Origin of the sequence: Streptomyces sp. NRRL F-5122, from assembly GCF_001507435.1 — a bacterium.
GTDB lineage: Bacteria > Actinomycetota > Actinomycetes > Streptomycetales > Streptomycetaceae > Streptomyces > Streptomyces lannensis.
In genome coordinates this window covers 1-55,845 of record NZ_LMWH01000237.1, presented here as the reverse complement: position 1 = coordinate 55,845, position 55,845 = coordinate 1, and the positions used below count along the sequence as shown (strand labels likewise).

At 70.5% G+C, this 55,845-nt stretch carries 54 protein-coding genes (1 of these 54 only partly in view); 15 read left to right on the top strand and 39 right to left on the bottom strand.

Annotated elements, in window-relative coordinates:
• On the bottom strand, positions 1-5 hold the 5' end (the start) of the coding sequence (locus ADL25_RS24855; protein WP_059130044.1) for an MTH1187 family thiamine-binding protein. It extends 292 nt beyond the left edge of the window; only the first 5 of its 297 coding nucleotides appear in the window; the start codon lies at positions 3-5; its stop codon lies beyond the left edge, outside the window.
• A complete protein-coding gene (locus ADL25_RS24850; protein ID WP_059130043.1) occupies positions 2-346 on the bottom strand; it encodes a DUF3817 domain-containing protein in 345 nt (114 codons plus the stop codon). The genes ADL25_RS24855 and ADL25_RS24850 overlap by 4 nt, the downstream gene beginning before the upstream one ends.
• 251 nt (positions 347-597) lie before the next feature.
• Here ADL25_RS24850 and ADL25_RS24845 point away from each other — a divergent pair, with 251 nt between their 5' ends.
• From ADL25_RS24845 to ADL25_RS24830, 4 genes are all read left to right on the top strand, one after another.
• Complete coding sequence (locus ADL25_RS24845; protein ID WP_059130042.1) at positions 598-1,230, top strand: AIM24 family protein; 633 nt, start codon at positions 598-600, stop codon at positions 1,228-1,230.
• A 1-nt stretch (position 1,231) separates the two neighbouring features.
• Positions 1,232-1,882, top strand: a complete 651-nt coding sequence (locus tag ADL25_RS24840) for an AIM24 family protein (protein WP_059130041.1) — start codon at positions 1,232-1,234, stop codon at positions 1,880-1,882.
• A gap of 38 nt (positions 1,883-1,920) precedes the next feature.
• Positions 1,921-2,673 carry an AIM24 family protein gene (locus ADL25_RS24835; RefSeq protein WP_402522797.1) on the top strand — a complete coding sequence of 251 codons (753 nt, stop codon included), beginning with the start codon at positions 1,921-1,923 and terminating at the stop codon, positions 2,671-2,673.
• A gap of 92 nt (positions 2,674-2,765) precedes the next feature.
• Positions 2,766-3,242, top strand: a complete 477-nt coding sequence (locus ADL25_RS24830) for a MarR family winged helix-turn-helix transcriptional regulator (RefSeq protein WP_059130039.1) — start codon at positions 2,766-2,768, stop codon at positions 3,240-3,242.
• A 90-nt stretch (positions 3,243-3,332) separates the two neighbouring features.
• Here the strand turns inward: ADL25_RS24830 and ADL25_RS24825 are convergent, their stop codons facing one another.
• The 3 genes from ADL25_RS24825 to ADL25_RS24815 form a co-directional block, all read right to left on the bottom strand.
• Positions 3,333-4,697, bottom strand: a complete 1,365-nt coding sequence (locus tag ADL25_RS24825; RefSeq protein WP_063805744.1) for an MFS transporter — start codon at positions 4,695-4,697, stop codon at positions 3,333-3,335.
• Positions 4,698-4,884: 187 nt separating this feature from the next.
• Positions 4,885-5,841 (bottom strand): methylmalonyl Co-A mutase-associated GTPase MeaB, encoded by a 957-nt coding sequence (meaB, locus tag ADL25_RS24820; protein WP_059130038.1) that lies wholly within the window; start codon positions 5,839-5,841, stop codon positions 4,885-4,887.
• A gap of 46 nt (positions 5,842-5,887) precedes the next feature.
• A complete protein-coding gene (locus ADL25_RS24815) occupies positions 5,888-7,090 on the bottom strand; it encodes an acetyl-CoA C-acetyltransferase (protein ID WP_059130037.1) in 1,203 nt (400 codons plus the stop codon).
• A 148-nt stretch (positions 7,091-7,238) separates the two neighbouring features.
• Here ADL25_RS24815 and mce point away from each other — a divergent pair, with 148 nt between their 5' ends.
• From mce to ADL25_RS24780, 7 genes are all read left to right on the top strand, one after another.
• Entirely contained in the window at positions 7,239-7,679 is a 441-nt protein-coding gene (mce, locus tag ADL25_RS24810; protein WP_059130036.1) for a methylmalonyl-CoA epimerase, read from the top strand.
• A gap of 233 nt (positions 7,680-7,912) precedes the next feature.
• On the top strand, positions 7,913-11,698 hold the full coding sequence (gene scy / locus ADL25_RS24805) for a polarized growth protein Scy (protein ID WP_059130035.1): 3,786 nt from the start codon (positions 7,913-7,915) through the stop codon (positions 11,696-11,698).
• Positions 11,699-11,879: 181 nt separating this feature from the next.
• Complete coding sequence (locus ADL25_RS24800) at positions 11,880-12,815, top strand: hypothetical protein (protein ID WP_059130034.1); 936 nt, start codon at positions 11,880-11,882, stop codon at positions 12,813-12,815.
• A gap of 84 nt (positions 12,816-12,899) precedes the next feature.
• Positions 12,900-13,877: an ABC transporter ATP-binding protein gene (locus ADL25_RS24795; RefSeq protein ID WP_059130033.1), complete on the top strand. Its 978-nt coding sequence runs from the start codon at positions 12,900-12,902 to the stop codon at positions 13,875-13,877.
• A 3-nt stretch (positions 13,878-13,880) separates the two neighbouring features.
• Positions 13,881-14,651, top strand: coding sequence for an ABC transporter permease (locus ADL25_RS24790; RefSeq protein ID WP_059130032.1), 771 nt, complete (start codon positions 13,881-13,883; stop codon positions 14,649-14,651).
• A 174-nt stretch (positions 14,652-14,825) separates the two neighbouring features.
• Positions 14,826-16,070 (top strand): ABC transporter ATP-binding protein, encoded by a 1,245-nt coding sequence (locus ADL25_RS24785; RefSeq protein WP_059130031.1) that lies wholly within the window; start codon positions 14,826-14,828, stop codon positions 16,068-16,070.
• On the top strand, positions 16,067-16,930 hold the full coding sequence (locus ADL25_RS24780) for an ABC transporter permease subunit (RefSeq protein WP_059130030.1): 864 nt from the start codon (positions 16,067-16,069) through the stop codon (positions 16,928-16,930). The genes ADL25_RS24785 and ADL25_RS24780 overlap by 4 nt, the downstream gene beginning before the upstream one ends.
• Before the next feature lie 7 nt (positions 16,931-16,937).
• Here ADL25_RS24780 and ADL25_RS24775 read toward each other — a convergent pair whose 3' ends face one another.
• The gene (locus ADL25_RS24775) at positions 16,938-17,270 is read right to left on the bottom strand and encodes a hypothetical protein (RefSeq protein ID WP_059130029.1); all 333 of its coding nucleotides are present in this window, start codon (positions 17,268-17,270) and stop codon (positions 16,938-16,940) included.
• A 219-nt stretch (positions 17,271-17,489) separates the two neighbouring features.
• On the opposite strand from ADL25_RS24775, the gene ADL25_RS24770 reads away from it, so the two are divergent.
• Positions 17,490-18,518 (top strand): LLM class flavin-dependent oxidoreductase, encoded by a 1,029-nt coding sequence (locus ADL25_RS24770; protein WP_059130028.1) that lies wholly within the window; start codon positions 17,490-17,492, stop codon positions 18,516-18,518.
• Between the two features lie 102 nt (positions 18,519-18,620).
• On the opposite strand, the gene ADL25_RS24765 is transcribed toward ADL25_RS24770, so the two are convergent.
• On the bottom strand, positions 18,621-19,013 hold the full coding sequence (locus ADL25_RS24765; protein WP_059130027.1) for an SCO5389 family protein: 393 nt from the start codon (positions 19,011-19,013) through the stop codon (positions 18,621-18,623).
• Positions 19,014-19,431: 418 nt separating this feature from the next.
• Between ADL25_RS24765 and nucS the strand changes: the two genes are divergently transcribed.
• Entirely contained in the window at positions 19,432-20,103 is a 672-nt protein-coding gene (gene nucS, locus ADL25_RS24760) for an endonuclease NucS (protein WP_059130026.1), read from the top strand.
• Positions 20,104-20,172: 69 nt separating this feature from the next.
• Here the strand turns inward: nucS and ADL25_RS24755 are convergent, their stop codons facing one another.
• From ADL25_RS24755 to ADL25_RS49125, 4 genes are all read right to left on the bottom strand, one after another.
• Positions 20,173-22,719 carry an ATP-binding protein gene (locus ADL25_RS24755; protein WP_059130025.1) on the bottom strand — a complete coding sequence of 849 codons (2,547 nt, stop codon included), beginning with the start codon at positions 22,717-22,719 and terminating at the stop codon, positions 20,173-20,175.
• Between the two features lie 246 nt (positions 22,720-22,965).
• Positions 22,966-23,289, bottom strand: a complete 324-nt coding sequence (locus ADL25_RS24750) for an STAS domain-containing protein (RefSeq protein ID WP_059130024.1) — start codon at positions 23,287-23,289, stop codon at positions 22,966-22,968.
• Between the two features lie 145 nt (positions 23,290-23,434).
• A complete protein-coding gene (locus tag ADL25_RS24745; RefSeq protein WP_059130023.1) occupies positions 23,435-24,283 on the bottom strand; it encodes a 3-hydroxyacyl-CoA dehydrogenase family protein in 849 nt (282 codons plus the stop codon).
• Between the two features lie 122 nt (positions 24,284-24,405).
• Positions 24,406-24,546 carry a hypothetical protein gene (locus tag ADL25_RS49125; protein WP_159045000.1) on the bottom strand — a complete coding sequence of 47 codons (141 nt, stop codon included), beginning with the start codon at positions 24,544-24,546 and terminating at the stop codon, positions 24,406-24,408.
• A 535-nt stretch (positions 24,547-25,081) separates the two neighbouring features.
• Here ADL25_RS49125 and ADL25_RS24740 point away from each other — a divergent pair.
• Positions 25,082-25,654, top strand: a complete 573-nt coding sequence (locus ADL25_RS24740) for a cob(I)yrinic acid a,c-diamide adenosyltransferase (RefSeq protein WP_059130022.1) — start codon at positions 25,082-25,084, stop codon at positions 25,652-25,654.
• 18 nt (positions 25,655-25,672) lie between these two features.
• On the opposite strand, the gene ADL25_RS49120 is transcribed toward ADL25_RS24740, so the two are convergent.
• The 4 genes from ADL25_RS49120 to ADL25_RS24720 are packed head-to-tail and all read right to left on the bottom strand — an operon-like array spanning position 25,673 to position 28,549.
• Complete coding sequence (locus ADL25_RS49120) at positions 25,673-25,900, bottom strand: hypothetical protein (RefSeq protein WP_059130021.1); 228 nt, start codon at positions 25,898-25,900, stop codon at positions 25,673-25,675.
• Positions 25,900-26,301: a hypothetical protein gene (locus ADL25_RS24730; RefSeq protein WP_059130020.1), complete on the bottom strand. Its 402-nt coding sequence runs from the start codon at positions 26,299-26,301 to the stop codon at positions 25,900-25,902. Before ADL25_RS24730 ends, ADL25_RS49120 begins: the two co-directional genes overlap by 1 nt.
• A 48-nt stretch (positions 26,302-26,349) precedes the next feature.
• Complete coding sequence (locus tag ADL25_RS24725) at positions 26,350-27,813, bottom strand: sensor histidine kinase (RefSeq protein ID WP_059130019.1); 1,464 nt, start codon at positions 27,811-27,813, stop codon at positions 26,350-26,352.
• Between the two features lie 40 nt (positions 27,814-27,853).
• A complete protein-coding gene (locus tag ADL25_RS24720; RefSeq protein ID WP_059130018.1) occupies positions 27,854-28,549 on the bottom strand; it encodes a response regulator transcription factor in 696 nt (231 codons plus the stop codon).
• Between the two features lie 226 nt (positions 28,550-28,775).
• Between ADL25_RS24720 and ADL25_RS24715 the strand changes: the two genes are divergently transcribed.
• Positions 28,776-30,602: a glycoside hydrolase family 18 chitinase gene (locus ADL25_RS24715; protein ID WP_059130017.1), complete on the top strand. Its 1,827-nt coding sequence runs from the start codon at positions 28,776-28,778 to the stop codon at positions 30,600-30,602.
• A gap of 64 nt (positions 30,603-30,666) precedes the next feature.
• Here ADL25_RS24715 and ADL25_RS24710 read toward each other — a convergent pair whose 3' ends face one another.
• The 24 genes from ADL25_RS24710 to ADL25_RS24595 form a co-directional block, all read right to left on the bottom strand.
• Complete coding sequence (locus ADL25_RS24710) at positions 30,667-31,113, bottom strand: DUF2550 domain-containing protein (protein ID WP_059130016.1); 447 nt, start codon at positions 31,111-31,113, stop codon at positions 30,667-30,669.
• A gap of 131 nt (positions 31,114-31,244) precedes the next feature.
• On the bottom strand, positions 31,245-31,619 hold the full coding sequence (locus ADL25_RS24705) for a F0F1 ATP synthase subunit epsilon (RefSeq protein ID WP_059130015.1): 375 nt from the start codon (positions 31,617-31,619) through the stop codon (positions 31,245-31,247).
• A 175-nt stretch (positions 31,620-31,794) separates the two neighbouring features.
• Complete coding sequence (gene atpD / locus ADL25_RS24700; protein WP_059130014.1) at positions 31,795-33,231, bottom strand: F0F1 ATP synthase subunit beta; 1,437 nt, start codon at positions 33,229-33,231, stop codon at positions 31,795-31,797.
• A complete protein-coding gene (locus tag ADL25_RS24695; RefSeq protein ID WP_059130013.1) occupies positions 33,231-34,148 on the bottom strand; it encodes a F0F1 ATP synthase subunit gamma in 918 nt (305 codons plus the stop codon). Before ADL25_RS24695 ends, atpD begins: the two co-directional genes overlap by 1 nt.
• A 21-nt stretch (positions 34,149-34,169) precedes the next feature.
• Complete coding sequence (gene atpA / locus ADL25_RS24690; RefSeq protein ID WP_059130012.1) at positions 34,170-35,762, bottom strand: F0F1 ATP synthase subunit alpha; 1,593 nt, start codon at positions 35,760-35,762, stop codon at positions 34,170-34,172.
• A 115-nt stretch (positions 35,763-35,877) separates the two neighbouring features.
• Positions 35,878-36,693, bottom strand: a complete 816-nt coding sequence (locus ADL25_RS24685; protein WP_059130011.1) for a F0F1 ATP synthase subunit delta — start codon at positions 36,691-36,693, stop codon at positions 35,878-35,880.
• Positions 36,690-37,241: a F0F1 ATP synthase subunit B gene (locus tag ADL25_RS24680; RefSeq protein ID WP_059130010.1), complete on the bottom strand. Its 552-nt coding sequence runs from the start codon at positions 37,239-37,241 to the stop codon at positions 36,690-36,692. The genes ADL25_RS24685 and ADL25_RS24680 overlap by 4 nt, the downstream gene beginning before the upstream one ends.
• A 39-nt stretch (positions 37,242-37,280) precedes the next feature.
• Positions 37,281-37,526 carry an ATP synthase F0 subunit C gene (gene atpE / locus ADL25_RS24675; RefSeq protein WP_059130009.1) on the bottom strand — a complete coding sequence of 82 codons (246 nt, stop codon included), beginning with the start codon at positions 37,524-37,526 and terminating at the stop codon, positions 37,281-37,283.
• 77 nt (positions 37,527-37,603) lie between these two features.
• Positions 37,604-38,374 (bottom strand): F0F1 ATP synthase subunit A, encoded by a 771-nt coding sequence (atpB, locus tag ADL25_RS24670; protein ID WP_059130076.1) that lies wholly within the window; start codon positions 38,372-38,374, stop codon positions 37,604-37,606.
• A 273-nt stretch (positions 38,375-38,647) separates the two neighbouring features.
• Positions 38,648-39,085: a hypothetical protein gene (locus ADL25_RS24665; protein ID WP_059130008.1), complete on the bottom strand. Its 438-nt coding sequence runs from the start codon at positions 39,083-39,085 to the stop codon at positions 38,648-38,650.
• Positions 39,086-39,382: 297 nt separating this feature from the next.
• Positions 39,383-40,717, bottom strand: coding sequence for an MraY family glycosyltransferase (locus ADL25_RS24660; RefSeq protein WP_059130007.1), 1,335 nt, complete (start codon positions 40,715-40,717; stop codon positions 39,383-39,385).
• Between the two features lie 127 nt (positions 40,718-40,844).
• Positions 40,845-42,086: a serine hydroxymethyltransferase gene (gene glyA / locus ADL25_RS24655; protein WP_059130006.1), complete on the bottom strand. Its 1,242-nt coding sequence runs from the start codon at positions 42,084-42,086 to the stop codon at positions 40,845-40,847.
• Positions 42,087-42,212: 126 nt separating this feature from the next.
• Complete coding sequence (locus ADL25_RS24650) at positions 42,213-42,881, bottom strand: protein-tyrosine-phosphatase (protein WP_059130005.1); 669 nt, start codon at positions 42,879-42,881, stop codon at positions 42,213-42,215.
• Entirely contained in the window at positions 42,878-43,525 is a 648-nt protein-coding gene (locus ADL25_RS24645; RefSeq protein WP_059130004.1) for an L-threonylcarbamoyladenylate synthase, read from the bottom strand. Before ADL25_RS24645 ends, ADL25_RS24650 begins: the two co-directional genes overlap by 4 nt.
• A 55-nt stretch (positions 43,526-43,580) precedes the next feature.
• Positions 43,581-44,426: a peptide chain release factor N(5)-glutamine methyltransferase gene (gene prmC, locus ADL25_RS24640; protein ID WP_059130003.1), complete on the bottom strand. Its 846-nt coding sequence runs from the start codon at positions 44,424-44,426 to the stop codon at positions 43,581-43,583.
• 26 nt (positions 44,427-44,452) lie between these two features.
• Entirely contained in the window at positions 44,453-45,520 is a 1,068-nt protein-coding gene (gene prfA, locus ADL25_RS24635; protein WP_059130002.1) for a peptide chain release factor 1, read from the bottom strand.
• A 144-nt stretch (positions 45,521-45,664) separates the two neighbouring features.
• Positions 45,665-45,886, bottom strand: coding sequence for a 50S ribosomal protein L31 (gene rpmE / locus ADL25_RS24630; protein WP_059130001.1), 222 nt, complete (start codon positions 45,884-45,886; stop codon positions 45,665-45,667).
• Between the two features lie 228 nt (positions 45,887-46,114).
• A complete protein-coding gene (locus ADL25_RS24625; RefSeq protein WP_059130000.1) occupies positions 46,115-47,254 on the bottom strand; it encodes an LCP family protein in 1,140 nt (379 codons plus the stop codon).
• A gap of 412 nt (positions 47,255-47,666) precedes the next feature.
• Positions 47,667-49,610, bottom strand: a complete 1,944-nt coding sequence (rho, locus tag ADL25_RS24620; RefSeq protein ID WP_059129999.1) for a transcription termination factor Rho — start codon at positions 49,608-49,610, stop codon at positions 47,667-47,669.
• A 408-nt stretch (positions 49,611-50,018) separates the two neighbouring features.
• On the bottom strand, positions 50,019-50,936 hold the full coding sequence (gene thrB / locus ADL25_RS24615; RefSeq protein ID WP_059129998.1) for a homoserine kinase: 918 nt from the start codon (positions 50,934-50,936) through the stop codon (positions 50,019-50,021).
• A 245-nt stretch (positions 50,937-51,181) separates the two neighbouring features.
• Positions 51,182-52,240 carry a threonine synthase gene (gene thrC / locus ADL25_RS24610; RefSeq protein WP_059129997.1) on the bottom strand — a complete coding sequence of 353 codons (1,059 nt, stop codon included), beginning with the start codon at positions 52,238-52,240 and terminating at the stop codon, positions 51,182-51,184.
• 6 nt (positions 52,241-52,246) lie between these two features.
• Entirely contained in the window at positions 52,247-53,593 is a 1,347-nt protein-coding gene (locus tag ADL25_RS24605) for a homoserine dehydrogenase (RefSeq protein WP_063805745.1), read from the bottom strand.
• Positions 53,594-53,760: 167 nt separating this feature from the next.
• Complete coding sequence (lysA, locus tag ADL25_RS24600) at positions 53,761-55,152, bottom strand: diaminopimelate decarboxylase (protein WP_059129995.1); 1,392 nt, start codon at positions 55,150-55,152, stop codon at positions 53,761-53,763.
• A gap of 17 nt (positions 55,153-55,169) precedes the next feature.
• On the bottom strand, positions 55,170-55,845 hold a 676-nt coding region (locus ADL25_RS24595), incomplete at its 5' end, for a DALR anticodon-binding domain-containing protein (RefSeq protein ID WP_267889276.1).

The following is a 55,845-nucleotide window of genomic DNA, read 5'->3' as shown; positions in this document are numbered from 1 at the left end:
ATCACGCGTTCACGATCCCTTCCTTGCGGGCGCGCGCGGCGATCACGGCGTTCTCGGCCTCACGGCGCAGCATGCGCTCGGCGAAGAAGCCGCCGGTCGGCAGCACGGACAGCACGAAGTAGAGGGCGGCGGTCCGCAGCGGCCACTTGGTGCGGTTCCAGGCGTCCGCCCAGAAGATCACGTACAGGATGAAGAGGATCCCGTGGATCGAGCCCATGACGGGCACCGCGTTGAAGTCCGTGGTGCGCTTCAGCACCGAGCAGAGCAGCAGCAGAAGGAAGGAGACTGCTTCGGGGGCCGAGACAAGGCGGAGCCGGCGGAGGGCGGTGGCGGTCTTTATGTCCACGGGTCACCTTCGGTGGGAGATTCGCTGACGACGCAGTCGCTTTGTGAACGTACGCACAAGCGTCGGCCCCATTGTGACATCAGGGACCCGGCGGGCCCGGAACGGGGTGCGGGGTGTCGGGCCGCCCACCCGCCGCTGGTCGCCGACGGGACCACTGGTACGCCTGTTCTCTCAGGGACGGGTCAGGGACCGGATCCACCACACGGCTCTGTCCGCTCCCCCCGCCCGGCCGCTACCGTCGCCACGTGGCGATGTTCCGACTCCAAGGCAGCAAGGTGCTGGCCGTCGACATGACCGGGGACGCCGTGAAGGCGAAGAACGGCTCCATGGTCGCCTACGACGGGCAGATGGCCTTCAAGAAGCTCACCGGCGGCGGTGAGGGGCTCCGGGGAATGGTGACCCGGCGGCTCACCGGCGAACAGATGACCGTGATGGAGGTGCGGGGGCACGGTACGTGCTGGTTCGCGGACCGGGCCTCCGAGATCAACCTCGTCGATCTCCAGGGGGACAAGCTGTACGTCGAGTCGAGCAACCTCCTCGCGACCGACGCCGGACTGCGCACGGGGACGACGTTCACCGGGCTGCGCGGCACCTCGCAGGGCAACGGCCTGTTCACGACGACCGTCGAGGGCCACGGCCAGGCGGCGATCATGTCGGACGGTCCGGCGGTGGTGCTGCGGGTGAGCGCGCAGTATCCGCTGACCGTCGACCCCGGCGCGTACGTGGCACACCGGGGCAATCTGCGGCAGTCGTTCCAGTCCGGGGTGACCTTCCGCACGTTCCTCGGCGAGGGCGGCGGCGAGGCCTTCCAGATCCGCTTCGAGGGGGACGGACTGGTCTACGTCCAGCCCAGCGAGCGCAACACGATCGCGGGGGACGTCTGACATGGCCTTCCGCGAAGTCAACGCGAAGATGATCGAGGCGACGGTCGTCCCGGGGCAGCGGCTGTTCAGTCAGCGGGGAGCGATGCTCGCCTACAAGGGCGACGTCTCCTTCACGCCCGACATCCAGGGCGGTCAGGGCGGGGTCATGTCGATGATCGGCCGCCGCGTCGCGAACGAGGCGACCCCGCTGATGACGGTCGAGGGCAGTGGCACGGTGCTGTTCGGGCACGGCGGCCACCACATCCAGGTGATCCACCTCACGGGCGACACCCTGTACGTCGAGGCGGACCGGCTGCTCGCCTTCGAGGGGACCCTCCAGCAGGGCACGATGTTCATGGGCTCGCAGGGCGGGGTCATGGGCCTGGTGCGCGGCCAGGTCACGGGCCAGGGGTTGTTCACCACGACGCTCACCGGGCGCGGCGCGGTCGCCGTGATGGCGCACGGCGGGGTCTTCGAGGTGCCGATCACCCCGCAGCGCCCGGTCCACGTCGATCCCCAGGCGTACGTCGCCCACCACGGCGACGTGCGCAACAAGCTCTCGACGGCACTCGGCTGGCGCGACATGGTCGGCCGCGGCTCGGGCGAGGCGTTCCAGCTTGAGCTGAGCGGCAGCGGTGCGGTGTACGTACAGGCGTCGGAGGAGAAGCTGTGACCACCTACCCGGGCGCCGGCCCCGTCGTGCACGACCCGATGACCCTCCCGGTCGACGAGAACGTCAACAAGTACACCTTCTGCGTGGAGCTCAAGGGGAGCCAGTGGTTCCTGCAGAAGGGCAAGATGATCGCCTACTACGGCTCGATCGAGTTCAACGGCGTGGGGCACGGGCGGCTCGACCGCGTCGTCCGCACGTCCTTTCATTCGCCACTGCACGCGGGCGACTGGGTGGTGGCCGACGGCTCGGGCAAGATGCTCCTCGCCGACCGGGCCTTCGACGTGAATTCATATGACCTGGACGACGGCAATCTGACCATTCGCTCGGGCAACCTCCTCGCTTTTCAGCCAAGTCTCTCCCTCAAGCAGTCGATCATTCCGGGCTTCCTGACCCTGATCGGAACCGGCAAGTTCGTCGCCGCGTCAAACGGTCCGGTGGTGTTCATGGAACCCCCGATCCGGGTGGACCCGCAGGCCCTGGTCGGCTGGGCCGACTGCCCGTCGCCCTGCCATCACTACGACCACGGGTACCTGACCGGTGTATGGGGCGGTCTACGTGCGATGACGGGGCTCGGGGGCGCCTCCGGGGAGGAGCACCAGTTCGAGTTCGTCGGAGCGGGTACCGTCCTGCTCCAGTCCACGGAGACACTGATGGCGGAGCAGGCCACGGGAGCGGTCCCGAACGAGCCCGGAGTACCTGGCGGCGGCGGGGTACCCGGTCACCAGGGGCCGCCGGGGGCACCGCGCCTTCCCGGACAGCTGGGGGACCTCCAGCGTCGCTTCGGGCTGTGAGCGGTAGTCTGCGGAGTGTGACATCGAACGCGTGCGCACCGTCACACCACCCTCACTAGTTCGCCTTTCAACCTTTTAGGTAGACTTGATTCATGGAGACCGAGACGGCCACGCGCTGGCTGACCGATGCGGAGCAGTGCGCCTGGCGCACCCACCTGGAGGTCAACAGGCTGTTGACGTACCAGCTCGAGCGGGACTTGCAGCCGTTCGGCCTGACGATGAACGACTACGAGATCCTCGTGAATCTCTCGGAGTCGGAGGGCATGCGGATGCGGATGAGCGACCTCGCGGCCGCCACCCTCCAGTCCAAGAGTCGCCTGTCGCACCAGATCACCCGCATGGAGAACGCGAATCTGGTACGGCGCGAGAACTGCGAGTCGGACCGTCGGGGCCTGTTCGCGGTCCTCACGGACCAAGGCCTGGAGACGATGCAGAAAGTCGCACCGCACCACGTGGCGTCCGTGCGGCGGCACTTCATGGACCTGCTCTCCCCGGACGACCTGGAGCAGCTCCACAAGTCCCTGCGCCCGATCGCGGAACACCTGCGGGGGCAGCGGGGCAAGCCCTAGCGGTACCCCGGGGTCACCCGGAGTCGTGGGCGGCCGGCGGATGCGCCGGCACCGCCGACCGCCCCGACGGGCACCGCACGACGGTGACCGTCAGCGCCGCCGACCGCCCCGGCGCCCCTGCCGCGCGCCGCGGGCGGACGGAACGGCCGGGAACCCGCCCCCGGCCTCCGGCGCGACATCCACGGGCACGGCGCCGACGGACCGCTCCCGGTCCGTCGCCGGTGGTCCGGGCCGGCACCGCCGCGCCCCGAGCACAGCGCCCGGCCGGCCGGCGAGAGCGGCGACGGCCGCGGTCAGCGTGGCCGCGCCGGACACGGCGAAGCAGACGCCCAGCGGCAGCCGGCCCAGCAGCACGCCCACCGCCGCCGAGCCCGCCGAGCTGCCCGCGTTGACCGCCGTGTTCACCCAGGCTCCGGCCTGTGTGCGCAGGCCCGGTGGTGCCGACTCGTCCGCGATCAGGTACGACGTCGTCAGGGCGGGGGCGATGAACAGGCCCGCACAGGCCACGGCCGCCGTCAGAACCGCGACGCCGGGAGCGATGCCCGCCACGGCCAGCGTCAGCCCGAGCGCCGCCGCCGGCACCGGCAGCCTGACCCGGGCGCTCGTGCGCCAGTCGACCGCGCCGTTCAGCAGCCCGCCGACGGCGCTGCCCGCGGACAGCGCCGCCAGCACCCACGCCGCGACGCCGTCGCCGTAGTGCCGCTGCTCGGCGAAGGCCAGGACCAGCAGATCCAGCGCGCCGATCCCCAGCCCGACCCCGGCGGCCACCGTCACCGGCTGGGCGAGCCCCGGCGCGAGCCGCGGGCGCCCCGTGGACCGGCCCCGCCGCGCCGTGCCGGGCCGGGTACGGGCCACCGGCGGGCACGCGACGAAGACGGCGGTGCCGACGGCCACCAGCAGCGCGCTGAGGGCCACTCCCGCCGCAGGCGGCGCCCACCGCACAAGTGCGCCCACCAGCAGCGGCCCGGACACGAACAGCAGTTCCTCGACCACTCCGTCGAGCCCGAAGGCGCGCTGCAGCAGTCGGGGATCGTCGATCAGCCCGCTCCACACGGCCCGCATCGTGGGCCCCAGAGGGGGCGGGAAGGCACCCGCGGCCAGGGCGAGGCCTGCGAGCAGCGGTGCCGGCGCACCGGGCCGCCAGCTCGCCACTGCGAGCGCCGCGAGCAGCCCGGCGTGGATCAGTGCCATGGGTGTCAGCGCCCGTCCGGGCCCGTACCGGTCGACGAAAGCCGCCCGCAGCGGCGAGAGGAGGACCGTGGTGGCACCGAAGAGCGCCATGACCGTACCGGCCACGGCGTAGGACCCGGTGGCCCTGGTCACGGACAGCAGGACGGCGATGGACACCGTCCCGTACGACAGCCGGCCGACCAGCGCGGCGGCGAAGGTGCGGCGGGCGTGGGGGACACGCAGAACGGCGGCATACGAAGGCCGCCCGAAAGCAGGCGTGGGCATGTGGAGGTTCCTCGACGGGAGGCATGGAAGGGGGACGCCTGAGTGCCGCGACGACCACGGCCGGACGCCGTGTGCCGATCGCGGACCTGGGCAGGCCCTATGCCAAGAGGAGGAACATGCGGATCAACGTAGCAGCGGGTGCCGGGGCCCGTCACGGGCTTTCCCGGCACCCGGCACCGATGGCCGTTCAGCCGTTCGTGAGACCCGCCACGAGTTCGTCCGCCGCCCGGTAGGGATCAAGCTCCCCCGCCACGATCCGCTCCGCCAGCGCGCCCAGACGGCGGTCGCCGTGCAGATCGCCGATCCGCTCCCGCAGCGCCGTCACCGCGATCGTCTCGACCTCGTGGCCGGCGCGCTTGCGCCGGCGCTCAGCGAGCACCCCGCGCTCCTCCATCCACGCCCGGTGCTTCTCCAGCGCCTCGACGACCTCGTCGACGCCCTCGCCGCGCGCCGCGACGGTCTTCACGATCGGCGGACGCCAGTCGCCCGGGGCGCGCGACTCACCGAGCCCCAGCATGTGGTTCAGCTCGCGCGCGGTCGCGTCCGCGCCGTCGCGGTCGGCCTTGTTGACGACGTACACGTCGCCGATCTCCAGGATGCCCGCCTTCGCGGCCTGGATGCCGTCGCCCATCCCGGGCGCCAGCAGCACGACCGAGGTGTCGGCCTGCGAGGCGATCTCCACCTCCGACTGGCCCACGCCGACGGTCTCCACCAGGATCACGTCGCAGCCCGCCGCGTCCAGCACCCGGATCGCCTGCGGAGCAGCCCAGGCGAGGCCGCCCAGATGCCCGCGCGTAGCCATCGAACGGATGTACACGCCGGGGTCCGAGGCATGCTCCGACATCCGGACGCGGTCGCCCAGCAGCGCACCGCCCGAGAAGGGCGAGGACGGGTCGACGGCCAGGACGCCGACCCGCTTGCCCTGCTTGCGGTACGCCGTCACGAGCGCCGAGGTGGAGGTGGACTTCCCCACCCCGGGCGAGCCGGTCAGGCCCACCACATAGGCCCCGCCCGTGAGGGGGGCGAGGGCCGCCATGACCTCCCTGAGCTGCGGGGACGCCCCCTCGACCAAGGAGATCAGCCGGGCCACGGCCCGCGGCCGGCCTTCCCTGGCCTGGGCGACCAGCGAGGAGACGTCCTGCATCACAGCTCCGTTCCGATTCGTGACGACGTGGCGAGGTACGGGATGGTCAGGCCTTGGGCACCCGCACGATCAGGGCGTCGCCCTGACCGCCGCCGCCGCACAGGGCGGCCGCGCCCACCCCTCCGCCGCGCCGCTTCAGCTCCAGGGCGAGGTGGAGGACCAGCCGCGCCCCGGACATCCCGATCGGGTGCCCCAGGGCAATGGCGCCGCCATGGACATTCACCATTTCGGAGGAAACCCCGAGATCCTTCATTGACTGCACGGCAACCGCCGCGAACGCCTCGTTGATCTCGATCAGGTCGAGGTCCGAGACCTCGAGGCCCTCCTTCTTCAGCGCGTGCCGGATCGCGTTCGACGGCTGCGACTGCAGGGAGTTGTCCGGGCCCGCCACGTTGCCGTGGGCGCCGATCTCGGCGATCCACTCCAGGCCCAGCTCCTGCGCCTTGGCCTTGCTCATCACGACCACGGCCGCCGCACCGTCGGAGATCTGCGAGGAGGAGCCGGCCGTGATCGTGCCGTCCTTGCTGAAGGCCGGACGCAGCTTCGCGAGCGTCTCCACCGTCGTCTCGCCGCGGATGCCCTCGTCCTGGCTGACGAGGACCGGCTCGCCCTTGCGCTGCGGGACCTCCACCGGAGCGATCTCGGCCTCGAAGACGCCGTTCTTCTGGGCGGCGGCGGCGCGCTGGTGGGACAGCGCGGCGATCTCGTCCTGCTCCGCCCGGCCGAGGCCCAGGCGGACGTTGTGCTTCTCGGTCGACTCGCCCATGGCGATGCCCTCGAAGGAGTCGGTCAGACCGTCGTGCGCCATCGCGTCGAGCATCTGCACCGCGCCGTACTTGAAGCCCTCGCGGGACTTCGGCAGCAGGTGCGGGGCGTTGGTCATGGACTCCTGGCCGCCCGCGACGATCACGTCGAATTCACCCGCACGGATCAGCTGGTCGGCGAGCGCGATCGCGTCGAGCCCCGACAGGCACACCTTGTTGATCGTCAACGCCGGGACGTTCATCGGAATGCCGGCCTTGACCGCGGCCTGACGTGCGGGGATCTGCCCGGCACCGGCCTGCAGCACCTGCCCCATGATCACGTACTGCACCTGGTCGCCGCCGATCCCCGCACGGTCCAGGGCGGCCTTGATCGCGAAGCCGCCGAGGTCGGCTCCGGAGAAGGATTTCAGCGAGCCGAGCAGCCGTCCCATCGGGGTGCGGGCACCCGCCACGATGACGGAGGTCGTGCTGTTCGTTCCAGACATGAGCTGCGATCCCCTTCCGGCCTGCACAGCCGAGGAGTGAACGAGGGTTTACTTCGAATGTACTGAGCGGTAGTCCGCCCCGTCATCAAGCCGTCGGTGTGATCGCGCGCACGTTGCGTAACCACTTCAGGAGCGCTGCACTAACAGCATGCTGACGCGAATCGACCACATCGGGATCGCCTGTTTCGACCTCGAGAAGACCGTCGAGTTCTACACCTCGACGTACGGCTTCTCCGTGTTCCACACCGAGGTCAACGAAGAACAGGGCGTGCGCGAGGCCATGTTGAAGATCAACGACACCGACGACGGCGGTGCCTCCTACCTCCAGCTTCTCGAACCCGTCCGCGAGGACTCCACCGTCGCCAAGTGGCTGGCGAAGAACGGCGAGGGTGTGCACCACATCGCCTTCGGTACCGCGGATGTCGACGGGGACTCCGCCGACATCCGCGACAAGGGCGTACGCGTTCTGTACGAGGAGCCACGAGTCGGTTCCATGGGGTCGCGGATCACCTTCCTGCACCCGAAGGATTGCCACGGAGTTCTGACAGAACTGGTCACATCCGCGGCTGTTGAGTCACCTGAGCACTGACTCCCGTACATATGGGCCGGTAGGGTTGGGGGCGGTCGCCGCTCCACCAGGGCGACCGGGTCCCGCCCGACCGGTGGGACACGAGGCCGGGGTCCGGGTTTCGGGGGACGAGCGTCGGGGCAGCAGCCCATGCTCCGTCGTTGATCTGACACCATTCCCCGGGGGCACCGTTCGGCGGATGGACGGAGCTCGTTTGGAGAGACTTGCGACCAGGGGACGGATGGGACCGCGCAGTGCGGGGCTACGAACGCCAGGAGCGAGAGCCGGCGGCTGACGTCGATCACCTCTCTCGGTTCGAGGCCGAGATGGAGCGGCTGAAGACCGAGCGGGAAAAGGCGATCCAGCACGCCGAGGACCTCGGCTACCAGGTCGAGGTGCTGCGCGCCAAGCTGCACGAGGCGCGCCGCACCCTGATGACCCGTCCTGCCTACGACGGGACCGACATCGGCTATCAGGCCGAGCAGATGCTCCGTACTGCCCAGATGCAGGCGGACCAGCTGCGGGCCGACGCCGAGCGCGAGCTGAGCCAGGTCCGCGCGCAGACGCAGCACATCCTCCAGGAGCACGCGGAGCAGGTCGCGCGCCTCCAGGCGGAACTGCACGCGGAGGCCGTCACCCGTCGGCAGCAGCTCGACCAGGAGCTGGCCGAGCGCCGGCAGACCGTCGAGTCGCACGTCAACGAGAACGTGGCGTGGGCCGAGCAGCTGCGCGCCCGCTCCGAGTCCCAGGCGCGCCGTCTGGTCGAGGAGTCGCGCGCCGAGGCCGAGCAGGCGCTCGCCGCCGCCCGCGCCGAGGCCGAGCGGGTCACCGCCGAGGCCCGGCAGCGGCTGCAGAGCGACGCGGAGGCCGCCCGCGCCGAGGCCGACCAGATCCTGCGCCGGGCCCGCACGGACGCCGAGCGCCTGCTGAACGCCGCGTCCTCCCAGGCCCAGGAGGCGACCGACCACGCCGAGCAGCTGCGCTCCTCCTCGGCCACCGAGTCGGACGCCGCCCGCCGGCAGTCCGCCGAGCTGAGCCGTGCCGCCGAGCAGCGGATGGCCGAGGCCGAGACGGCGCTGCGCGAGGCGCGTGCCGAGGCGGACAAGGTGGTCGCCGAGGCGAAGGAGGCCGCGGCCAAGGCCCTGGCGGGCGCCGAGTCGACCAACGAGCAGCGCACCCGCACCGCCAAGGAGCAGGTCGCCCGGCTCGTCAGCGAGGCCACCAAGGAGGCCGAGAGCACCAAGGCCGAGGCCGAGCAGGTCGTCGCCGACGCCAAGACGGAGGCCGAGAAGATCCTCGCGGAGGCCTCGGAGAAGGCCCGCAGCATCACGGCCGAGGAGACCGCCTCCCAGCTCGCCAAGACGGCCCGCACCGCCGAGGACGTCCTGACCAAGGCGGCCGACGACGCCAAGGCGACCACCAAGGCCGCGGGCGAGGAGGCCGAGCGGATCCGCCGCGAGGCCGAGACCGAGGCGGACCGGCTGCGCGCCGAGGCGCACGACATCGCCGAGCAGCTCAAGGGCGCGGCGAAGGACGACACCAAGGAGTACCGCGCCAAGACGGTCGAGCTGCAGGAGGAGGCGCGCAGGCTGCGCGGCGAGGCCGAGCAGCTGCGTGCCGAGGCGGTGGCCGAGGGCGAGGGGATCCGGGCGGAGGCCCGTCGCGAGGCCGTCCAGCAGATCGAGGAGGCGGCCAAGACCGCCGAGGAGCTGCTCGCCAAGGCGAAGGCCGACGCGGACGAGATGCGTGCGACCGCGACCACCGACAGCGAGAAGGTGCGCACCGAGGCCATCGAACGCGCCTCGACGCTGCGCCGCCAGGCCGAGGAGACCCTCGAGCGCACCCGCAGCGAGGCCGAGACGCAGCGCGCCGAGGCCGTCGAGCTGTCGGACGCGATCAAGGAGGAGGCCGAGCGGGCCGCCCGTGAGCTGCGCGAGGAGACCGAGCGTGGGGTCGAGGCGCGCCGGGCGGACGCGGCCGCGGAGCTGACCCGTCTGCAGACCGAGGCCGAACAGCGGTTCACCTCCGCAGAGGAGGCCCTCACCGACGCCCGCGTGGAGGCCGAGCGGATCCGCCGCGAGGCCGTCGAGGAGGGCGAGCGGCTGCGCTCCGAGGCAGCCGAGCGCATCCGTACGCTCCAGGCGCAGGCCGAGACGGAGGCGGACCGGCTGCGCACGGAGGCCGCCGCCGACGCGTCCGCCTCCCGTGCCGAGGGCGAGGCCGTCGCCGTGCGTCTGCGCACGGACGCCGCGGCCGAGGCCGAGCGGCTCAAGACGGAGGCGCAGGACACCGCCGACCGGGTACGCGCCGAGGCGCAGGCCGCCGCCGAGCGGCTGGCCACCGAGGCCACGGAGACGCTCGCCGCCGCGCAGGAGGAGGCGACCCGGCGCCGCCGCGAGGCCGAGGAACTCCTCGGTTCGGCGCGCCAGGATGCCGACCAGGAGCGCGAGCGGGCCCGCGAGCAGAGCGAGGAACTGCTCGCCGTGGCGCGCGCCCGGGTCGAGGAGGCCCAGACCGAGGCCGTACGGCTGGTCGAGGAGGCCGACCGGCGGGCCACCGAGATGGTCTCGGCCGCCGAGCAGCACGCCCAGCAGGTGCGGGACTCCGTGACCGGGCTGCACGAACAGGCGCAGGAGGAGATCACCGGCCTGCGCTCGGCCGCCGAGCACGCGGCGGCGCGCACGCGCACCGAGGCGCAGGAGGAGGCCGACCGGGTCCGCGCCGACGCCTACGCGGAGCGCGAGCGGGCCGGCGCAGACGCGGCACGCCTGCGGCAGGAGGCCGCCGACGAGACGGAGGCCGCCAAGTCCCTCGCGGAGCGGACGGTTTCGGAGGCGATCGCCGAGGCCGACCGGATCCGTTCGGACGCCGCCGAGCATGCCCAGCGTGTGCGGGCGGAGGTGTCGGACGCGATCGCCACGGCCGACCAGGACGCGGCGCGCACCCGTGCGGAGGCGCGCGAGGACGCGAACCGGATGCGGTCGGACGCCGCCGCCCAGGTGGACACCCTCATCACCGAGGCGACGGCGGAGGCCGAGCGGCTCACCGCGGAGACCGCCGCCGAGGCGGAGCGGCTGCGTGCCGAGGCAGCCGAGACGGTCGGCTCCGCGCAAGCGCACGCCGAGCGCATCCGCTCCGAGTCGGAGCGCGTCAGGGCCGAGGCGGCCGCCGAGGCCGAGCGGATCACCTCGGCCGCCCGCGAGGAGGCCGAGCGGACCCTGGACGAGGCCCGCAAGGACGCCAACAAGCGGCGCTCCGAGGCGGCCGAGCAGGTCGACACGCTCATCACGGAGACCACCTCCGAGGCCGACAAGCTGCTCACGGAGGCCCAGCAGACCGCGCGCAGGACGACCGCGGACGCCGAGTCGCAGGCCGACACCATGGTGGGCGTCGCCCGCCAGGAGGCCGAGCGCCTCGTCTCCGAGGCCACGGTCGAGGGCAACTCGCTGGTGGAGCGGTCCCGGTCCGACGCGGACGAGCTGCTGGTCGGCGCGCGCCGGGACGCGACCGCGATCCGGGAGCGGGCAGAGGAGCTGCGCGACCGCATCACGAGCGAGATCGAGGAGCTGCACGAGCGGGCGCGGCGGGAGTCGGCCGAGGCCATGAAGTCGGCGGGCGAGCGGTGCGACGCGCTGATCAAGGCGGCCGAGGAGCAGCTGGAGAAGGCCAAGGGACAGGCGAAGGAGATCGTCTCGGAGGCCAACTCCGAGGCGGGCAAGGTCCGTATCGCCGCGGTCAAGAAGGCCGAGGGGCTGCTGAAGGAGGCCGAGCAGAAGAAGGCCAGCCTGGTCGCCGAGGCGGAGAAGATCAAGGCCGAGGCGATCCACGAGGCCCGTACGGCCGTCGAGGAGGGCAAGCGGGAGCTGGAGATCCTGGTGCGCCGCCGGGAGGACATCAATGCGGAGATCTCCCGTGTCCAGGACGTCCTGGAGGCGTTGGAGTCCTTCGAGGCCCCGTCGAGCGGCGGCAAGGACGGAGGCGTCAAGGCGGGAGCCACCGTGGGTGCGCCCCGTTCGGGTGGCAAGGCGTCAGAAGGCTAGTCAGGAGAGCGGATTCTGTGCTCGCCGTGACGTTTCACACAGCTTCTGGCAAGGCTTCGGACAGCCAGCCACCCAAAAGGAGGGTCATTCTCCAGATCAAACACGCATCCGCTCGATGACACGCCGCTTTGACCCCTAGGATTCCCCTATCACCTCACCGGTCTCATTCGACAGGAACCCCATGAGCGACACTTCCCCCTACGGCTTCGAGCTTGTGCGGCGTGGGTACGACCGCGCTCAGGTGGACGAACGGATCTCCAAGCTCGTCTCCGACCGTGACAGTGCTCTCGGCCGTATCACCGCCCTGGAGAAGCGCATCGAGGAACTCCACCTCGAGACGCAGAACGCCCAGGCAGCCGTCACCGACGCGGAGCCGTCGTACGCGGGTCTCGGCGCGCGCGTCGAGAAGATCCTCCGCCTCGCCGAGGAAGAGGCCAAGGACCTGCGCGAGGAGGCCCGTCGCGCCGCCGAGCAGCACCGCGAGCTGGCCGAGTCGGCCGCTCAGCAGGTGCGCAACGACGCGGAGTCGTTCGCCGCGGAGCGCAAGTCCAAGGCCGAGGACGAAGGCGTCCGGATCGTCGAGAAGGCCAAGAGCGACGCCTCGCAGCTGCGCGCCGACGCCCAGAAGGACGCGCAGTCCAAGCGCGAGGAGGCGGACGCCCTCTTCGAGGAGACCCGCGCCAAGGCCGCGCAGGCCGCCGCCGACTTCGAGACGAACCTCGCCAAGCGGCGCGAGCAGTCCGAGCGCGACCTCGCCTCCCGCCAGGCCAAGGCCGAGAAGCGCCTCGCCGAGATCGAGCACCGTGCCGAGCAGCTCCGCCTGGAGGCCGAGAAGCTGCGCACGGACGCCGAGCGCCGTGCCCGCCAGACGGTGGAGACGGCCCAGCGTCAGGCCGAGGACATCGTGGCCGACGCCAACGCCAAGGCCGACCGCATCCGCTCGGAATCCGAGCGCGAGCTGGCGGCGCTGACGAACCGTCGCGACTCCATCAACGCCCAGCTCACGAACGTCCGCGAGATGCTCGCGACGCTCACGGGCGCCGCTGTCGCCGCCGCGGGCTCGCCGGCCGAGGACGAGCCGATCTCCCGCGGAGTCCCCGCGCAGCAGTCCCGGTAACACGGGGCGTACGGCATCCGAACATCCGAGAAGCCCTCCGCCACTGCAGTGGCGGGGGGCTTCTCGGCGTTCTAGCGTGTCCGCATGATCGAGCTCGAGGGGCTGACCAAGCGGTACGACGAGAAGCTGGCGGTCAACAACCTCACCTTCACCGTGAGACCGGGTGTCGTCACCGGTTTCCTCGGGCCGAACGGGGCCGGCAAGTCCACCACGATGCGCATGGTGCTCGGGCTCGACCACCCCACCTCCGGTGACGTCCGTATCGACGGCAAGCGCTACGACCAGATCGAGGACCCGCTCAGGTACATCGGCGCCCTTCTCGACGCCAAGGCCGTGCACGGCGGCCGCAGCGCCTTCAACCATCTGCTGTGCCTGGCGCAGAGCAACGGCATCCCCGCAGCCCGTGTCCACGAGGTCCTGGACACGGTCGGTCTGACCGGCGTCGCACGGAAGAAGGCCAAGGGGTTCTCGCTCGGCATGGGCCAGCGCCTCGGCATCGCCGCGGCCCTGCTCGGCGACCCGCGGATCCTGATGTTCGACGAACCGGTCAACGGGCTCGACCCGGAGGGCATCCACTGGATCCGCACCCTGATGAAGTCCCTCGCGGCGCAGGGCAGGACCGTGTTCGTCTCCAGCCACCTCATGAGCGAGATGGCGCTCACCGCGGACCATCTTGTGGTCATCGGCCAGGGCCGGCTGCTCGCGGACACCTCCATGGCCGACTTCATCGCGAAGAACTCCAGGTCGTACGTCCGTGTCCGCTCCCCGCAGCGCGAACGGCTGCTCGACGTGCTGCACGAGGCGGGCATCACCGTCGTCGAGACCGGCGGCGGAGCACTGGAGGTGGACGGCGGCAAGGCCGAACCGATCGGCGAGCTGGCCGCCCGCCACCAGATCGTGCTGCACGAGCTCAGCCTGCAACAGGCCTCCTTGGAGGAGGCGTTCATGCGGCTGACGGCACAGTCGGTGGAATACCACGCGCACTCCGAAGCCCCCGGCGGCACCTGGGCGCAGCCCGTTCCGCGCGGGGAATGGGGCGCGGACTGGAAGAAGGGAGCCTGAGCCATGGCGATGGCCCATGTCATCAGGTCCGAGTGGACCAAGATCCGGTCGGTGGCGTCCACGGTGTGGACGCTGTCCGCCGCGCTGGTCGTCACCGTGGCCCTCGGCATGCTGATCTCGGCCCTGACCAGGCGGGAGTTCGACAGCATGAGCCCGCGTGACCGGCTCACCCTCGACCCCACCTTCATCAGCTTCGCCGGAATGAGTCTCGGCCAGCTCGCGATGATCGTGTTCGGGGTGCTCGTCGTGTCGAACGAGTACAGCACCGGCATGATCCGGACCTCGCTCGCCGCGGTCCCCCGTCGCGCCACCTTCCTGTTCGGGAAGATCACGGTTGCGACCGCGCTCGCCCTCGTCGTCGGCATGGCCACCAGCTTCCTGGCCTTCTTCCTCGGACAGGCGGTCCTCGGACCGCACGGCGCACGGCTCGGCGACCCCGGCGTACTGCGCGCGGTCGTCGGCGGCGGGCTCTACATGACGCTGATCGCGATGTTCTCGATGGGCATCGCCGCGATGCTGCGCTCGCCGATGCTCTCCCTCGGCGTCCTGATGCCGTTCTTCTTCCTGATCTCCAACATCCTGGGCAACGTCTCGGCAACGAAGAAGATCGGCCGTTTCCTGCCCGACCAGGCCGGCAGCAGGATCCTCCAGGTCGTGCCCGGCGCGGCCGACGACACACCTTACGGTCCCTGGGGCGGCCTGGGGATCATGGTCCTGTGGGTGGCGGCCGCCCTGATCGGGGGATACGCCCTGCTCAAGCAGCGCGACGCCTGAACGCGCCTGACCAGGCAGGACCCGCAGGGAGTCCGGTCAGGGCCCGTTGACGCCGGTGACCTGCGGGCTTTTACATTCTCTTGAGTGGAACCGTCAGCGCCCGGATATCCTCCTAAGCCTTACGGGGGCAGTCTGGGCGCCCCGACGTCCTGAACCTTTCGATGGGTGCGGAGCATGATCGAGGCAGTCGGCCTGACGAAGCGCTATGGCGACAAGACGGCCGTGTACAACCTTTCCTTCCAGGTGCGACCGGGTACCGTCACCGGCTTCCTCGGGCCCAACGGCTCCGGTAAGTCGACGACCATGCGGATGATCCTCGGCCTGGACAACCCCACGTCGGGGCAGGTGACGATCGGCGGCTTCCCGTACCGCAAGCTGCCCAACGCCCCCCGCCAGGTCGGTGCCCTGCTCGACGCCAAGGCCGTGCACGGCGGCCGGGCGGCCCGCAATCACCTGCTCTGCCTCGCCCAGCTGTCCGGGATCCCGGCCCGCCGGGTCGACGAGGTACTCGGCGTCGTCGGCCTGCAGGACGTGGCCAGGAGGCGTTCCAAGGGCTTCTCGCTCGGCATGGGCCAGCGGCTCGGCATCGCTGCCGCGCTGCTCGGCGACCCCCAGGTGCTGCTCTTCGACGAGCCGGTCAACGGTCTCGACCCCGAGGGCATCCTCTGGGTGCGCAATCTGATGAAGTCGCTCGCGGCGGAGGGCCGCACCGTCTTCGTCTCCTCCCACCTCATGAGCGAAATGGCACTCACCGCCGATCACTTGATCGTGATCGGGCGCGGTCAGCTGCTCGCGGACATGAGCGTCCGGGACTTCATCTCCGCCAACTCCGCGGACTTCGCGCGTGTCCGCACCCCCGACACCGAGCCCCAGCAGCGGGAGAAGCTGTCCTCGGCGCTCACCGAGGCGGGCGGCCACGTGCTGCCCGAGCAGGACGGCGCCCTGCGCGTCACCGGGCTGCCGCTGCCGCGCATCAGCGACATCGCGCACGCGTCCGACGTACGGCTGTGGGAGCTGTCTCCGCACCAGGCCTCGCTGGAGGAGGCGTACATGCGGATGACACAGGGCGCGGTCGACTACCGCTCCACCATCGACCAGCGGGCGGGGCTGATGCAGCCGCTGCCGCCGGGCTACCAGCCGCCGATACCGGTGCCGGGTCAGGGCCAGCCGGGCTGGTACGCCCCGCCGCCGCCCCAGCCGGGCGGGCAGCCCTTCGTGATGCCGGGACAGCCCGGGCAGGTCCCCGCGGGCCCGTACGGCGCTCCTGCGGCCCCCGCCGCCCCTGGCGCGGGCGGCCCGAACCCGTACGCCCAGCCGGCCTCCGAGGACCGGGCACCGGCCGGGCCCGCCGCACCCGCGCAGCCGCCCGCCTCCCCCGCTCCCGCCGCCGACCTGACCAAGCCCGAGGACGCCCGATGAGCACGCCCCAGCCCCCGCAGGCCCCGCCCGCCTGGCCGGCCACGCCCGATTCCCGGACCCCCGGTTACACCTCGCCGATCCCGGTGGTGCGCACCCATCTCGGACACGCCATCGCCTCGGAGTGGACGAAGATCAGGTCGGTGCGCTCCACGATGTGGACGCTCGGGGTGTTCGTCCTGCTGGTGATCGGCATCGGCCTGGGCACCGGCGCGCTGGTCGCGAGCTCCTCCTCGGACCTCGGGGGCGAGAGCCCGCTCGCCCTCGGCTTCTTCGGGCTGCTCCTCGGCAGCATGTGCGTGATAACGCTCGGCGTGCTGACCACCGCGTCGGAGTACGGCACCGGCATGATCCGCACCACCATGACCGCGTGCCCCAGCCGCGGGCGGGTGCTGGCGGCGAAGGCGATCGTCTTCTTCCTCGTCGCCTTCGTGGTCACCCTGGTCGCGGCCTCCGTCGTCGCCCTCGCCCAGGCGTCCATGCTGGAGAATCACGGAGCCCGGGTCCCCACCGGCAGCGAGTGGTTCAAGGGAACGGTCGGCGTCTCCCTCTTCATCGCCCTGCTCGGGCTGCTCTCGCTGGTCATCGGGTCGATCGTCCGTCACTCCGCGGGCGCCATCACGATCATGATCGGGCTGCTGCTCGCCCCGCTGGTCATCGCGCTCTTCATGTTCGCGGAGTCGCTCTCGAAGGTGCGCACGGGGCTGCTGGAGTACTCGATCCCCAACCAGCTCAGCGTCTTCTACTCCAACTCGCTGACCTCTTCGGGCCCGACGGGCTGGGACCCGCTGTGGATCGCGCTCGGCGTGACGGCCGTCGCCTTCGCGGGCGCCTTCGTGCTGCTGGAGAAGCGGGACGTGTAGCCCGGACTCAGTGTCTGGGCGCGTTACGGGACCGCTGCACCCGCGAGGTGCGGCGGTCCTTGGCGTTCCAGCAGGCCTTGTGCCAGTGCCGGCGGTCGTCCACGCCCGCGTGCTGGGGCCACGCCACCACGTGCGGGACGCCGGAGGGGATCATCTGGTCGCAGCCCGGGCAGCGGTAGGTCTTGCCCTCGGCACCGGCGCCCGCCACATGGCGCACGCTCCAGTCCTCGCCCTGCCAGCTCTCGGTGGACTGCCAGCCTCCGTAGCGGGACCTGTCGTCGTCGTCCCCGTTCCCGCCGGACGAGCCGGGTCCCTTCGGTCGGTTGCGACGCGGCGACACAGGACACCTCACGGGGGCTGTACGGGGGCTCGGGCACTGTCCAGCCTACGCGGCGCGAGAAGGGGTACGCGTGCGTCACCGTCTTCGACGGAACCCACCCAACAGCACATTCTGCAGACAATCCGCAAATCTTGCCGTCCAGCCGTGACTTGGGCACATGTCAGGCAGTTATGCCGGGCGGGGGAGCTCCGCGTCGGAGCCAGGAAAGCAGGAAGTGCGATGCGCGTAGGAAGTTTTGTACTGGCCGCCCAGTTTCCGGGACAGGGCCAGGGGGAGGCGCTGCACCGCGCGGTGCGGTCGGCCGAGGCCGCCGAGGAAGCGGGCCTGGACACGGTGTGGCTGGCCGAGCACCACTTCGTGCCCTACGGGACCTGCCCGTCGGCGATCACACTGGCGGCCCACCTCCTGGGCCGCACCAGCCGGATCAGGGTCGGCACGGCGGTGAGCGTCCTGCCCACCGCCCACCCGGTGGCGCTCGGCGAGCAGGCGGCGCTGCTGCACGTGGTCTCGGGCGGACGGCTCTCGCTCGGGGTCGGGCGCGGCGGGCCCTGGGTGGACCTGGAGGTCTTCGGCTCGGGCCTCGGGGCCTATGAGACCGGGTTCCCGGAATCACTCGATCTGCTGGTGCGCTGGCTGCGCGAACCGTCCGTCGCCGCCACGGGTGAACGATTCAGCTTCCGCGCGGTCCCCGTGGTCCCGCGTCCGTCGGAGTCGCTCAGCGAGGCCCAGGGCCCCGAGGTCGTGGTCGCCTGCACCTCTCCCTCGAGCGTACGGCTGGCCGCCGAGCGGGGACTGCCGATGCTGCTCGGTATGCACGTCGGGGACGAGGAGAAGTCGGAAATGGTCGCGCTGTGGCGGCAGTTCGCGCGCACGGCCGGGGTCGACGGCGATGTGATCGCCGGCGCGGGCCATGTCTCGGCCGGCGTCTGCCAGATCGCCGACCGGCGCACCGACGCGGTGGAGGCGCTGACGAAGGCGATGCCGGGTTGGCTGAAACAGGGGCTCGACGCCCATGTGACGGTGGACGGCCGGGCCCGCTCGATGCGGGACCCGCTGGCCTACACCGAACTGCTGAGCGCGCTGCATCCGGTGGGCACCCCGCGGTTGTGCGTCGACCGGCTGACGGCGACCGCGGAGCGAACCGGCATCGCGCGCTTCGCCCTGCTCGTCGAGGGCTCGGGCGACCTCGCGGCAACGGAGGAGAACGTGCGCAGGCTGGGTGCCGAGGTACTCCCCCGGCTCCGGTGAACCGCCGGACCGGGCCCGTCATCCCGCCTGGCGGGAGCTTGCCGCTCCGGTACAGATGCACCTCCCGTGTACGGAGCGGCAAGCGTGGCGGCCTCGCGCGCGTCAGCAGTCGCGAAGTTCCGGCGACTGGTTGAGGAGCTGATTGCGGACCGAGGTGAAGCGCGCCAGTGTGTCGTCCACCGAGGAGTCCAGCGGGAACACCGCCACCCGGTGGCAGTTCTGGAAGGCCAGGCGCACTCCGAAGTGCCGCTGCAGGGCGCCGCGTATCGCGTCACTCGCGAGCGCACGCAGCAGCTGTCCACGTGCCTGCTCGTCCGGCGGGGGCGTCTGGTTGTCGGCGAACTCTCCGCCGTCCACCTTCAGCTGGGCCACCAGGGAGCTGATCATCTCCCACGCATAGGGCAGGGAGGTCCGGACGCAGTCGACGAAATCGGCTTCGTCGACCTCGCCTCGCTCGGCCTGTTCGAGTAGGGCCGGTGAGACGTCGAGCGACATGGGTACTCCTCTCGCACCCCAAGACAACAGGGGTTGACGGACAGGGAAGGGAGGCCCGTGGTGCCGAACACGCTGAGTACACACCGCGCGACCTCCCGTTTACTACGGTAAGCAACGGACCGTGACGGCACCAGGAGAATGCACATACCGCGAACTCCCACCAGGCACACAACCAGCCACTGACGAACAGGGGCATCCCGGAAGAAAGGGAGGGGCCCCCGGGACCGCGCCCAGGAGCCCCCGAAGCCCGTGTGAGAGGCCCATGAGCCGGGCGCGGAGGCATGGCTGTGCCACCCCGACGCAACGCACGGGAAACGGCCGAGAGATCACGGGGGAACGGACGGGCGGCGCGGACGGTGCCGGCGGCTCACGAGGGCGAATCGCGCCGGGGCCACGGCGTCGAGTAGCGTTGACGACCATGCGTCTCGTCATTGCCCGGTGTTCCGTCGACTACGCGGGCCGTCTCACCGCTCACCTTCCGGCCGCACCCCGTCTGATCCTCGTGAAGGCGGACGGCAGCGTCTCCATCCACGCGGACGACCGGGCCTACAAGCCCCTCAACTGGATGTCGCCGCCCTGCACCCTGAAGGAGGGCAAGGGCGACGAGGCGGGCGTCTGGACCGTCGTCAACAAGGCGGGCGAGAAACTGATCATCACGATGGAGGAGGTCCTCCACGACTCCTCGCACGAACTGGGCGTGGATCCGGGCCTGATCAAGGACGGTGTGGAAGCACACCTGCAGGAGCTGCTCGCGGACCGCATCGAGACACTCGGCGACGGCTACACGCTCATCCGGCGCGAGTACATGACGGCGATCGGGCCGGTGGACATCCTGTGCCGGGACGCCCAGGGCGGGACCGTCGCCGTGGAGATCAAGCGGCGGGGCGAGATCGACGGTGTGGAACAGCTCACCCGCTACCTGGAACTGCTGAACCGGGACCCCCATCTCGCCCCGGTCCGCGGCATCTTCGCGGCCCAGGAGATCAAGCCGCAGGCCCGTGTGCTCGCCACGGACCGCGGCATCGGCTGCGCGGTCCTGGACTACGACGCGCTGCGGGGCATCGAGGACGACAAGCTGCGGCTGTTCTGAGGGCGGTACGACGACGGCGAAGGCCGGGCCCGCGCTGCGGACCCGGCCTTCGCCGTGTGGACGGTGGCCTCAGATCACCGTGCCCGTGTCCGACGGCGCACCCGGGTCGGCGCCCTCCGGGACGCTCGCCGAGCTGGTCACGGTGGCGGGGGCGCTGGAGGAGGCGGGACCGCTTGCCGAGTTGGAGGCGGGCGGGGTGGTGGTCTCGGTCGGCGGATCCGACGGAGTCACGGGGTCCGACGGCGAGGTCGGCGGGTCCGACGGATCCGAGGGGTCCGACGGCGTGGTTGGCGGCTTGGTCGTCTTCGTCGGCTTCGAGGTGGGCGACTTGGACGGCGACTTCGTAGGCTTCGACCCCTTCGTCCCCGTGGGTTCGTCGACCGGGAACCCGCTCGTGCTGGTCGGCGTCGGGTCGTCGGATGTGCCGTATGTTCCGTCCGGGCCGGGATCCGTCGGCGTCGGCGGTTTGGCGGTGCCGGAGGCGTCTCCGTCGTCACCCTTGTCCACCTTGGCCGCTCCGAGGCCGTCGTCGTCCGCGCCCTGGCTCGCCGAGGGGCCCACACGGACGTTGTCGGAGGGGGCGTTCGGGTCGTTGTTCGATGTCATGCCGAGCGTCACGACCGTACCGAGCAGGGCGGCCAGCGCCGCGCCGGCGCCCGCGGCCACGAGGTTGCGCCGGGTGCCCTTCACCACGCCCCGCAGGCCCTTGGGCGCGGTTCCGCCCGCGGTGCCGCCCTCAGGCTCGTTCACGGCCCGGTGCGTGACGAGCGTGGCCGTGTCCCCGGTCGGGGCGGTCAGCATGAAGCCGGCCGGTACGCCGCCGGGCGGCGACGCCGACTCCTCGTGCCGTGCGTCCGACACCTCCTCGCCCGCCGCGGTCCGCCCGCCGGCCGGCGTCGTCCCGGAACGGTCGGCCACCAGCGCGAGGGCACGCCGTCCGGCGACCGCGCCCCGCTTGTCGGAGAGGGCGCCGCGCAGCCCGATGGAGGCCTCCAGCTCGGCGCGGGCCCGGTCCAGCTGTCCGCCGCAGAGCGCGAGTATGCCCAACTCATGGTGGAAGTAGGCCTGTTCGCCGACCTCTCCGGAGAGCTGGGACGCCTCGGCCCCGGCCCGCAGCGCCCGCTCCCAGGCGCCCCACTGCAGCCCCGCGGCGAACGCGGGGGCGGCCTGCCGGGCCAGCTCGACGGCGGGGGCCTCCTCGTCGCCCTCCGGTGGCGTGGTGTTCGGCACCAGGGCGGTCAGTGCGGCCAGCACGGCGTCGGCCTCCGCCGAGACCCTCTCCGGCGTGACGGAGGGGTGTCCGGCCCACCAGGCGTAGTGCCGGCCGGCCTTGAGCGCGTACTCCTCGGCGCCGGTGGTGTACCCGGCGGCCTCCAGCTGGGTGAGCACCCCGGCCGCGAGCCGGTAGTGGGAGCCGACCGGGGAGACCAGCGCGCAGCCCACGAGTTCGGCGAGCGCCGCGTCCGCGTGGGTGTCGTCGACGAGGGCCGGCAGATGCGTCTGGTGGGGCACCTCGCCGCCGAGTGCAACCGCGAACTTCAGGGTCTCGCGCGCCGACGCGCTCAGCCGGGAGGCGAGCAGCGGGGCGGCCGCGGCGGCCTCGGCGAGCGAGGGCAGCGGGACGTCGTTGCCGTCCCCGGCGTCGAAGGGCGCGTCCACCGGGACGTCCTCGAAGACACCGAACTCGTCCACGGCGCTCTCGTCGGCCTGCTGCCTGTCACGCTGCCGCAGCAGGGCCCCCGCCTGCACGAAGCGCAGCGGCAGCCCTTCGGACTCGAACCACAGATCGCCCGCCCAGTTGGACTCCTCCTCGCTGAGCTCGCGGCCGACGGCCTGCTCGAGCAGTTCCACACCGCCCGCGCGGTCGAGACCGCCGAGGAAGACCTCCTCCACATGCGAGTCGGTCGAGGGTGCGGGCACGTCGGGCGTGGCGGACAGCAGGAACGCGCACTCGGGCGTCGCGTCGAGCAGCTCGTCGAGCGCGCTGCCGCCGATCTCCAGGTCGTCCAGGACGACGACGGCGCCGATCTCGTGGACGTACTGGAGCAGCTCCTGGAGCCCCGGGCGGTACAGGGGTGCCCGGTAGACGGCGGCGAACAGGTCGTACAGGAGGTCGCTCGCGGTGCGGCGGTTGCCGGACAGGCGCACCACGCCGTCGGGCGCGAGGTCCGAGCAGTCCTCGGCGACGACGTCCAGCAGGGCGCTGCGCCCGGAGCCGGCGGGTCCGGTGAGACGGACCGAGCGTCCACGGGCGAGGAGCCTCACCAGTCGCTCACGTTCGTCCTGGCGCTCCAGCAGCGTCGGCGGCCGCTGGACGGATCCCGCGGGCACCGGCGGCCGGGCGGCGGCGGCGCGCGTGGCCCGTTCCGCCGTGGTGTACTTCACCGGCCGCTCGGACCCCGAGGTTCCCTCCGGCGGCCGGACCTCTATCTCGCTGCCGTCGACAGGGTTGACGGTCAGCAGCAGATCGCCGGACACCAGCCCGACGGTTCGCACGAGCGCGGGTACCGGCTGTCCGAAGTCCGGGGTCATGGGATCCCGCGGCGGGCGCTGACGCGGCGTGTCTCCGGCGCCGTCGTGGCCGTACTCCTCGGGTCCCGTGTTGTTCGGGTCCATAGGTCCTAGCCCCCCAAAAGCGTCGTGTGCCTGAGCCCCTCCCGGCCTCGCCGCACACTGCGCTGTCGCTTCTGGTCCGGTGCCCGCTCTAGGGTGTCGGGCGGCGGGCAGCCGAACCCTAAACCTTCGCACAGTATCTCTGACAAGCCGGGGTACCGCGCCGTCCGAGACATCACAGTCTCGTGAGGATTGCGCGCGACGTGCGTTTCGTCAGCGTTCACTCCCGTGACGCGCCGCACTCCTCGCTCACACCCGGGGGAGGGACTCCACCCCGATGCCGCCCTCGATGGCCAGGATCCGGTGCAGCCGGGTGGCCACCAGCAGACGCTGCATCTGGGCCGGCACGCCGCGCAGCACCAGCCGCCGTCCGCACCGTCCGGCCCTCCGATGGACTCCCATGATCACCCCGAGTCCGGTGGCGTCCCAGGAGTCCAGTTCGGACAGGTCGAGGATCAGGTCGCCGACTCCGTCGTCGACGGCCGCATGCAGGACCGTACGGGCGTCCGCCGCGCTGTGGACGTCGAGGCGGCCCCCGACGACCACCCCGGCGTGGTCGCCCCTGATGTGCATATGCGCTCCCCGAGAGTGCGTCGTTCTTACTCCGCGTTGTGGTTGTGCAACTTCTGACTGCCCCAAGGACGATCTGGTTGCCGTCTGTAAGCGAACCGATACCGAATTCACCCCACGGGGTGAGGCCCCAGAGGTGCGTGCGGATTCAGTACGTGTAGAACCCCTGCCCGCTCTTGCGGCCGAAGTCACCGGCGTCAACCATCCGGCGCATCAGCTCCGGCGGAGCGAACTTCTCGTCCTGGGACTCGGTGTAGATGTTGCTGGTGGCGTGCAGCAGGATGTCGACGCCCGTGAGGTCGGCGGTGGCCAGCGGACCCATGGCGTGGCCGAACCCCAGCTTGCAGGCGAGGTCGATGTCCTCGGCGGTGGCCACGCCCGACTCGTAGAGCTTGGTCGCCTCGACGACGAGCGCCGAGATGAGACGGGTCGTCACGAACCCGGCCACGTCGCGGTTGACGACGATGCAGGTCTTGCCCACGGACTCGGCGAACTCCCGGGCGGTGGCGAGGGTCGCGTCGCTCGTCTTGTACCCCCGGACCAGCTCGACGAGCTGCATCATCGGCACCGGCGAGAAGAAGTGCACACCGACGACCCGCTCCGGGTGCTCGGTGGCCGCCGCGATCTTGGTGATCGGGATGGCGGAGGTGTTGGAGGCGAGCACGGCGTCCTCACGGACGAGCTTGTCCAGAGTCCGGAAGATCTCGTGCTTGACCTCGAGCTTCTCGAAGACCGCTTCGATGACGACGTCCGCGTCGGCCGCGGCGTCGAGGTCGGTGGTCGAAGTGATGCGGGCGAGCGCCGCGTCGGCGTCGTGCGCCTCCAGCCTGCCCTTGCTCACGAACTTGTCGTACGAGGCCTTGATGGCGTCCGTGCCACGCGTCAGCGCCTCCTGGGTGACATCACGCAGGACGACGTCCCAACCGGCCTGAGCCGATACCTGGGCGATACCGGAACCCATGAGTCCGGCTCCGATGACGGCAAGCTTCCGTGCCACTGTGCGACTCCCCTGACGCGCTACGTATGCCTCTCGGCCGGACCCTAGCGCTCGTGGGGGGCTGTGTGAGCAGTTAGTAATGCGCGTCACGTCTCACATGACGGACATCACACCGGCACGGGTCATTCCTGGGCCCGGACGGCGTAGTTGGGCACCTTGTCGCTCAACAGCTCCTCGATGCGGTCGAGAAGCACAAGGACCTCGCGGGACCCTGCGTCCGGATTGCGGCCGGCCGTCGTCTCCCGGTCGATGACGGCCGTCACCGTCCGGTGCACCCGGTTGATGCGGCCTGCCGCTCACCGGCCTGCCGCGCCGGCGTCGGGGAGCAGCTCCTGGCAGGCGCCGGTACCGGGTCCGCTGCTCCAACTCGTCCTCTTCGATGCCGCGTTCGCCGGATTCTCGATCGTCTTCGAGAAGAGCCCGGGCATCGCTCGCGGGGATGGTGATCGGCTTCGTCCTCGTGGCGCCGCCGGCCGTCCCGCTCGCCTCCCTGTCGTACGCACCGCCATGAAGGAGGGCATCCCGCAGGAGTACGCACCCGTCGTCAACGCGACGACGATGCCGCTCATGGCGCCGTCCGGGCCGCTTCTGCCGACGGCTCCTGGACCCTGCCGGGCGGGCTGTCCCACCCGATGCCGTTCCGCTGTCCGGTGGACGCGGTCCGGGACGCGTTCCCCGGCTACCGCGCGACGGCGGTCGAACCGTGCGGGGCGCCGGTCGCCACCGGCCTCGCGACACCCGCCGTGACGGTGGGCACACGGGTGTTCCGGACCGCCGGAGCGTAACTACGCTGGTCACATGGTCAATCTGACGCGCATCTACACGCGGACCGGCGACAGCGGGACGACGCACCTCGGCGACATGAGCCGGGTGCCGAAGACCGACCTGCGGATCGCCGCGTACGCGGACGCCAACGAGGCGAACGCGGTCATCGGCACCGCGATCGCGCTGGGCGGACTCGACGAGGCGGTCGTCAAGGTCCTCACCCGCGTACAGAACGATCTGTTCGACGTGGGTGCGGACCTGTCGACGCCCGTGGTCGAGAACCCCGAGTTCCCGCCGCTGCGGGTCGAGCAGTTCTATGTCGACCGGCTGGAGGCGGACTGCGACCGGTTCCTCGAGCAGTTGGAGAAACTGCGCTCGTTCATCCTGCCCGGCGGCACGCCGGGAGCCGCCCTGCTGCACCAGGCCTGCACGGTCGTACGGCGGGCCGAGCGCTCCACCTGGGCCGCTCTGGAGGTCCACGGCGAGGTGATGAACCCGCTGACCGCGACCTATCTCAACCGGCTCTCCGATCTGCTGTTCATCCTCGCCCGGTACGCGAACAAGGAGACCGGCGACGTGCTGTGGGTGCCGGGCGGGGAGCGCTGAACGGCGCTCCCCGGCCCGTCAGCGGTCGCTGTCGTCCTGCGCGGCGTCCTGGTCGGCCCGCGCGAGCGCGGACTCGGCGGCGGACACCGCCTTCTGCGCGTCGGCGAGACCGGAGGGTTCCGCCGAGGGGGCCGCGGACGAGGACGGCGTGGCCGCCGCGCCACGGTTCCCGGCGCAGCCCGCGGTGAGCCCCACCAGGAGGACCACCGCGGGCGCCGCCCGGCGCAGCGCCCGGCGCGCCCGCATCACCTCGCCGCCTTGCCGTTGTTGTGGGCGGCGCACCAGCTCTTGACGCCCTCCAGGTCCCTCTGACGCTGCTGAAGCGTCGGCACCAGGGACTTGCGGAAGGTGAGCCGGTCCTGGAGGAGCGTGGCGATCTCGTCGTGGTCCGCCTTCTTCGCGTTGTCCAGACGCCGCTGGAGCCGTGCGACGGATCCGCGCGCGCCCACTCCGCCGTCGAGCCGCTTCAGCGCCCGCTCGAGTCGCCGGTCGATCTTCGGCACCCGCTTGCACAACGCGTGCGCTCCGTCACCCGTGGGCCCGGGCGCGGGTGAGCTGTCGGCCGCGGCCGCCCCGGTTCCGGTCGCCAGCAGCGCCGCCGCGGCCAGTCCTGCGAGCAGTGTGCGGCGCCCTCGTCGTGCGTCCATCTCCGCCTCCGTTCCGGACGGCCCGTCGTCCGTCCTCCGCCGCGGAGGCTAGGAACCGACTTTGTGGGAACTCTGTGACCGGTTCGCCCCGGCTGCTGCGATCAGCCAGTCCCGCCGGTCGGGCAGCTCGCCGCCGACCCGGGGCAGCCGCACCGCGAAGCGCGCCCCGGCACCGTCCGGACCGTCCCCGACCGTGACACTCCCCCGGTGCAGCGCCGTCTGCTGGGCGACCAGGGTCAGTCCGAGACCCGACCCGGCGCTCTCCGGCCCGCGCAGGAACCGCCCGAAGATCCGCTCGCGCGCCTCGGGCGGCACGCCGGGACCGCGGTCGTCCACCGTGATCACGACCTCGGTGCCGGTGCCCCGCACGCCGACCGCCACCCGTGCGTCGCCCCGCGCGTCCCGTCCGTGCGCCAGTGCGTTGGCGAGCAGGTTGTCCAGCAGCAGCCGCAGTCCGGGCTCCCAGCCGTGCACCGTCAGCCCGGGTTCGGCCCGCAGCGTGATCCGGGCGTGCGGATCACGCCGCCCGGCCTCGGCGACCGCCGCGTCCGCGCTCTCCGCGACGTCCACCGTGCGGAACGCCTCCGCCTCCACCAGATCGCCGCGCCCCAGATCCCGCAGCATCACCAGCAGACCCAGGAGGCGGGCGTGCTCGTTGCGCAGATCGCCGAGGACCTCCGTACGGTCCGGTTCCGGCAGGTCCGGGTGGCCCGTGAGGATGTCGAGGTTGGTGCCCATGCTCATCAGCGGCGTGCGCAGTTCGTGCGAGGCCGCGGCGGAGAAGGAGCGCGCCGTCTCCAGGGCCTCACCGGTGCGGGCGGCCTGTTCGTCGTAGCGTGCCAGGACCGTCCGGAGGGTGTCCGCGAGGTCGTCCACCTCTGTCACGCCGGTGTGCTCGTGATGGAGCCGGGTGGTGCTCGTGCGGGGGTCGAGGCCCGCGGTGCGGCGGCCGAGCCGGCGCAGCGGACCGGTGGCTCCGGTGGCGACGCCCCAGGCGAGCAGACCGGACAGGGGGGCGGCGAGCAGGGCCGTCATGACCACGCGTCGTCGTACGAGCCGGAGCTGGGTCCGCTCGGCGGTGTCGGACTGGAACACCCAGAGGGTGCCGTGGGCGCGGGTGATCTCGACCGGCACGGACAGCGCCCGCCAGCTGTTCCCGCCCTGGCGCACGGTCACCGGTGCGGCGGCCCGCGCCGGCAGCGCCACCGAGGCAGCGGGCTGCGGTCCACCGGTGAAGGTCGCGGCGGGTCCCACGACGCGTATGCCGACGTCGAGTGCCGCGCTGTAGAGCCGCCGTTCCCTGGTGTCGGCCGCCTGGGAACGGCCCGCCGCCGTGGCACGCAGCAGGGCGCGGGCGTCCGGGAGCACGGCCGCGGCCCGCTCGCGCAGCCGGCGGTCCTCCTCCCGGTGCAGATCCTGGGCGACCAGGCGGAGCAGCAGCCAGCCGGAGGCGAGCACGAGCAGCGGGACGGTGAGTCCGACGGCGATTCCGATGCGGGTGGACAGCCTCATACCGACTCCCCCGCAGGCGTGCGCCGGGCACCCCGGTCCGTCATGGTTCCTCCCGGAGCACGAAGCCCACTCCGCGCACCGTGTGCACGAGCCGCCTGCCGCCGTGCGCCTCGAGCTTGCGTCGCAGATAGCTGACGAAGGTGTCGACCGCGTCGGTGCGCACATCGAAGTCGTATCCCCACACCCGGTCCAGGAGCTGGTCGCGGGTGAGGACAAGACCGGCGTTGCGGGCGAGGACTTCGAGGAGTTCGAACTCCCTCCGGGTCAGCTCCAGCGGCCGGCCGCCCCGGTGCGCGGTACGGGCCGCCGGGTCGATCACGAGGTCCGCCAACCGGAGCGTGTCGCGGTCCACCGGCGGCCTGCGGCGCAGCAGGGCGTGCAGCCGCAGCACGAGCTCCTGCAGGGCGAACGGTTTGACGAGGTAGTCGTCGCCGCCCGCCTGGAGGCCGGCGATACGGTCGGCGGTCTCGTCGAGCGCGGAGAGCATGAGCACGGGCAGGTCCTGGCCGTCGCCGCGGAGCCGGGTGCACACCTCGATGCCGCTCATACCGGGCATCGACACGTCGAGGACCAGCACGTCCGGCGGTGTCTCCCGGATCGCCGCGAGCGCCTCGGGACCGCTGCCCGCGGTGCGGACCCGGAAGCCGCCGAGTCGAAGTCCGCGCTCCAGCGAACGGCGGATGGCCGCGTCGTCGTCCACGACGAGCACGGCTCCGGGGCGTATGCCCTGACTCATCCGCCCCTCCCGGATCCGCTTGCAGTCCGGTCAGCGTACGGCCCTGCTCCGAGCGGGCGGCAGCCGGGCGCGGGCGGGGAAACCGGGGTTCCCGCTCGCCAACTGCCCGATGGTCCAGACCTATTGACCGATGGTCCAGACCTTTCTATTCTCGCGGCACTTGGGCGTGAAGGCTCAGTCATGCCCCTGACACCCCCCGGCGCACAACGACCGAAGGAGGCGCGGAATGCGCTTCAGACACAGAGCCGCGGCAGGACTCGCCACCCTGCTGCTTCCGCTCGCCGGCCTGGTGGGACTCGCCGGTCCCGCCCACGCCGCCACATCGGCCACCGCCACCTACGCCAAGACCCAGGACTGGGGCAGCGGCTTCGAAGGCAAGTGGACCGTGAAGAACACCGGTACCACCAGCATCAGTTCCTGGACGATCACCTGGGACTTCCCCTCCGGTACGTCCGTCACCTCGGCGTGGGACGCGGACGTGACGAACTCCGGCACCCACTGGACCGCCAAGAACAAGTCCTACAACGGCACCCTCGCCCCCGGCGCCTCCGTCTCCTTCGGCTTCAACGGCGCCGGTTCGGGGGCGCCGAGCAACTGTTCCCTCAACGGCGCGGGTTGTGACGGCGGCACCACCGTTCCCGGCGACAACCCGCCCTCCGCACCGGGCACACCGACCGCCTCCGCCATCACGGACACCTCGGTGAAGCTGTCCTGGAGCGCGGCGACCGACGACAAGGGCGTCAAGAACTACGACGTGCTGCGCGGCGGCACCAAGGTCGCCACCGTGACGACGTCGTCGTACACGGACACAGGTCTGAGCGCCGGCACCGACTACTCGTACACGATCCAGGCCCGCGACACCGCCGACCAGACCGGCCCGGTCAGCGGCGCGGTCGCGGTGCACACCACGGGCGGCACCACGACCCCGCCGACCACCGGGGACAAGGTCAAGCTCGGCTACTTCACCGAGTGGGGCATCTACGGCCGCAACTACAACGTGAAGAACCTGGTGACGTCCGGCTCCGCCGCGAAGATCACGCACATCAACTACGCCTTCGGCAACGTGACCGGCGGCAAGTGCGCGATCGGCGACTCCTATGCCGACTACGACAAGGCGTTCACCGCCGACCAGTCCGTCAGCGGTGTCGCCGACACCTGGGACCAGCCGCTGCGCGGCAACTTCAACCAGCTGCGCCAGCTGAAGGCCAAGTACCCGAACATCAAGGTGCTGTGGTCGTTCGGCGGATGGACCTGGTCCGGCGGCTTCGGCGAGGCGGCGAAGAACCCGGCCGCCTTCGCCCAGTCCTGCTACGACCTGGTGAAGGACCCCCGCTGGGCCGATGTCTTCGACGGCATCGACCTCGACTGGGAGTACCCGAACGCCTGCGGTCTGTCCTGCGACACCAGCGGGCCCGCGGCCCTGAAGAACGTGATGGCCGCGATGCGCGCCAAGTTCGGCTCCTCCGCCCTGGTCACCGCGGCCGTGACGGCCGACGGCTCCTCCGGCGGCAAGATCGACGCGGCCGACTACGCGGGCGCCGCGAGCTACGTCAACTGGTACAACGTGATGACGTACGACTTCTTCGGCGCCTTCGACGCACAGGGCCCCACCGCCCCGCACTCGCCGCTGACCTCGTACAGCGGTATCCCGCGGGCCGGTTACACCACGGCCGACGCGATCGCAAAGTACAAGGCGGCGGGCGTCCCCGCCGGCAAACTGCTGATCGGCATCGGCTTCTACGGCCGCGGCTGGACCGGCGTCACCCAGGACGCCCCCGGCGGCACGGCCACCGGCGCGGCGCCCGGCACCTACGAGCCGGGCATCGAGGACTACAAGGTGCTCAAGACGTCCTGCCCGGTCACCGGCACCATCGCGGGCACGGCGTACGCGCACTGCGGCAGCAACTGGTGGTCGTACGACACCCCGGCCACCATCGGCACCAAGATGGCCTGGGCCAAGACCCAGGGTCTGGGCGGCGCGTTCTTCTGGGAGTTCAGTGGTGACACCAGCAACGGTGAACTGGTGAGCGCCATCAACAGCAGTCTGTCGTAGGACGGCTTCCCCACCAGGGGCCGCGGTCGCTCCTCCCGGCTTCGTCCGGGGGAAGCGGCCGCGGCTACGCCACGTTCACCCGCTGCCCGGGCGGGGCCGCCTCCAGCCAGGCGAGGAAGCCGGTCAGCGCGTCGTCGCTCATCGCGAGTTCCAGGCGGGTGCCCCGGTGCTGACAGGCGAGGATCACGGCGTCGGAGAGCAGGGCCAGTTCCTCCTCGCCCTCCGGGCTGCGCCGGCCCGCCACCTCGATGGCCGAGCGTTCGAGGACGCGGCGCGGGCGCGGGGCATAGGAGAAGACGCGGTACCACTCGACGCGGTCGCCGTTGTAGCGGGCGACGCCGTAGCTCCAGCCCTTGCCGTTGGTGTCGGGTTTTTCCGGGACGTCCCAGCGCAGGCTGCAGTCGAAGGTGCCCCCCGACCGCTGGATGAGCCTGCGGCGCAGACCGAAGACGAACAGCCCCACCACCACGAGAGCGACGACAATTCCGCACACAGTCAGAGCGAGGACCATCGGCACCGACCTCCTCGTCTCCTAGGTAACGGAACGGAAAAAACACCCCGATTTGCCTCAGCCGCGGCTGGGACCGGATTGCTCCGGTCCCAGCCGCGGCTGAGTGTCACGTCATTGCGTACGCGCTGTGGTCAGCTCGACGCCGCCGCACGCAGTCGGACGTCCGCTCGGCGTTCCGCGGAGGCGTCGGCCTCCGACTTCGCGCGCTCGAGCGCCCGCTCCGCGCGCTGGACGTCGATCTCGTCCGACAGTTCGGCGATCTCGGCCAGCAGCGACAGTTTGTTGTCCGCGAACGAGATGAAACCGCCGTGCACCGCGGCGACGACCGTTCCACCATCACTCGTACGGATGGTCACCGGGCCCGACTCCAGCACACCGAGCAGCGGCTGGTGACCGGGCATGACGCCGATGTCGCCGGACGTGGTGCGCGCGACGACCAGGGTGGCCTCGCCGGACCAGACCTTGCGGTCGGCCGCGACCAGCTCGACGTGCAGCTCAGCAGCCAAGGGTGGCTCCTCGGGTCACCACCCGGCGGTTGCCGGGTGTTGGTCTGAATTCTAGTAGGCGTGGGGAGAGGGGCGGACCGCACCCCGCGGGAACGCGCCCACGGGGTGCTTCTCCACCCCTCTCACCAAGAGGCAGTCCTGTCGCGGACCCGGGAGGGCCCGCGACAGGGGGCCGTCAGGAGACGCCCAGCTCCTTCGCGTTCTTCTTCAGGTCCTCGATGCCACCGCACATGAAGAACGCCTGCTCCGGGAAGTGGTCGTACTCGCCGTCGATGATCGCGTTGAAGGCCGCGATCGACTCCTCCAGCGGGACGTCCGAACCGTCGACGCCGGTGAACTGCTTGGCGACGTGGGTGTTCTGGGACAGGAAGCGCTCCACACGGCGGGCCCGGTGGACGACGAGCTTGTCCTCCTCGCCGAGCTCGTCGATACCGAGGATCGCGATGATGTCCTGGAGGTCCTTGTACTTCTGCAGGATCGTCTTGACGCGCATGGCGGCGTTGTAGTGATCCTGCGCGATGTAACGCGGGTCCAGGATGCGGGACGTGGAGTCCAGCGGGTCCACGGCCGGGTAGATGCCCTTCTCGGAGATCGGACGGGACAGAACCGTCGTCGCGTCGAGGTGGGCGAACGTGGTGGCCGGGGCCGGGTCGGTCAGGTCGTCGGCGGGGACGTAGATCGCCTGCATCGAGGTGATCGAGTGACCGCGGGTCGAGGTGATGCGCTCCTGGAGGAGGCCCATCTCGTCGGCCAGGTTCGGCTGGTAACCCACCGCGGACGGCATACGGCCGAGCAGGGTGGAGACCTCGGAACCGGCCTGCGTGAAGCGGAAGATGTTGTCGATGAAGAACAGCACGTCCTGCTTCTGCACGTCGCGGAAGTACTCCGCCATCGTCAGACCCGCGAGGGCCACACGCAGACGGGTGCCCGGCGGCTCGTCCATCTGACCGAAGACCAGCGCGGTCTTGTCGATGACGCCCGAGTCGCTCATTTCCTCGATGAGGTCGTTGCCCTCACGGGTGCGCTCACCGACACCGGCGAACACGGAGACACCGTCGTGGTTGTTGGCGACACGGTAGATCATCTCCTGGATGAGCACCGTCTTGCCGACGCCGGCGCCACCGAACAGGCCGATCTTGCCGCCCTTGACGTACGGGGTCAGCAGGTCGATGACCTTGACGCCGGTCTCGAACATCTCGGTCTTCGACTCGAGCTCGTCGAAGTTCGGGGCCTTGCGGTGGATGGACCAGCGCTCGCCCTCGTACGTCTCGTCGACGTTCAGCACCTCACCGAGGGTGTTGAACACCTTGCCCTTGGTGAAGTCGCCGACCGGGACGGTGATGCCGTCGCCGGTGTCGACCACCGGGGCCTGGCGGACCAGACCGTCGGTGGGCTGCATGGAGATGGTGCGGACCAGGCCGTCGCCCAGGTGCTGCGCGACCTCGAGGGTCAGCGTCCGCTTCTCCCCCTCCTTCGCCGGGTCCTGGACCTCGACGTGGAGGGCGTTGTAGATGTCCGGGATCGCGTCGACGGGGAACTCCACGTCGACGACCGGGCCGATGACCCGCGCGACGCGGCCCGTCGCCGTGGCCGTCTCAACAGTGGTGGTCATTAGTAGTCACTCCCCGCGGTCGCGTCGGCCAGGGCGCTAGCGCCTCCGACGATCTCGCTGATTTCCTGGGTGATTTCGGCCTGGCGGGCCGCGTTGGCAAGCCGGGTGAGGCTCTCGATGAGCTCGCCGGCGTTGTCGGTGGCCGACTTCATCGCGCGCCGCGTTGCGGCGTGCTTCGAAGCGGCCGACTGGAGCAGCGCGTTGTAGATACGGCTCTCCACGTAGCGCGGCAGCAGGGCGTCGAGGACGTCCTCCGCCGAGGGCTCGAAGTCGTACAGCGGAAGGATCTCGCCCTTGCCGTGCGACTCCTCCGCCACCTCCTCGAGGCTGAGCGGCAGCAGCCGGGCGTCGAGCGCCGACTGCGTCATCATCGAGACGAACTCGGTGTAGACGATGTGGAGTTCGTCCACGCCGCCGTCCGCCGTCTCCTTCTCGATGGCCTCGATCAACGGAGCCGCGACATTCTTGGCGTCCGCGTACGTCGGGTCGTCGGTGAAGCCCGTCCACGACTCCGTGATCTTGCGCTCACGGAAGTTGTAGTGCGCGACACCACGACGGCCGACGATGTACGTGTCGACCTGCTTGCCCTCGCGCTCCAGCCGTGCGGTCAGCTGCTCCGCCGCCTTGATCGCGTTGGAGTTGAAGGCGCCGGCCAGACCGCGGTCGCTCGTCAGGAGCAGCACCGCGGACCGCGTCACCGTCTCGGCCTGCGTGGTCAGCGGGTGCTTGGTGTTCGAGCCGGTGCCGACCGCCGTGACCGCGCGAGTGAGCTCGGTCGCGTAGGGCGTGGAGGCCGCCACCTTGCGCTGCGCCTTGACGACGCGCGAGGCGGCGATCATCTCCATCGCCTTCGTGATCTTCTTGGTCGCGCTGACGGATCGGATGCGACGCTTGTAGACCCGGAGCTGGGCTCCCATGAGTCAGGTCCCTTCCTTACGTCACTTGGCGGCTGCAGCCGGGGTGTCCTCGCCGAGCAGCTTGCCGTCCGAGGTCTCGAACTGCTTCTTGAACTCCGCGACGGCGTCGTCGATCGCCTGGATCGTGTCGTCCGACATCTTGGCGCCCTCCTTGATGGAGGTCATGAGGCCCTGGTGCTTGCGGTGCAGGAAGTCCAGGAGCTCACGCTCGAAGCGACGGATGTCGTTGACCGGAACGTCGTCCATACGGCCGTTGGTGCCGGCCCAGACGGAAACGACCTGGTCCTCGGTGGCCATCGGCTCGTACTGGTTCTGCTTCAGCAGCTCGACCATGCGCTGACCGCGCTCCAGCTGCGCCTTCGACGCGGCGTCCAGGTCGGAACCGAAGGCGGCGAACGCCTCCAGCTCACGGAACTGGGCGAGGTCCACGCGCAGACGGCCGGACACCTGGCGCATGGCCTTGTGCTGGGCGGAACCACCGACGCGGGAGACCGAGATACCGACGTTCAGGGCCGGACGCTGGCCGGCGTTGAACAGGTCGGACTCCAGGAAGCACTGGCCGTCGGTGATGGAGATGACGTTGGTCGGGATGAACGCCGAGACGTCGTTGGCCTTGGTCTCGACGATCGGCAGACCGGTCATCGAACCGGCGCCCATGTCGTCGGAGAGCTTGGCGCAGCGCTCCAGCAGACGGGAGTGCAGGTAGAAGACGTCACCCGGGTAGGCCTCACGGCCCGGCGGGCGGCGCAGCAGCAGGGACACGGCGCGGTAGGCGTCGGCCTGCTTCGAGAGGTCGTCGAAGATGATGAGGACGTGCTTGCCCGCGTACATCCAGTGCTGGCCGATGGCCGATCCGGTGTACGGCGCCAGGTACTTGAAGCCGGCCGGGTCGGACGCCGGGGCGGCGACGATGGTCGTGTACTCCAGCGCGCCGTTCTCCTCCAGCGCGCGGCGGACCGACGCGATGGTCGAGCCCTTCTGGCCGATGGCGACGTAGATGCAGCGGACCTGCTTCTTCGGGTCGCCGGAACGCCAGTTGTCACGCTGGTTGATGATCGTGTCGACGGCCAGGGCGGTCTTGCCGGTCTGCCGGTCACCGATGATCAGCTGGCGCTGGCCGCGGCCGATCGGGGTCATGGCGTCGACGGCCTTGTAGCCGGTCTCCATCGGCTCGTGCACCGACTTGCGCTGCATGACCGTGGGGGCCTGCAGCTCGAGGGCGCGACGGCCCTCGGTCTCGATCTCGCCGAGACCGTCGATGGGGTTGCCGAGCGGGTCGACGACGCGGCCGAGGTATCCCTCGCCCACCGCGACCGAGAGCACCTCACCGGTGCGCTGCACCGGCTGGCCCTCCTCGATGCCGCTGAACTCACCGAGGACGATGGCACCGATCTCGCGCTCCTCGAGGTTGAGGGCGAGGCCGAGGGTGCCGTCCTCGAACTTCAGCAGTTCGTTGGCCATGGCCGAGGGCAGACCCTCGACCTTCGCGATGCCGTCGCCGGCAAGGGTGACCGTACCGACCTCCTCGCGCGAGGCCGCGTCCGGCTTGTACGACTGGACAAAGTTCTCCAGCGCGTCCCGGATCTCCTCCGGCCGGATCGTGAGCTCCGCCATCTGGGTTCCCTGCTCTCCTTGTTGGGCCCGAAGTTTCTGTGGGGGTCTGGGGGCGACCCCCAGGAATCCTCTGCACGGCCCAACTCGGGCCGTTGTACTGCGTATGGAGTTGCTGCTAGCTCGCCATGCGGCGGCGGGCGTCCTCGAGCCGGTCCTCGATCGAACCGTTGATGACCTCGTCGCCGACCTGCACCCGGATCCCGCCGAGGACCTCGGGGTCCACGTCCAGGTTGAGGTGCATCTGGCGGCCGTAGAGCTTGGCCAGCGCGGCACCGAGGCGCTGCTTCTGGGTGTCGCTCAGCGGCGCCGCCGAGGTGACGACGGCGACCATGCGGTCACGGCGCGCGGCCGCGAGCTTGGACAGGGACTCGAGTCCCGCTTCCAGGCTACGTCCCCGCGGCGCGGTCACAAGGCGCGTCACCAGACGCTCGGTCGTCACGTTGGCGCGACCACCGATCAGCCGCCGCAGCAGCTCGCTCTTGGCGGAGACACTCGCGGCCCGGTCGGTCAGCGCGGCACGCAGCCCGGTGTCCGAGGAGACGATCCGGCTGAACCGGAACAGCTCGTCCTCCACGTCGTCGAGCGCGTCCGCCTTCTCGGCGGCGGTGAGGTCGGCGAGGTTCGCCAGCTCCTCGAGCGCGTCCACCAGGTCACGCGACTGCGACCACCGGGTACGCACCATGCCGGACACCAGGTCCGCGGTCGGCCCGCTGACCTGTGCGCCGAGCAGGCGCTGCACCAGTTCGGCCTTGGCCTCGCCGGGCTGCGCCGGGTCGGTGAGGACCCGACGCAGCGACGCCTCGCGGTCGAGCAGCGCGGTGACGGCGGCCAGCTCGTCGGCGAGCTGCGCCGCGTCCACGGACGTCGAGTCCGTCAGCGCGTCGAGACGCTCGCGTGCGGCAGCCAGGGCCTCGCGGCTCGCTCCGTTCATCGCGCGGCCTCGGCCTTCTCCTCGAGCTCGTCGAGGAAGCGGTCGATGACGCGGCTCTGCCGGGCGTGGTCCTCGAGGGACTCACCGACGAGCTTGCCGGCCAGCTCGGTGGCCAGCGTGCCGACGTCCTGTCGCAGCGCCTGAGCGGCGGCCTTGCGGTCGGCCTCGATCTGCGCGTGACCGGCGGCGACGATCTCCTCGCGCTGCCGCTGGCCTTCCGCCCGCATCTCGGCGATGAGGGTGGCACCCTGCTCCTGCGCCTCCTGGCGCAGACGCGCGGCCTCGTGCCGGGCCTCGGCGAGCTGGGCCTTGTACTGCTCAAGGACGCTCTGGGCCTCGACCTTCATGGCGTCGGCCTCTTCGATACCGCCTTCGATCGCCGCGCGACGCTCCTCCAGAACCTTGTTGATGTTCGGAAGCAGCTTCTTCCAGAAGAAGAAGAACACGATGGCGAAGGCGATGGTGCCGACGAGCAGCTCCGGGCCCGGGGGGACGAGCGGGTTCTGCTCCGTCTCCTCGGCCGCCAGCTGTACCAGGTTGGCGATCACATCAGTGCCTTTCGTCGATTCGTGTCGGGTAAGAGCTGATTACTTACCGAACACGAACGGCATAACGATGCCGATGAGGGCGAGCGCCTCACAGAAGGCGAAGCCCAGGATCTGGTTGGCACGGATCAGACCGGCGGCCTCGGGCTGGCGGGCCAGGGCCTGCGTGCCGTTACCGAAGATGATGCCGACGCCGATGCCGGGGCCGATCGCAGCGAGGCCGTAGCCGATCGAGCCGACGGAGCCGTGGACACCAGCGGTGGCGGCGAGGGTCTCAAGAGCGGACATGCCGGTTCTTCCTTCTCTTTCATGGACCGGTGGGGGTTGGCCACCGGACGTCTCGGGGTGGGCGGAGGTGGTACGGATCAGTGGTGCTCGGAGAGAGCGCCCTGAACGTAGGAGCAGGCGAGGAGCACGAAGACGTACGCCTGGACGGCCTGGACGAAGAGCTCGAAGCAGATCATGGCCATCGTCATCACGAAGGAGACGCCGGCGCCCACGACCAGCCAGCTGTTCAGCAGGTACCAGGAGGCCACGGTGAACATGACCAGCATCAGGTGACCGGCGAACATGTTGGCGAAGAGTCGAACCGCGTGCGTGAACGGGCGGACCAGCAGGTTCGAGAAGAACTCGATGACCATCACGAGCGGCAGCACCGCGCCGAGCGACTTGTCGTAGCCGGTGACGTTCTTGAAGAAGCCGACGAAGCCGTGCTTCTTGAAGGTCAGCACCACCCACGTGAGGTAGACGATCGCGGCGAGCACTGCCGGGTAGGCGATGACCGACGACACCGGGAACTGGGCCAGCGGAATCACGGACCAGACGTTCATGATCCAGATGAAGAAGAACAGCGAGACCATGAGCGGGACGTACTTCTCGCCCTCGCGCTTGCCCAACGTCTCGTACACGATGCCGCGGCGCACGAAGTCGTAGCCGGCCTCGCCGATCATCTGCACCTTGCCCGGGACGACCTTGGCCTTGCCGAAGGCGGCCCAGAAGAAGGCGACGATGACGAGGGTGGCAAGGAGGGCGAGCAGCATCACCTTGTTGAACTCGAAGCCCCCCACCGTGGCGAGCGGCTTGAACATGAAGGACTGCAGGCCCGGGGCCGGGAAACCGCACCCGTTGTCGGACAGGACCCGACAACTCCAGTCAAAGGCGAGCTGGGTCTGGTCAGCACTCACCGCGGGCTCCTTCGGCGTGACGCATGGGTACGGCAACCTCGTTGTGTCGGCGCGGCGCGCAGCCGCGGATCGGCACCGGACTGGTGTTACGGATGTGGGGGCGGCTTCGGGCCCTCGAGCCTCGCGATTGAGCAGGCGTCAGCTCAAGTGCCCGCGCCCGCGATGCCGCAGTTGGCACCGGACGATAGCAGGATCTCTCACACGTCTTTATCCCGGCCCTACCCCTCACGTCGCGGAGCCCGCCTTCTGGGACTTCTCGCGCTCCTGGGAGTCCGGGTCGACGTAGAACAGCTTGGCCTTCATGTGCGCACGAGCCTGCGCGGCCATCCACACGACGGTCGCGACGACGAGCGAGAGGGCGAACGCCTTCGCGTTGAAGAGGGACGTGTCCTTGAAGAGGCCCACGAAGATCAGAAGCAGCAGCAGCTGTGCGACATAGAGCATCAGGCCCATGGCCTGGAACAGATGCGGGAGCGTTTTTGCGGTCCACTGCAGGACGTACAGGCCGATCCCCATGAAGACGATGGCCAGCACCGCACCGACAGCCGCGCCGAGCGCCCCCTTGCCACCCGCGACAACACCGCCGGCGGCCACGGCGAGCACGCCGACGGCCGCTGTGGGCACAGCGGTCTGCAGTAGGTTCCGGGCGTCATTGGACGGCATGGCGGCAACTCCGCTTTCACAGGGGGCAGGGTGTCGTCATGGACGAGCGTAGTCCCGGGCCGAGTGGGGTCCTCACACCGAGGGTCCCTCTCACTGGGCCCATCGGCTCTTTCCCGGGGTTCTCGTGAACCGTATCACAAACTATTTGATGCGGTCTTTACCTAGACGGTGTGCCCGCCGTCACACATGAGGGTGAACCTGCGCGTCTGCGCAGGCGGCGGGGCGACTTGTCTGGTATTGAAACCCTTTGCACCCTCACGGGTCGGCAATGCGTTAGTCAGATTCTTACCTTGTAGGTCAACGCGACGACTCGGCCTTGTGCCGGGTCGGCCGGATCCGGCTGCTGACGGCCGTGGCCCCGTTGACACCCGCGGTGATCGGGGCCAGGTGCTCGTGCTCCGGCTCCGGTTCCTCCTCCGCCTCGCACGCGGCGGGTGCCTCCGCTTCCTCGGGTTCGCCGTCGCGGCGGCGCCGGTAGCGCGGCGGGACGAAGCTCTCGGCCCAGCGCGGGGCACGCGGTGTGAACCTCGGCAGCAGGAGGAGCACGAGGCCGACCGCGCTCAGTGCGACGATGCCGAGCACGATCCACAGGGACGCCGAGTTCACGGAGTACGCCAGGGCGCCGAAGGCGATCAGCGCCGACCAGAAGTACATGATCAGCACGGCCCGGCTGTGCGAGTGGCCGATCTCCAGGAGCCGGTGGTGCAGATGACCGCGGTCGGCGGCGAACGGCGACTGGCCGCGCCAGGTGCGGCGCACGATCGCGAGCACGAGGTCGGCGGCCGGGATGGCGATGATCGTCAGCGGCAGCAGCAGCGGGATGTAGACCGGGACGGTCTGGTGGACCGTCTCGCGCTCGGAACCGGAGAAGAGGTTCATCGCGTCCGGGTCCACCTGCCCGGTGATCGAGATGGCGCCCGCGGCGAGCACGAGTCCGATCAGCATCGAGCCCGAGTCGCCCATGAAGATCCGCGCCGGGTGCATGTTGTGCGGCAGGAAGCCCAGGCACATGCCCATCAGGATCGCCGCGAACAGGGTCGCCGGGGCCGCCGCCTCCAGGCCGTAGCCGTACCAGATCCGGTACGCGTACATGAAGAACGCGGCGGACGCGATGCACACGACGCCCGCGGCGAGGCCGTCGAGGCCGTCGACGAAGTTCACCGCGTTGATCGTGATGACGACCAGCGCCACGGTCAGCAGAGTGCCCTGCCACGGGGTGAGCGAGACCGTGCCGACGCCGGGGACGGGCAACCACAGGATCGTCAGACCCTGCATGACCATCACGCCCGCGGCGATCATCTGGGCGCCGAGCTTGATCAGGGCGTCGATCTCGAACTTGTCGTCCAGCACGCCGATCAGCCAGATCAGCGCGGCCCCCGACAGCAGTGCCCGTGGCTCGTTCGACTTGGCGAAGACCTCGTTGAGGTTCTCCAGGTGGTCGGCGACCAGCAGGCCCGCGCACAGGCCGAAGAACATGGCGATACCGCCGAGCCGGGGGGTCGGTTCCCGATGCACGTCACGGGCCCGGATCTCCGGCATGGCTCCGGCCACGATCGCGAATTTGCGTACCGGCCCAGTCAGCAGATACGTCACCGCGGCCGTGATGCAGAGCGTCAGCAGGTATTCACGCACTGGCTTCCCCACAGGTCTCGCTGAACGTCCTCAGCACCACACCCTAGCTTCGCGTGCATATGGTTGAGGACAATCGGGTAGCGACGATGGTTGCACGTTCGGCTGTGCACTCCGCTGCGCCTACCCCCTACCAGCCGGGATACGGCGGAAATCCGCCGGCCAGCTCCCGCACTTCTTCACGTGCCTTCCTCCCGTCCACCTCGTCGCGCAGCACGGACACGAGGAGCGCGGCGATGTACGACATCTCGGCCTCGCCCATGCCCTGCGTGGTCAGCGCGGCGGTGCCGAGGCGCAGTCCGCGTGCGTCGCCGTGAGGCAGCGCGCACGTGTCCAGGATCATGCCGGCCGCCGTGAGCCGCCCCCGAGCGGTGCGGCCGTCCACCCCGAGCGGGGCCGGGTCCACGGTCAGCAGATGGGTGTCGGTGCCTCCGGTGGTGATCGCCAGCCCCGCGGCGCCCAGGTCCGCGGCGAGCCGCCGGGCGTTGGCCACCACCTGGCGGGCGTATGCGGCGAAGTCCTCCGTCGAGGCCTCCCCGAAGGCGACCGCCTTGGCCGCGATGCTGTGCATCTGCGCGCCGCCCTGGGTGAACGGGAAGACCGCCCGGTCCACACGCTCCGCCAATTCGCTCCCGCACAGGATCATGCCGCCTCGTGGACCACGCAGCACCTTGTGCGTGGTGGCGCAGACGACATCGGCGTACGGCACCGGATTGGGCGCCGCTCCCCCGGCGACCAGCCCGATCGGATGGGCGGCGTCCGCGATGAGATACGCGCCCACCTCGTCGGCGACCTGCCGGAAGAAGGCGTAGTCGATGTGGCGCGGATAGGCGATGGACCCGCACACGATGGCCTTGGGCCGGTGCGTACGGGCCAGGGAGCGCACCTGGTCGTGGTCGATGAGTCCCGAGTCCGCCTCGACCCCGTAGCCGACGAAGTCGAACCAGCGGCCGGAGAAGTTGGCGGGCGACCCGTGCGTGAGATGCCCGCCGTACGGCAGCCCCAGGGCGAGCACGGTGTCACCGGGTCTGAGCAGCGCGGCGTACGCGGCCAGCACCGCCGACGATCCCGAGTGCGACTGCACATTGGCGTGCTCGGCCCCGAAGAGCGCCTTCGCCCGGTCGACCGCGATCCGCTCGGCGACGTCGACGATCTCGCAGCCCCCGTGGTAGCGGGCGCCGGGATAGCCCTCGGCGTACTTGTTGGCGAGCGGAGAGCCGAGGGCGGCGAGCACGGCCGGCGAGGTGAAGTTCTCGGCGGCGATGAGCTGCAGCGTCGTCGACTGACGGGTGAGCTCTCCGAGGATGATGTCGGCGAGTTCGGGGTCCTGCCGACGCAGGACGTCGGCCTCGAGGGTGTGCGTGACCGCCATGGTGGGCTCCGGGGCTCCGGGCATCGGAAACGTACGTCCAATGTAGGCCCGGGTTCGCCGGGGCGCCGGATGGTTACCGCCGTGCAGGTGCAACGCGCTCGTTCGGAACCTGCCTGCGTCACCCGGTCAGGCCCGGGTGGGCACTCCCGTCAGCGCCGTCACGACCGGTTCCAGTGCTTGGTGGATCTCGTCCCCGACCGACCGGAAGAAGGTGAGCGGGGCCCCGTACGGGTCGTAGACCTCGTCCGCACCCGCCGTGGGGGCGAGGAGCCAGCCGCGCAGGGCCGCCGCGGCCCGGACCAGGGCACGGGCGCGGGCGACCACACCGTCCTCCAGCGGGGGCAGCGTGGCCGGGTCTATCGCCCGCACGAGGCGGGTGAACTCCTTCAGCGTGAAGGTGCGCAGTCCCGCCGAGTGGCCCATGGAGATCACCTGGGCCCGGTGGTCGCGCGTCGCGGTCAGCACCAGGTCGGCCCGGATGACGTGTTCGTCCAGGAGTTCCCGGCCGACGAAGCCGGAGGCGTCAGCGCCGAAGTCGGCGAGGACCGCCGCCGCGTTCGCCTCCATGGGCGCGCCCTCGTGACCCCAGGTGCCGGCACTCTCCACGATCAGCCCGCCCCACAGGGGGTCGCCGAGCCGGTCCGCGAGGAAATGCCGGGTCAGCCGCTCGGTGATCGGCGAGCGGCACACGTTGCCGGTGCTGACGTGGAGGATGCGGAAAGTGTCGCGGGGAAGCCCGAAGGTCCCCGTCTCGTCCCCGTTGCCTATGCCACGCCCCGCGTCAGGGGCTGTCAATTCGCCACCTCGAGGTCGGGTACGACCTTTCGCAGCTCGTCCGCGGACAGGGCACCGGCCCGCAGCAGGACGGGCACCTTGCCGGTGACGTCGACGATCGAGGAGGGGATGTTCCCGGGGGTGGGACCGCCGTCCAGGTAGACGGAGACGGAGTCGCCGAGCATTTCCTGGGCGTCGTCGCAGTTCTCCGGCGCCGGGTGGCCGGTCAGGTTGGCGGAGGAGACGGCCATCGGGCCGACTTCGGTCAGCAGTTCGATGGCGACCGGGTGCAGCGGCATACGCACGGCAACGGTCCCACGCGTGTCCCCGAGGTCCCACTGCAACGACGGCTGATGCCGCGCGACGAGCGTGAGGGCGCCCGGCCAGAACGCGTCGACCAGTTCCCAGGCCATCTCGGAGAAGTCCGTGACGAGGCCGTGCAGGGTGTTCGGGGAGCCGATGAGGACGGGCGTGGGCATATTGCGGCCCCGGCCCTTGGCCTGGAGCAGGTCGGCCACGGCCTCCGAGGAGAACGCGTCGGCGCCGATGCCGTACACGGTGTCGGTCGGCAGCACCACGAGTTCGCCACGGCGGACGGCGGACGCGGCTTCGCGCAGACCGGTCGTGCGGTCGGTCGCGTCGTTGGTGTCGTATCGCCGTGCCATCTTCAGCTGGCCTCCTCGTACACGTACTGCTGCGGAAAGAGAGTCTTCGGGCCGCTCACGGCAGCGCCCTGCGGGCGGTCGCGAAGCGGGGGCGGTTGTTGAGGTCGGGGTGATCGGCCGCGTCGGCCCAGCCCCGTTCCTCGGTGAAGATCCACGGCACCTGGCCGCCCTGGGTGTCGGCGTGCTCGATGACGACGACGCCGCCGGGGCGCAGCAGCCGGTGCGCCGTGCGCTCCAGGCCGCGGATGAGCTCGAGGCCGTCCTCGCCGGAGAACAGGGCGAGTTCCGGATCGTAGTCCCGGGCCTCCGGCGCGACGTACTCCCATTCGGTGAGCGGGATGTACGGCGGGTTGGAGATCACGAGGTCGACCTGGCCGTCGAGGTCGTGGAAGGCGTCCAGGGCGTCGCCCTGGCGCAGGTCGACCCTGGAGCCCTCCATGTTCTTGCGGGTCCACTGGAGCGCCTCGTCGGACAGCTCCACGGCGTGCACACGGGAGCGCGGCACCTCCTGGGCCAGGGCGAGCGCGATGGCACCCGAACCCGTGCACAGGTCCACGATCAGCGGCTCGACCACGTCCATCGCCCGCACGGCGTCTATGGCCCAGCCGACCACCGACTCGGTCTCCGGGCGGGGCACGAACACCCCGGGCCCCACCTGGAGTTCCAGGTACCTGAAGTAGGCGCGTCCCGTGATGTGCTGGAGCGGTTCGCGGGCCTCGCGGCGGGCGATGACCTCCCAGTACCGGGCGTCGAAGTCCGAGTCCTTCACGGAGTGCAGCGCGCCCCGCTTGACGCCGTGCACGAAGGCGGCAAGCTCCTCCGCGTCGTTGCGCGGCGAGGGCACGCCGGCGTCGGCCAGCCGCTGGGTGGCCTGGGCCACCTCCGCGAGCAGCAGGTTCACGCTGGTCCTCCGGTTGTCTACGTGCCTTACGCGGCTGCGAGCTTGGCGGCCGAGTCCGCGTCGACGCAGGCCTGGATCACCGCGTCGAGGTCGCCGTCCAGGACCTGGTCCAGGTTGTAGGCCTTGAAGCCGACGCGGTGGTCCGAGATGCGGTTCTCCGGGAAGTTGTACGTACGGATCTTCTCGGAGCGGTCGACGGTGCGGACCTGGCTGCGGCGGGCGTCGGCGGCCTCCTTCTCCGCCTCCTCCTGCGCCATGGCGAGCAGCCTGGAGCGCAGGATACGCATCGCCTGCTGCTTGTTCTGCAGCTGGCTCTTCTCGTTCTGGCAGGAGGCGACGACTCCGGTCGGCAGGTGCGTGATGCGCACGGCGGAGTCGGTCGTGTTGACGGACTGGCCACCGGGGCCCGAGGAGCGGTAGACGTCGATCCGAAGGTCGTTCGCGTTGATCTCGACGTCGACCTCCTCCGCCTCCGGCGTGACCAGCACACCGGCCGCGGAGGTGTGGATACGGCCCTGGGACTCCGTCGCGGGCACGCGCTGCACACGGTGCACCCCGCCCTCGTACTTCAGACGGGCCCACACGCCCTGGCCGGGCTCCTGGGTGCCGCGGGCCTTCACGGCGACCTGCACGTCCTTGTAGCCGCCGAGCTCGGACTCGGTGGAGTCGATGATCTCGGTCTTCCAGCCGACGCGCTCGGCGTAGCGCAGGTACATACGGAGCAGGTCTCCGGCGAACAGGGCGGACTCGTCGCCGCCCGCGCCCGCCTTGACCTCGAGGATGACGTCCTTGTCGTCGCTGGGGTCGCGCGGGACGAGGAGGAGGCGCAGTTTCTCGGTCAGCTCCTCGCGCTGCCCCTCCAGGTCCTTGACCTCGGCCGCGAAGTCCGGGTCGTCGGCGGCCAGTTCGCGGGCGGTCTCGATGTCGTCACCGGTCTGCTTCCAGGAGCGGTACGTGGCGACGATGGGACTCAGCTCGGCATAACGCTTGTTGAGCGTGCGTGCGTTGGCCTGGTCGGCGTGGACCGACGGATCCGCCAGCTTCTTCTCCAGGTCGGCGTGTTCACCGACCAGCTCCTCGACCGCCTCGAACATCTCCGACTCCCTGGATTGTCCCCAGCCGGGCCGGGCATGGGGACGTACGTACGACGAACTGTGGCTGCACCGCAAAGCGCCGGTCCCGGGCCCCCGCTTCCACACGTGAAGACGGGAACACCGGAGACCGGCGCTGTGGGCTCGCTACTTCTTGGCAGCGGCAGCCTTGCCGAAGCGGGCCTCGAAGCGGGCCACACGGCCACCGGTGTCGAGGATCTTCTGCTTGCCCGTGTAGAACGGGTGGCACTCGGAGCAGACCTCGGCCCGGATGGTGCCGGACCCGATCGTGCTGCGGGTGGTGAACGACGCGCCACAGGTGCAGCTGACCTGCGTCTCGACGTACTCGGGGTGGATGTCGCGCTTCAAGGTGTCTCCTAGGTTTCGGGAGGGCGCCGGGTCGCAGACGCGGGATGCGGGAGCGTGAACCGGAGCCGACGTACCAGTCTGCCAGGACTGGCCGCATCCCCCAAAACCGGGGGCACAAGTGATCTATTCCCCGCCCGTGACCGGGGCCCGGGAAGGGTCCATGCGGCGTCGGCGCGCCGCTGCCGCCGCCCGTGCCGGGGGGGGGGTCCGCGGTGGTGGCCGCCGGGCTCAGGACGACGCCACGACGCCCTTGGCCTCGCCCGTCGCCGTGCCCTGCGTCGCCTTCGCCGGGATCGGCTTGTCGTTCTCCAGCGCACTCCAGATCAGGCGGGCCTTGGACTTGTCGGTCAGGACCCGGTTGGGGTTCGCCGGGTCGTACTGGACCGGCATCGTCACCATGTTCATGTGGGAGGAGCTGATGCCCTTCAGCCCGTTGGCGAAGGACGCCAGGGCCTTGACCGAGGCCAGGTCGGAGTCGGTGGTGACCGCCTTGGTCGCGGTGTCGGCCAGGTCCACCAGCTTCGTCGGGCTGGACAGGATGCCGATCTGCTTGACCTGGTCGACCAGCGCCTTGACGAAGGCCTGCTGGAGCTGGATGCGGCCCAGGTCGGAGCCGTCGCCCACGCCGTGCCGGGTACGGACCAGGCCGAGCGCCTGCCGGCCGTCGAGGGTGTGTGTGCCGGCCGGGAGCGCGAGGTGGCTCTCCCGGTCGTCGATGGCCTTGGTGGTGGTCACCTGGACGCCGCCGAGGTCGTCTATCAGCTTCTGGAATCCGGCGAAGTCCACCTCGACGTAGTGGTCCATGCGGATACCGGTGATCGACTCGACGGTCTTCACGGCGCACGTGGCGCCTCCGGTGGAGTACGCCGAGTTGAACATGACGCTCCGGGCCGCGGGCTGCGCGTTCCCCTTGCTGTCGGTGCACTCCGGTCGGTCCACGAGCGTGTCGCGCGGGACGGAGACCACGCTGGCCTTCTTGTGGCCCTTGTAGACGTGCACGATCATCGCCGTGTCGGAGCGGGCGCTGCCGTCGTCGGTCCCCCCGCCCAGCGTCCTGTTGCTGCCGGAACGGGTGTCCGAGCCCAGGACCAGGATGTTCTCGGAGCCGTTGTCGACCTTCGCGGGCCGGTCGGTGCCGAGTGCCTGGTTGATGTCGACACTCTTGATGTTGCCGTTGAGCTTGAAGTACAGGTACCCGACACCGGTGCCGCCGAGGACGACGATGCCCGCGGCGGTCCAGGCCATGACGACGAGAGCCCGGCGTCCCTTGCCCCGGGGCTTGCGGCGGCGGCCCTTGGCCCGGCGTCGCGGCCCGGGCGTCACGGTCTCGTCGGCTATGCCGGCGTCCGGCGTGCTCTCGGCAGGCATGTGCTCCTCAGTTCTCGTCCCGGTCGGGTACCCCTTGTATTCAGGGTCACGCCTGGTCAGTGGCGAACCTCCCCGGAGCGTTCGGCTGCGTCGAGCCGGGGGGACCGTGCGGGATCCCCGTCACTCCGACGGTCGCTCCGTCCGGTCAGACGGAGGAACCGGAGCCAGGGTTGCACGACGCACCGTGGCCATATCGTGGACGTACGATCACAGACTGTTATCCGATCATGGTGTCGAACGGCGCTCACCTGCGGTTTCACCCGGTGAGGGCGTAGTACCGGAAAACGGTACCGACACTGATTCTTGTGGCGAACGTCTCGTTCGAGAGCACATGGAGGCACCCGGGTCCGGACAACGCAGAGGGCCGCCCCGTCGCCGTGCGACGGGGCGGCCCTCGGGCCTTCGGACGGGCTCAGTCGCCGTTCGGCGTGGGCGTCGTCTTCTGGATCTGCATCAGGAACTCGATGTTCGACTTCGTCTGCTTCATCTTGTCGAGGAGCAGTTCGATCGCCTGCTGTTGGTCGAGCGCGTGCAGCACCCGGCGCAGCTTCCACACGATGGCGAGCTCCTCGTTGCCGAGCAGGATCTCCTCCTTGCGGGTGCCGGACGCGTCGACGTCCACCGCCGGGAAGATGCGCTTGTCGGCGAGCTTCCGGTCGAGCTTGAGCTCCATGTTGCCGGTGCCCTTGAACTCCTCGAAGATCACCTCGTCCATGCGGGACCCGGTGTCCACCAGGGCGGTGGCGAGGATGGTCAGCGAACCGCCGTCCTCGATGTTCCGGGCCGCGCCGAAGAAGCGCTTCGGCGGGTAGAGGGCCGTGGAGTCGACACCACCGGACAGGATGCGGCCGGAGGCCGGAGCCGCCAGGTTGTACGCACGGCCCAGACGGGTGATCGAGTCGAGCAGCACGACGACGTCGTGGCCCAGCTCCACCAGGCGCTTGGCCCGCTCGATGGCGAGCTCGGCGACCGTGGTGTGGTCCTCGGCCGGACGGTCGAAGGTCGAGGAGATGACCTCGCCCTTGACCGACCGCTGCATGTCGGTGACCTCTTCCGGACGCTCGTCGACAAGGACGACCATCAGGTGGCACTCGGGGTTGTTGTGGGTGATCGCGTTGGCGATCGCCTGCATGATCATGGTCTTGCCGGTCTTCGGCGGGGCCACGATCAGACCGCGCTGGCCCTTGCCGATCGGCGACACCAGGTCGATGATCCGGGTGGTCAGCACGCCCGGGTCGGTCTCCAGGCGGAGCCTGTCCTGCGGGTACAGCGGGGTGAGCTTGTTGAACTCCGGGCGGCCACGGCCGTGTTCGGGCGCCATGCCGTTGACGGAGTCCAGCCGGACGAGCGCGTTGAACTTCTCGCGCCGCTCGCCCTCCTTCGGCTGCCGGACCGCGCCGGTGATGTGGTCGCCCTTGCGCAGACCGTTCTTGCGGACCTGGGCGAGGGAGACGTACACGTCGTTCGGACCCGGCAGATAGCCCGAGGTACGGATGAAGGCGTAGTTGTCGAGGATGTCCAGGATGCCGGCAACGGGGATCAGGACGTCGTCCTCGGCCAACTGCGGCTCGGCGGCGATGTCGTCGCGGCCGCGACGGCCACGGCGGTCGCGGTAGCGACCACGACGGCCACGGCGGCCGCCCTCGAAGTCGTCGTCGTCCTGCTGCTGCGTCCGGTCCTGACGGCCGCCGCCCTGCTGCTGCTGGCTCTGCTGCTGACGCTGCTGGCCGCCCTGGCCCTGCTGCTGGTCGTCGCCCTTGCCGCGGCGGTCACGGTCGCGGTCACGCCCGCGCTCGCGGCGGTCACGGCGGCGGCCCTCGCCATCGCCGCCGTCGGCCCTGCCGTCGCCCTGCGCCGACGTCTCGACCTTCGACTCGCTCTTCGCCTCGGCGGCGACCGTCTCGGGGCTGCCCGCCTCGGCGGTGGCGCGACGCCGACGGCGCTCGCCCTGGGCCTCGTCACCGGCTCCCTGGCCGGGAATCTCGATCTGCTGCGCGGCGGACTGCTCGGAGGCCTTCTCCGCCTGCGGTTCGGCCGCGGCCTCGTCGCCGGTGCGGGTCCTGGAGGTGGCCCGGCGCTTGGGCTTGGCCTCGGTGGCCGCCTCGGCCTTGGCCGGGGCGCCTCCGGCCTGCGCCTCCTTGATGACCTCGATCAGCTGGCTCTTGCGCATGCGCGCCGTGCCCCTGATGCCGAGGCCGGATGCGACCTGCTGCAGCTCGGCCAGCACCATGCCCTCGAGGCCGGTACCGCGGCGCCGCCGGGAGCCGGCACCGGTGGCAGGCGCAGAGGCGTCCGTGGCGGGCGCGGCAGCGGTCTCGTCGACACGTGCGCCCATCAGATCGGTGGTGTCGCTCACGAAGGGTCCTTCCCTGGAGCGGACGTCGGCCTGTCTGGCTCGGCGACCGGTTGTGCTGTCCGGCTTCGATCCCGTCTGTGTGGACCGTGCCGGGGCGGTGGTCCGCCAAAACGGCGGAAGAGATATCTGATGATTGGCGCTTCCCGAAGGCGTGGCACTCGGATTTGTGTCACTCGGCTCGGTGACGCCGATTCCGGAGCGTGCTCGGCAACCCGCTCAGTGTCCGCGTACGACGTACTGCTCACGTACGCGGTACGGAACACAGTGCGGCTTGGGAGGCTCCCGGAAGAATGGTTGTCCCGGACGGGGACACGATGCACCTTGCCATGGCGGGGTGGGGTGCAGACTTGAGGTTAACACTACCGGATCCAACAAACATTCCCCCTCTCGAAATCCGGCAACCGTGTGTCAGGACGCAAGCGGCAGCACGCTCGCTCCCTGGCTGTCCAGCTCCAGCCGATTGGCGGCCCAGCCCTCGCCCGCCAGATCGGCCACCTTGTCGGCGCTCGCGCCGTCGGCCAGCGCGAGGACGGTGGGTCCCGCGCCGGAGATCACCGCGGGGATCCCGTCCGCCCGCAGCCGTTCCACCAGCGCCGCGCTCTCCGGCATCGCCGGGGCGCGGTACTCCTGGTGGAGACGGTCTTCCGTGGCGGGCAGCAGCAGCTCGGGACGCCTGGTCAGCGCCTCGACGAGCAGTGCGGCGCGGCCCGCGTTCGCCGCTGCGTCGACGTGCGGCACGGTGCGCGGGAGCAGTCCGCGCGCCGTCTGAGTCAGCACCGGCTTTCCGGGCACGAAAACCACCGGAACGACGGAATCGACGGGGTCCATGCGGATCGCACGGGCGGAGCCGCGCTCCATCCAGGAAAGTGTGAATCCGCCGAGGAGACAGGCCGCGACGTTGTCCGGATGACCCTCGATCTCGGTGGCGAGCTCCAGCAGTGCGACGTCGTCGAGCCGGCTGTCCGCGCCTATGGTCACGGCGCGGGCGGCGACGATGCCGGCGCAGATGGCGGCGGAGGAGGAGCCGAGGCCACGACCGTGCGGAATGCGGTTGGCGCAGACGATCTCCAGGCCGCGCGGCTGTCCGCCTAGGGCGTCGAAGGCGGCGCGCAGGGACCGTACGAGGAGATGGCCCTCGTCGCGCGGAAGCGTCTCGCTGCCCTCGCCCGCGATGTCGATGTGCAGCCCGGAGTCGGCCACTCGGACGACGACGTCGTCGTACAGCCCCAGCGCCAGGCCAAGGGCGTCGAAGCCCGGGCCGAGGTTGGCGCTGGTGGCGGGGACGCGCACCCGGACGGCGGCGGCGCGGAACGCTGGACCGGCCATCGCTCGATGACTCTCCTTGAGCTGCGTGATGGTCGAGTGACTTTCGAGGCGTACGGGAAACCCGGGGGCCGGGCCGCAGGGACGACGCGGTACCGCGGCATATGCGGCGGGCGGGTTCGGTACAGCCTATCGAAGGAAGGTTCTGTGGCGACATAGGGCGCACGGGAGGCGCACGATGCGTGTCGCAAGCCCCCTGTGCCCCCTCTGCCGGATGCCATCAGGGTTATCCCCCGGCGGCGCCCGCGTTAAGCAAGCCCGAGCCGTTCGGCCGCCGCCGCCGCGTCGACCGGGACCGTGACCGGCTGCGGGGCGCCCGCGACGGCCCAGTCGGGGTCCTTGAGGCCGTTTCCGGTGACGGTGCACACGATCCGCTGGCCGGGGTCGACCTCACCCCGCTCGACGGCCTTCAGCAGACCGGCGACGGACGCGGCGGAGGCGGGCTCCACGAAGACGCCCTCCTGCGCGGCCAACAGACGGTAGGCGCGCAGAATCTCACGGTCCGTCACCTCATCGATGAACCCGCCCGATTCGTCCCTCGCCGCCAGGGCGTACTTCCAGGACGCCGGGTTGCCGATGCGGATCGCGGTGGCGATGGTCGAGGGGTCCTTCACGACCTCGCCGCGCACGATCGGGGCCGAGCCGGAGGCCTGGAAACCCCACATGCGCGGGGTCCGCCGGGCGACGCCGTCCGCGGCGTACTCCTTGTAGCCCTTCCAGTAGGCCGTGATGTTGCCCGCGTTGCCGACCGGCAGGACGTGGATGTCGGGTGCGTCGCCGAGCATGTCGACGATCTCGAAGGCCGCCGTCTTCTGGCCCTCGATACGCACCGGGTTGACGGAATTGACCAGCGCGACCGGATAGTTGTCGGACAGCGCCCGGGCGAGGGTGAGGCAGTCGTCGAAGTTGCCGTCCACTTGGAGGATCTTCGCGCCGTGCACCAGGGCCTGGCCCATCTTGCCCAGCGCGATCTTGCCCCGGGGCACGAGCACGGCCGACACCATCTGGGCGCGCACGGCGTAGGCGGCGGCCGAGGCGGAGGTGTTCCCGGTGGAGGCGCAGATGACCGCCTTGGCGCCCTCCTCCTTGGCCTTGCTGATGGCCATCGTCATACCGCGGTCCTTGAAGGACCCGGTGGGGTTCGCACCCTCCACCTTGAGGTGGACCTCGCAGCCGGTGCGCTCGGAGAGCACCTGCGCGGGCACGAGCGGGGTGCCGCCCTCACGGAGCGTCACGACGGGCGTACTGTCGGACACCGGCAGCCTGTCCCGGTACTCCTCGATGATTCCGCGCCACTGGTGGGTCATTGCTGACTACTCTCCTTCAACCCGCATGATGCTGGCGACACCCCGCACGGTGTCGAGGCTGCGCAGCGCCTCGACGGTCCCGGCCAGGGACGCGTCGGACGCACGATGGGTGACGACGACGAGCGAGGCCTCCCCGCCCTCCCGTCGCCCGGATCCGCCCTGCTCGGCGGCGGCCGCGTCGCCGCCGCCCTGGCTCCTGCTCTGCTGGCGAACCGTGTCGATCGAGACGTCGTGCTCGGCGAAAACGGTCGCGACCTGAGCGAGAACACCCGGTTTGTCGGCGACGTCGAGGCTGATGTGATAGCGCGTGACGACATCGCCCATCGGGGACACGGGCAGAGCCGCGTAGGCGGACTCGCCGGGCCCGGTGGCCCCGCTGAGCCGGTTGCGGCACACGGCGACGAGGTCGCCGAGTACGGCGGAGGCCGTCGGCGCACCGCCGGCACCGGGGCCGTAGAACATCAGCCGGCCCGCGGCGTCCGACTCGACGAACACGGCGTTGTAGGCGCCGCGCACCGACGCGAGCGGATGGGCCAGCGGAATCATCGCGGGGTGCACACGCGCGGTGACCGATCCCCCGTCGGCGGCGCGCTCGCAGATGGCGAGCAGCTTGATGGTGCAGCCCATCTTCTTCGCCGAGGCGAAGTCCGCGGCCGTGACCTCCGTCATTCCCTCGCGGTAGACGTCGTCGAGGCGCACGCGCGTGTGGAAGGCGATCCCGGCGAGAATGGCGGCCTTGGCGGCCGCGTCGAACCCCTCGACGTCGGCGGTCGGGTCGGCCTCCGCGTATCCGAGGGCGGTGGCCTCGTCGAGGGCCTCCTGATATCCGGCCCCCGTCGAGTCCATCTTGTCGAGGATGAAGTTCGTCGTCCCGTTGACGATCCCCAGCACCCGGTTGACCTTGTCACCGGCGAGCGACTCGCGCAGCGGGCGGATCAACGGGATGGCACCGGCGACGGCGGCCTCGTAGTACAGGTCGCGTCCGTGCTCCTCCGCCGCGGCGTGCAGAGCGGCACCATCCTGGGCGACGAGCGCCTTGTTGGCCGAGACGACCGACGCGCCGTGCTCGAAGGCCGTGGTGATCAGCGTGCGGGCGGGCTCGATCCCCCCGATGACCTCCACCACCACGTCGATGTCCCCGCGTTTGACCAGGGCGGTGGCATCGGTGGTGACGAGTTCGGCGGGAATGCCCTGCCGCACTTTGGACGGCCGGCGGACGGCGACCCCCGCCAGCTCCACGGGGGCCCCGATCCTCGCGGCGAGATCGTCGGCGTGCGTCGTCATGATGCGCGCAACCTCTGAGCCGACAACCCCACAGCCCAGCAGCGCCACCTTCAGCGGACGCGTACGCATCATGCGACCTCGTTTCCTCATGCGGTCTACGGTTGACCCAGTCTCACTCACCGGACGGCGCTTTCAGCCCTTTGTCCGAATCGTGAGACGTCTATTTCATTTGTCGGCGGCGGACGACCGGAAGATCTTCCGCCGGAGCTGCGGCCCCCGGGAGGGTGTCCGGGCGGTCACCCGACGTCGAGACGCAGCAGGTCCTCCTCCGTCTCACGGCGGACGATCACACGGGCCTCGCCGTCGCCCACGGCGACGACGGGCGGGCGGAGCACGTGGTTGTAGTTGCTGGCCATCGACCGGCAGTACGCCCCGGTGGCGGGCACGGCGATGAGGTCGCCGGGCGCGAGATCGGCGGGCAGGAAGGCGTCCCGCACCACGATGTCCCCGCTCTCGCAGTGCTTGCCGACCACACGCACCAGCATCGGCTCGGCGTCGGAGGTGCGCGAGACGAGGGCGACGCTGTACTCGGCGTCGTACAGCGCGGTGCGGATGTTGTCCGACATGCCGCCGTCGACGGAGACATAGGTGCGCAGCCCGTCGAGGGGCTTGATGGTGCCGACCTCGTACAGCGTGAACGCGGTGGGCCCGACGATGGCGCGCCCCGGCTCCACGGAGATACGGGGGGTCCGCAGACGGGCGGACTCGCACTCGCGCGAGACGATCTCGGTGAGTGCCTTGGCGATCTCGTGCGGCTCACGCGGATCGTCGTCACTCGTGTACGCGATCCCGAGCCCGCCGCCGAGGTCGATCTCGGGCAGCTCGATGCCGTGCTCGTCCCGGATGTCCTTCAGCAGCCCCACCACACGGTGGGCGGCGACCTCGAAGCCCGACATGTCGAAGATCTGCGACCCGATGTGACTGTGGATGCCGATGACCTCGAGCCCGTCGAGCTGGAGAGCACGGCGCACGGCCTCCGCCGCCTGCCCGCCGGCGAGCGGGACGCCGAACTTCTGGTCCTCGTGCGCGGTGGCGATGAACTCGTGGGTGTGCGCCTCGACGCCCACGGTGACCCGGATCTGGACGCGCTGCCGCCTGCCGAGCGACGAGGCGATGTGCGCCACCCGCACGATCTCCTGGAAGGAGTCGAGCACGATCCGCCCGACACCGGCCTCGACGGCCCTGGTGATCTCCTCGGTGGACTTGTTGTTGCCGTGGAAGGCGATGCGGTCGGCAGGCATCCCGCCCGACAGGGCCGTGGCGAGCTCCCCGCCCGAGCAGACGTCGAGGTTCAGCCCTTCCTCGTACAGCCAGCGCACGACGGCCCGGGACAGGAACGCCTTCCCCGCGTAGAAGACGTCGGCGTCGGGCCCGAAGGCGGTGCGCCAGGCCCGGGCCCGGGCGCGGAAGTCCGCCTCGTCGATGAAGTAGGCGGGGGTCCCGAACCGTTCGGCGAGCGCCTTGACGTCGATCCCCCCGACCTCGACCACGCCGTCGGTGGTGCGTCCGACGGTCTGCGCCCACACCTTGGGGTCGAGGGCGTTGAGGTCGGTGGGCGGTGCGGAGTAGTGGCCCTCGGGCAGGACGTCGGCGTGGCGGGGCCCGGCGGGATGTGCGGAACGGCTCATGACAGGTCTGGGCTCTCTCAGAGATAGTCGGGTGCGCTGATGCCGAGCAGGGACAGGCCGCCGGCCAGCACCGTCCCGGCGGCTACGGCGAGAGCCAGCCGGGCCCGGTGGGCGGCCGAGGGTTTCTCGTCGCCGAGCGGGAGCACGGTGTGCTGAAAGGCGAGCAGGGCATCGGCGACGGCCACGAGATGCCGGGCGAGCCGGTCGGGCGCACGGTGGGCGGCCGCCTGGGTGAGGGCGTTCGGATACTCGGCGAGGGCCCGCACGAGCGGGTCGGCGGCGGTCACGTCCGCCAGGTCACCGGGAACGGCGTCGAACCCGAGCCGCACGGCGTTGCGACCGAGCGCACGGGCCCGGGCATGGGCGTACCGGACGCGGAAGAGAGGGTTGCTCTCACGCTGCAGCAGATGATCGGCGGTGATCCGGGGCCGGTCGTGCGGCGCCGGATACAACAGGGCCCAGCGAGCGGCGTCGGGACCGAGCGGGGCGGGATCCTCCGGGGCCGGCACCGGCCGCAGATCCACCCGCTCCCCGGGCCGCACATGATCGACTTCGGCCCGCCCGCCCTGGGTGGCGATGATCCGCACCAGACTGTCGGCAACGACTTCGGCCCGGACCTCGTAGGGGACACGAAGCGGAATGACACGGCCTTGGAGGGTGGGGGTGTGGCCGTAGGGGGGGATGGTGGGGCGG

What these genes read in the sequence shown, in the direction of transcription:
- ADL25_RS24845 (WP_059130042.1), top strand. Translation starts at nt 598, where the DNA reads ATGTTCCGACTCCAAGGCAGCAAGGTGCTGGCCGTCGACATGACCGGG.
- ADL25_RS24755 (WP_059130025.1), bottom strand. Translation starts at nt 22,719, where the DNA reads ATGGACCCGAACAACACGGGACCCGAGGAGTACGGCCACGACGGCGCC.
- ADL25_RS24685 (WP_059130011.1), bottom strand. Translation starts at nt 36,693, where the DNA reads ATGAACGGAGCGAGCCGCGAGGCCCTGGCTGCCGCACGCGAGCGTCTC.
- atpA (WP_059130012.1), bottom strand. Translation starts at nt 35,762, where the DNA reads ATGGCGGAGCTCACGATCCGGCCGGAGGAGATCCGGGACGCGCTGGAG.
- ADL25_RS24765 (WP_059130027.1), bottom strand. Translation starts at nt 19,013, where the DNA reads ATGTCGCTCGACGTCTCACCGGCCCTACTCGAACAGGCCGAGCGAGGC.
- glyA (WP_059130006.1), bottom strand. Translation starts at nt 42,086, where the DNA reads ATGGCGGTCACGCACACCCTCGAGGCCGACGTCCTGCGTCGGCAGGAC.
- atpD (WP_059130014.1), bottom strand. Translation starts at nt 33,231, where the DNA reads ATGACCACCACTGTTGAGACGGCCACGGCGACGGGCCGCGTCGCGCGG.
- ADL25_RS24840 (WP_059130041.1), top strand. Translation starts at nt 1,232, where the DNA reads ATGGCCTTCCGCGAAGTCAACGCGAAGATGATCGAGGCGACGGTCGTC.
- ADL25_RS24815 (WP_059130037.1), bottom strand. Translation starts at nt 7,090, where the DNA reads ATGTCTGGAACGAACAGCACGACCTCCGTCATCGTGGCGGGTGCCCGC.
- ADL25_RS24830 (WP_059130039.1), top strand. Translation starts at nt 2,766, where the DNA reads ATGGAGACCGAGACGGCCACGCGCTGGCTGACCGATGCGGAGCAGTGC.
- nucS (WP_059130026.1), top strand. Translation starts at nt 19,432, where the DNA reads ATGCGTCTCGTCATTGCCCGGTGTTCCGTCGACTACGCGGGCCGTCTC.
- ADL25_RS24780 (WP_059130030.1), top strand. Translation starts at nt 16,067, where the DNA reads ATGAGCACGCCCCAGCCCCCGCAGGCCCCGCCCGCCTGGCCGGCCACG.
- ADL25_RS24835 (WP_402522797.1), top strand. Translation starts at nt 1,921, where the DNA reads ATGACCCTCCCGGTCGACGAGAACGTCAACAAGTACACCTTCTGCGTG.
- ADL25_RS24740 (WP_059130022.1), top strand. Translation starts at nt 25,082, where the DNA reads ATGGTCAATCTGACGCGCATCTACACGCGGACCGGCGACAGCGGGACG.
- ADL25_RS24725 (WP_059130019.1), bottom strand. Translation starts at nt 27,813, where the DNA reads ATGAGGCTGTCCACCCGCATCGGAATCGCCGTCGGACTCACCGTCCCG.
- ADL25_RS24825 (WP_063805744.1), bottom strand. Translation starts at nt 4,697, where the DNA reads ATGCCCACGCCTGCTTTCGGGCGGCCTTCGTATGCCGCCGTTCTGCGT.
- lysA (WP_059129995.1), bottom strand. Translation starts at nt 55,152, where the DNA reads ATGAGCCGTTCCGCACATCCCGCCGGGCCCCGCCACGCCGACGTCCTG.
- ADL25_RS24720 (WP_059130018.1), bottom strand. Translation starts at nt 28,549, where the DNA reads ATGAGTCAGGGCATACGCCCCGGAGCCGTGCTCGTCGTGGACGACGAC.
- ADL25_RS24715 (WP_059130017.1), top strand. Translation starts at nt 28,776, where the DNA reads ATGCGCTTCAGACACAGAGCCGCGGCAGGACTCGCCACCCTGCTGCTT.
- ADL25_RS24770 (WP_059130028.1), top strand. Translation starts at nt 17,490, where the DNA reads ATGCGCGTAGGAAGTTTTGTACTGGCCGCCCAGTTTCCGGGACAGGGC.
- mce (WP_059130036.1), top strand. Translation starts at nt 7,239, where the DNA reads ATGCTGACGCGAATCGACCACATCGGGATCGCCTGTTTCGACCTCGAG.
- ADL25_RS24730 (WP_059130020.1), bottom strand. Translation starts at nt 26,301, where the DNA reads ATGGACGCACGACGAGGGCGCCGCACACTGCTCGCAGGACTGGCCGCG.
- ADL25_RS24695 (WP_059130013.1), bottom strand. Translation starts at nt 34,148, where the DNA reads ATGGGAGCCCAGCTCCGGGTCTACAAGCGTCGCATCCGATCCGTCAGC.
- ADL25_RS24750 (WP_059130024.1), bottom strand. Translation starts at nt 23,289, where the DNA reads ATGCACATCAGGGGCGACCACGCCGGGGTGGTCGTCGGGGGCCGCCTC.
- ADL25_RS24645 (WP_059130004.1), bottom strand. Translation starts at nt 43,525, where the DNA reads ATGGCACGGCGATACGACACCAACGACGCGACCGACCGCACGACCGGT.
- ADL25_RS24795 (WP_059130033.1), top strand. Translation starts at nt 12,900, where the DNA reads ATGATCGAGCTCGAGGGGCTGACCAAGCGGTACGACGAGAAGCTGGCG.
- ADL25_RS24800 (WP_059130034.1), top strand. Translation starts at nt 11,880, where the DNA reads ATGAGCGACACTTCCCCCTACGGCTTCGAGCTTGTGCGGCGTGGGTAC.
- ADL25_RS24665 (WP_059130008.1), bottom strand. Translation starts at nt 39,085, where the DNA reads ATGCCGTCCAATGACGCCCGGAACCTACTGCAGACCGCTGTGCCCACA.
- thrB (WP_059129998.1), bottom strand. Translation starts at nt 50,936, where the DNA reads ATGGCCGGTCCAGCGTTCCGCGCCGCCGCCGTCCGGGTGCGCGTCCCC.
- ADL25_RS24790 (WP_059130032.1), top strand. Translation starts at nt 13,881, where the DNA reads ATGGCGATGGCCCATGTCATCAGGTCCGAGTGGACCAAGATCCGGTCG.
- ADL25_RS24785 (WP_059130031.1), top strand. Translation starts at nt 14,826, where the DNA reads ATGATCGAGGCAGTCGGCCTGACGAAGCGCTATGGCGACAAGACGGCC.
- ADL25_RS24710 (WP_059130016.1), bottom strand. Translation starts at nt 31,113, where the DNA reads ATGGTCCTCGCTCTGACTGTGTGCGGAATTGTCGTCGCTCTCGTGGTG.
- ADL25_RS24605 (WP_063805745.1), bottom strand. Translation starts at nt 53,593, where the DNA reads ATGCGTACGCGTCCGCTGAAGGTGGCGCTGCTGGGCTGTGGGGTTGTC.
- atpE (WP_059130009.1), bottom strand. Translation starts at nt 37,526, where the DNA reads ATGTCCGCTCTTGAGACCCTCGCCGCCACCGCTGGTGTCCACGGCTCC.
- prfA (WP_059130002.1), bottom strand. Translation starts at nt 45,520, where the DNA reads ATGTTCGAGGCGGTCGAGGAGCTGGTCGGTGAACACGCCGACCTGGAG.
- ADL25_RS24625 (WP_059130000.1), bottom strand. Translation starts at nt 47,254, where the DNA reads ATGCCTGCCGAGAGCACGCCGGACGCCGGCATAGCCGACGAGACCGTG.
- ADL25_RS49120 (WP_059130021.1), bottom strand. Translation starts at nt 25,900, where the DNA reads ATGCGGGCGCGCCGGGCGCTGCGCCGGGCGGCGCCCGCGGTGGTCCTC.
- meaB (WP_059130038.1), bottom strand. Translation starts at nt 5,841, where the DNA reads ATGCAGGACGTCTCCTCGCTGGTCGCCCAGGCCAGGGAAGGCCGGCCG.
- thrC (WP_059129997.1), bottom strand. Translation starts at nt 52,240, where the DNA reads ATGACCCACCAGTGGCGCGGAATCATCGAGGAGTACCGGGACAGGCTG.